The following is a 55,980-nucleotide window of genomic DNA, read 5'->3' on the forward strand; positions in this document are numbered from 1 at the left end:
TTCCGATAGCACCGGATCCGATAACCAGAAGCCGCTTCGGCATGGTGTCCGCGACCAGCGCGTGCTTGTAGTTCCAGACCAGCTTTCCGTCCGCTTCGAGGCCCGGCAGATCGCGGGCACGGGCGCCGGTGGCGAGTATGATGTGCTTCGCTGAAAGGGTCTGCTTCTTGCCCTTCTCGTCGATCTCGACCTTGCCAGGGCCGGCGAGCTTGGCCGCCGCCATAAAGACCGTGACCTTGTTCTTCTTCAGCAGGTGCCCGACGCCCTGATTGAGCTGCTTGGCAACCCCGCGGGAGCGCTGGACCACCTTGCCGAGGTCGAATCCGATATTGCCGGCGCTCAGGCCGAAGCTCTCGGCATGCTTCATGTGGTCGAAGATCTCGGCGGAGCGCAGCAGCGCTTTGGTCGGAATACAGCCCCAGTTGAGGCAGATGCCGCCAAGATGCTCGCGCTCGACCAGCGCCGTCTTCATGCCGAGCTGGGCAGCGCGGATCGCGGATACATAACCGCCCGGCCCGCCGCCGATGACTAGGATATCGAACTGGGTGTCAGCCATAACTTCCTCCGGATCGAAGCCGGTGCCCATTGGACCTGTCCGGCTCCGGATATTGGAAACGCCTGAGATGGAACGGGCGGCTCTCCGCCGCCCGGGCCCTCAGAGCAGCATGGTCAGCGGATCTTCGATCAGCTTCTTGAAGGCAGCCAGGAACTCGGCCCCGACCGCACCGTCAACAACCCGGTGGTCGACCGAGAGCGTGCAGCTCATGACCGTGGCAACAGCCAGCGCGCCGTCCTTCACAACCGCGCGCTGTTCGCCGGCACCGATGGCCAGGATCGCGCCTTGCGGCGGGTTGATCACGGCACAGAAATCCTTGATCCCGAACATGCCGAGATTGGAAATCGAGAAGGTGCCGCCCTGGTATTCCTCGGGCATCAGCTTGCCGTCGCGGGCACGGGAGGCGAGATCCTTCATTTCCCTGGCAATATCGAGAGCGCCCTTGTTCTGCGCATCGCGAATAACCGGGGTGATCAGTCCGCCCTCGATGGCAACAGCAACCGAGATATCGACGGATTTGAAGATCCGGATCGCTTCGTCGGTCCAGCTTGCATTGGCGGCCGGCACCTTCTTCAGAGCCTGCGCGGACGCCTTGATGACAAGATCGTTCACCGAGACCTTTTCGCCGTCGAGCTTGGCGTTCAGTTCCTTACGCACGTTCAACAGGGCATCGATCTCGCAATCGACAGTCAGATAGAAATGCGGGGCGAACTGCTTGGACTCGGTCAGACGCTTGGCGATGACCTTGCGCATGGTGGTGTTCGGGATCTCGTCGAACGCCGGCAAGCCGGGAACGTCCGGGCTTGGAGCTGAACCGAGAGACGGTGCCGGAGCCTGTGCAGCCGCTGCCGGTGCAGGGGCAGCGGCCGGAGCAGCCTTCCCGGTTCCGCCAGCAATGGCGTCCTCGATATCGTGCTTCACGATCCGGCCACTAGGGCCGGAGCCCGTGATCTGGCCAAGGTCGAGCCCTGCCTGCTCCGCCATACGGCGGGCCAGCGGGCTGGCGAAGACACGCTCACCGGACGCGGCAGCCGCCGGGGCTGGAGCAGGTTTCGGTGCCGGAGCGGCGGGCGCAGGAGCCGTTGCCGCCGGAGCCGGTTCCGGCTTGGCTTCCGCCTTCGGAGCCGGACCACCACTACCGGCGACGGCGTCCATGTCGACGCTGCCGGCATCTTCGCCGTCTTCAAGGATCACGGCGATCGGCGCATTCACGGCAACATTGTCGGTGCCGGCGGCAACGATGATTTTGCCGAGAACGCCTTCGTCGACAGCCTCGACTTCCATGGTTGCCTTGTCGGTTTCGATCTCCGCGATCACGTCACCGGCGGAAATCTTGTCGCCCTCGGCCACCAGCCAGGTGGCGAGCTTGCCCTCTGTCATTGTCGGCGACAGGGCTGGCATCAGAACGGATATGGCCATTACGTCTCTCCCTTAGCCGCGATAACAGACGGATTTTACCGCCTCGACGATGTTCTCCACCTGCGGCAGAGCCAGTTGTTCCAGATTGGCTGCGTACGGCATGGGAACATCTTCACCCGCGACACGCGCTACCGGTGCATCGAGATGATCGAAAGCCTGATCCATCACCTGCGCGGCAATCTCGGCACCAATGCCACAAGCAGCCCAGCCTTCCTCGCAGGTTACGAGACGGTTGGTCTTCTGCACCGACGCGACAATTGTTGCTGTATCGAGCGGGCGAATGGTGCGCAGGTCGATGACCTCGGCGCTGATACCCTGCTCAGCCAGCTTCTCGGCAGCCTGCAGTGCCTTGCCGACCATGATGGAGAACGCCGTGATGGTCACGTCCGTGCCTTCGCGGACGATCTTGGCCTTGCCGATCGGAACCGTGAAGTCCTCGCTCACCGGTACGTCGAAGGACTGGCCGTAAAGGACTTCGTTTTCGAGGAAGATCACCGGGTTCGGGTCGCGGATGGCGGATTTCAGAAGCCCCTTGGCGTCAGCCGCAGAATAGGGAGAGACCACCTTCAGACCCGGGCAATGCGCGTACCAGCTGGCATAGCACTGGGAGTGCTGCGCGCCGACACGTGCGGCGGCGCCGTTCGGGCCGCGGAACACCATGTGGCACCCCATCTGGCCGCCGGACATGTAGCGCGTCTTCGCTGCCGAGTTGATGATGTGGTCGATGGCCTGCATGGCGAAGTTGAATGTCATGAACTCGACAACCGGCTTCAGGCCGCCGAAGGCCGCACCGACGGCAAGCCCCGCAAAACCATGCTCGGTGATTGGTGTGTCAATCACCCGCTTGTCGCCGAACTCCTGCAGCAGGCCCTGGGTCACCTTGTAGGCACCCTGATATTCCGCGACCTCTTCGCCCATGACGAAAACCTTGTCGTCACCGCGCATTTCCTCTGCCATGGCATCGCGCAATGCCTCGCGGATGGTCTGGGTCTTCACTTCGTCGAAATACTTGTCCTCGTCGCTTGCCGGCACCACAGCGACGGGAGCAACCGGTGCAGCAGATGCCGGTGCAGGCTCGGCAGCCGGTGCTTCGGCGGCGACAGGAGCCGGCGCCGGCGCGGCGGACGCGCTGTCGACGGCGCTTGCGTCTTCGCCCTCTTCCAGCAGCACAGCAATCGGTGTGTTCACCGCCACGGCATCGGTCCCGGCGGGAACCAGGATCTTGCCGATGACGCCTTCGTCCACGGCTTCCACTTCCATGGTCGCCTTGTCGGTTTCGATTTCGGCAATCACGTCACCGGCGGCAACGCTGTCCCCTTCCTTGACCATCCAGGTGGCAAGCTTGCCCTCGGTCATGGTCGGCGACAGGGCCGGCATCAGGATTTGTACGCTCATTCGCTTTTCCTCCCGCGGCGCCGCGCAGCAACCTGCGCGGGCAGCACGCGCTTACTCAGGCTTCGACCAGGATGTCCGTGAAGAGTTCGGAAGGATCCGGCTCCGGGCTCGACTGGGCAAAATCGGCGGCGTCGGTGACGATCGCCTTGATTTCGCGGTCGATGCCTTTCAGCTCTTCTTCCGCGACCCCGATTTCCAGCAGCGTTGCCCGCAGCTGATCAATCGGGTCGTGCTCCTGACGCATCTTGTTGACCTCGTCCTTGGTCCGGTATTTCGCCGGATCGGACATGGAATGGCCGCGATAGCGATAGGTCTTCATTTCCAGGATGTACGGTCCCTTGCCGGAACGGCAGTGCTTGACCGCCTTCTCCGCCGCTTCCTGCACGGCGACAACGTCCATGCCGTCAACTTCCGCCCCCGGAATGCCGTAGGCCGCGCCGCGCTGGTAGAGCGAAACACCGGCTGCCGCCCGGGTCACCGAGGTACCCATGGCGTATTTGTTGTTCTCGATGATGAAGATAACCGGCAGCTTCCAGAGCGCGGCCATGTTGAAGGTCTCGTAGACCTGCCCCTGGTTCAAAGCGCCATCGCCGAGATAGGTCAGGCTGACCTGGTCGGTGCCGTTATATTTGTTTGCGAAGGCGAGCCCGGCTCCGATCGGCACCTGCGCCCCGACGATGCCGTGGCCGCCGTAAAAGTCCTTCTCGCGGCTGAACATGTGCATCGAGCCGCCCTTGCCCTTGGAATAGCCGCCGATCCGGCCGGTCAACTCGGCCATGACACCGCGCGCTTCCATTCCGCAGGCCAGCATGTGCCCGTGGTCACGATAGCTTGTCAGCACCTTGTCGCCCTTGCCGATGGCGGACTGCATACCGACAACAACAGCTTCCTGGCCAATATAGAGATGGCAGAAGCCGCCGATCAGCCCCATCCCGTACATCTGCCCAGCCTTTTCCTCGAACCGGCGGATCAGCAGCATGTCGCGATAAAACGGCAGCAGCTCCGCAGCATTGTTCTTCGGTGGCTTTGCAGGTCGGGATTTACGAGTCCGTGTGGGTGCGCTGCGGCTTGCGCCGGCAGCTGACTTCGCTTGAGCCATCTCTCTCCCTTTCAACCGGAACAAGGCGCCTGTGATCGCTGACGCCTCATAAAATGTAAGAAGAGAAGTAATGCAATTTACCTAGATTTTCAATAGAGTTAACTTATTGAAAAATAAGAGTTATCCTATATTTAACCTGATTTCGGCTAATTGTCGCCTGAAGCCGTTGAAATTGCGCGTATTTTCGGAAATTGCTGCACTGCATCAATAACTTGCTGCATTGCACCAACGGAATTTGGCGCCTCTGTGGCCGACATCCCGGAGATCACGAAATCGTCCTGATCCAGGTAGTTCAGAACCCGGCGGGCCTGCTCTGTCAGCAGGTCACGATCGATGCTGTCCGGGTGCAGCATGGCGACCTTCTTTTCCAGCGACTCACGCTTGCCCTTGAGCACGGCAAGCTTGGCCTCCGCGATCTCGATTTTACTGTCGAGCGCACGCCAGGCATGAATGCCACGGTCGCCCTCAACGGAATGGAAAACGAAATAACCAAGGAGCAGGCAGCCGATAACCGGGCCAACCACATGCCGTGCGCGCCGCTTGATCTCGAATGCGAGGGTCATGACCTGTCTCCAATGGATCCGAGTGAATCACTCGCGAATCGGACGGTCAACGTGAACGAAATGAGAACCTTAGATTTAAGGTTCCCAATCAGAACAATATGTTGCCAAAAGGACTCACCCGGAGGCGATCAAGTCGCCCCCGGATTGAATTGTCACGCGAAATCTATCGGGCGCGTGGGCCGAGAGCTGCGCGGCCTGCATAGCGGGCCGCGCGGCCAAGATCTTCCTCGATCCGGATCAGCTGGTTGTACTTCGCCATCCGGTCGGAACGGGAGAGCGAACCGGTCTTGATCTGGCCCGCATTCACGGCAACCGCAAGATCAGCGATGGTTGAATCCTCGGTCTCGCCAGAGCGGTGAGACATGACCGTGGTATAACCGGCCTTGTGCGCCGTCTCGCAGGTCTCCAGGGTTTCGCTCAGGGTGCCAATCTGGTTCACCTTCACCAGAATGGAATTGGCGGCGCCCATGGCGATCCCCTCGCGCAAACGCGCCGGGTTGGTCACGAACAGGTCGTCGCCGACGATCTGGACCTTGCCTCCGATACGATCGGTAAGGGCCTTGAAGCCGTCCCAGTCATCCTCGGACAACGCATCCTCGATGGAAACGATCGGGAAACGGGCGCAGAGATCCTCGTAGAGATCGATCATGCCGCCGGCATCCAGCGTCTTGCCCTGCCCGGCCAGCAGATACTTGCCGTCCTTGAAGAATTCCGTCGAGGCAGGATCGAGCGCGATGGCAACGTCGTCACCCGGCTTGTAACCCGCCGCTTCGATTGCGGACATGACGAAACCGAGAGCTTCTTCCTCGCTCTTCAGGTTCGGCGCGAAGCCACCCTCGTCCCCGACATTGGTGCTGTGACCGGCCTCGGAGAGCTTCTTCTTCAGCGCGTGGAACACTTCCGCACCGACGCGCACACTATCGGCCAGCGTCTCGGCGGAGACTGGCATGATCATGAATTCCTGGAAGTCGATCGGGTTATCCGCATGTGCGCCGCCATTGATGATGTTCATCATCGGCGTCGGCAACAGATGGGCGAAGGCCCCCCCGATATAGCGGTAGAGCGGCATCTCGTGATCGGCGGCAGCGGCCTTGGCGACGGCCAGGCTGACGCCCAGCATCGCATTGGCGCCCAGACGCTCTTTCTTGTCCGTACCATCGAGATCGATCATTGTCCGGTCGATCTCGATCTGATCGCTCGCATCCATATCGTAGAGCGCGTCGAAGATCTCGCCATTCACCGCGTCGACGGCCTGCAGCACACCCTTGCCGCCATACCGCCCGGCATCCTGATCGCGCAGCTCCAAGGCCTCATAGGCGCCTGTGGAGGCACCTGAGGGCACGGCGGCGCGGCCCATGGCACCTGTCTCGAGGGTCACATCGACCTCGACGGTCGGGTTACCGCGGCTGTCGAGAATCTCACGACCGGTGATATCGACGATGGCGCTCATGGGTTCGTTCTCCAGAATGACGATGATCGGATCTGAAATCGCCGGAAAACCCGGCGGGAAGAGGCATACTCGGCGCGGCGGAAGGTTGCAATGCCGTCGCGGTGATTTTGTGTGAGGACAAGTCTCTTCTATGATCCTGTTAACCAATAAGGCAGGAGAGAGAATAATGAACAAACCGACGAAACCGGCTTTCGATCCGATGGATGTCCCGGCACGGATCGGCAGCAGCTATCCTCCACAGTTTCAGAATGGCAGCGAGAAGCGCGAGAAGCGGCAACTCGGGGAATTCGGCGGGCTGGTCAATTTCGGTGTCAACCTGACAACCGTGCCCCCGGGACAGGGGTCCGCCCTGCGTCATTGGCACACCATGCAGGACGAGTTCGTCTTCATCGTCTCCGGCGAGCTGACTCTGATCACCGATGCGGGCGATCAGGTTCTGACGCCCGGCATGTGCGCCGCTTTCCCGAAGAACAGCCCCGACGCGCATTGTCTGGTGAACCGGACCGATGCGCCGGCCAGCTATCTCGAGATCGGAGACCGGACACCCGGCGACCAGGTGGCCTATCCGGGGCTAGATCTCCGGGTTGACTGGGTTGACGGTGACCATCAATTCCAGCGGAAAGACGGCACGCCGTATTGAGGATCTGTTGACTTGAGCGCGTCTCTCGGTATTTTCCACGAACGGGTTAGGGGATGCCCGCCGCTCGCGGCTCTGCCACGGTGAAATCCCCGGCGTTCAGACGATCAAACCGATGTCTCCGGCATGCGGGAATGGCAAGGCGAGCACCATTCACTTTCCGCATGTCGTGATGATGAAAGGTTTGTCATGTCCGACACCGAAACGCTTCCCTCTATCGAAGAGCTTAAATACAGCGCCTGCGAATTACGCCGGGATCTAGCGGCACAGGGGATCATCATTTCCCATAGCCAGTCTCTTGAACGAATTGCCCACGACACGGGCTTCAAGGACTGGAACAGCCTGTCAGCGGCTGCCTGCAGGCCAAAGGACCAATGCCCGGTATCCAAAGGTGACCTCGTCACCGGCCGATATCTCAGCCAGCCCTTCACGGCAACGGTGCTGGATGTCAGTGCCGCCGAAATGCACGCTCGCTTCCGCGTCACCCTGCATTTCGACGAGCCCGTCGATGTCGTGTCGTTCGAGAGTTTCTCGTCTTTCCGCCAGCGCGTCACCTGCACCCTGACGCCTGACGGCAGGACACCGCAGAAAACCTCAAACGGCGCGCCGCAGTTGGTGCTGGACTGAAAGACGGTCTCACACCCTCACCGTCATCCCGACCTTCATCGGGATGGCGGCTAATAATTTAGGATGAGGCGATAATGGACGTCTGCCGTCAGGCCTGCGCGAGCAACTCGGTCGCGTGGGTCTTTGCGGTCTCTGCCTCTGGCGTATCCTCCAGCGAGTCGCCGTAGCGCTGCCAGCTCCAGGCACTGTTCGGCTTCCGGGTTGTCCGTTCGGCCAGCAGGGCGCGGGCGATGCGGGGATCGTTGCCTTTCAGGCTCGCGTCCACGAGCATTTCCTCGAAAACGTCGCGCTGGGCATGGCTTCCGCCGATCAGGCGGATGTCGTAGCGAACCGGCCAGATCAGCGAGACAGCGCGCGACGGGTTGCCGGTGCGGATCGCGGTCATGGCGTCAGCCAGGACGAGGCCAACCTTTTTCGTGACCTTCGCCTGGGTCTCGTCGCGGGTGCCCTCGTCGTCCGCGTAGGAACGCAGTTTCTCGACCAGCTCGCCCGCCTCTTCCATGCGGCCAGCGCCAAGCAGTGCCATCAGGTAATGCAGGCTGACGAAAACCAGTTCGTGGTCGTCCAGATGGTTCTTGGCGAGCTCGGCCAACGCGGACCAACGCTCTGGGCCGACCGAGATGCCGTAAAGCTCAAGCCGCCAGAGCAAGGCCGCTGCATTCACCACGTCGAGATACTGGTCAGCCTCAAGGTCGCTGGCGACCTGGCTGTCATAGAGCTCCAGTACGGTGTCAAACTCGTAGCGCTCCAAATGGAACAGCGTGCGGTGCCACCAGACATGGAAGCGGAAATTGTGGACGGAACTCCAGTGCGGCTCGAGGTCCCGGATCCAGTCGATCCCTTCCCGGTGCCTGCCTTCCATCTCCATGACATGGGCCACGGCATGGACGCTCCAGGCATCCTTCGGGTCGATATCAACGGCTTCGCGGGCCATCCTCTCTCCCCGGCGGTAATCGCCGGACTCTTCGAGCCCGAAGCCATACATGCCTATCAGGTTGCCGTAGAGCGGGTGGGCACGGTCCCAGGACGGCAGCACCCGGGCGACGCTGTCCCGCATCCTGGTGCCGTCACCCGCATAGAAATGCGCGAAGTGGGCCAGCCGGAGGGCGAGCATGTCGGTCGGGTGGTCGAGCAGAACGCTCTCCCACGCATCCGCCGCACCGTCGATATTGCCGGCGCACCATTTGTCGAGAGCGGTCAGGTGGCCCTGCTCCCGGTCGGTGATGGCTATCCTGGAAGAGAGTTCCTTAGCGGTGCCGAGCGCCTTGTCCGCCCGCAAGGCCATCGCCTTGGTGCCGAAGAGCTTCATGAAATAGCCCTTGGTCACATGCGCGAGAGGCATGTCCGGATCAGCTGCCAGGGTGCCTTTCAGGCGGTCACCAACATCGCGGGTGAAGCGGACATAGCCTTCAACGGTTCCGCCGAAGGCTGCTGCGGCCTCCTCAGAGGAGGCTGTGACTGAAAGTCCGAGACCATCCGAGAAAACCGGCATTTTCCGCTCCTGAGGCTTATTCGAGAGAGATGGGATTCGCTTTCGCGAGAGTATCGAATGCCTTCAGAGTTTCGAGCAGTGCACGCATTTCCGCAAGGGGAACCATGTTCGGCCCGTCGCTCGGCGCGCTCATCGGGTCCTCATGGGTCTCGATGAAAACGCCCGCGATTCCGAGGGAAATCGCGGCCCGTGCCAGAACGGGAACGAATTCACGCTGGCCGCCGGACGTACCGCCCTGCCCGCCCGGCTGCTGCACCGAATGGGTCGCGTCGAAAATAACAGGATAGCCGGTCTTGGCCATGGTCGGCAGGCCGCGCATATCGCTGACCAGAGTGTTGTAGCCAAAGCTGGTGCCGCGATCCGTCAGCAGGATGTTCTCGTTGCCGGAGCTGGCGACCTTCGCCGCGACATTCGGCATGTCCCAGGGCGCAAGAAACTGGCCCTTCTTCACATTCACTGCCTTGCCTGTCGCCGCGGCGGCCAGCAGCAAGTCAGTCTGACGGCACAGGAAAGCTGGGATCTGCAGGATGTCGACATGCTCGGCGGCAATGGCGCAATGGGATGGCTCATGCACATCAGTCAGCACGGGGCAGCCGAATTTCTCCCGCACCTCGGCCAGGATCGGCAGGCCTTTTTCCATGCCGATACCGCGATCGGAGCCCGCACTGGTCCGGTTCGCCTTGTCGTAAGAGGATTTGTAGACAAAGCCGATGCCGAGCTCATTACAGAGGCCGGTGAGCGCCTCAGCCATCTCCATCGTATGCGCCCGGCTCTCCATGGCGCAGGGACCGGCGATCAGCGCAAAGGGCTTGTCGTTCGCGAAACTGACGGATCCGACAGAGACGGTCTTCGCAGTCATGGGGTTCTCCAGAGACGCCGCACGGCGCCCCCCCCTAAACGAGGCGGGACTGAGTGACGGCGGCTTCGATAAAGCTGGTGAAAAGCGGATGCGGATCGAACGGCTTCGACTTCAGTTCCGGGTGGAACTGCACGCCGATGAACCAGGGATGCCCCGGCAGCTCGACGATTTCCGGCAGCTCGCCATCCGGAGACAGGCCCGAGAACAGCAACCCGGCCGCCTCCAGTGCCGCCTTGTGATTGATGTTCACCTCATAGCGGTGCCGGTGGCGCTCGCTGATCATCTCGCTGCCGTAGATCTCACGCACCTTGGAATCGGCAATCAGGCGGCAATCATAGGCACCGAGCCGCATGGTACCCCCGAGGTCACCGTCCGCCGCGCGCTGCTCCGTCTCGTTGCCGCGCACCCATTCGGTCAGCAGACCGACAATCGGAAGCTCGCACGGACCAAACTCGGTCGAACCCGCGCCTTCCATTCCGGCCAGCGCACGAGCGGCTTCGATCACCGCCATCTGCATACCGAAACAGATCCCGAAATAGGGAATTTTGTGCTCTCGGGCGAAAGTGACTGCCTTGACCTTGCCCTCGGCGCCGCGCTCACCAAATCCACCGGGTACCAGGATGCCGTGGACATCCTCAAGCCGGTGAATGGTGTCGTCGCGCTCGAATATCTCGCTGTCGATCCAGTCCAGCTCCACCTTGACCTTGTTGGCGATACCGCCATGGGTCAGGGATTCCGCAAGTGACTTATAGCTGTCCAGCAGGCTGGTATACTTACCGACAACGGCAATCTTAACAGTACCTTCCGGATTGCGGACGATCTGTGTGATATCGGTCCAGCGGCTCAGATCCGGTTCCGGCTCGCCCTCTTCCAGCAATCCGAAATGGCGGCAAACCTCAACGTCGAACCCGTCGTTATGATAGGCGACCGGCACGTGATAGATCGAATCGACGTCGAGCGCCGGGATCACGGCTTCCGGGCGTATGTTGCAGAACAGAGCGATCTTGCGGCGTTGCTCGACCGGGATCTCATGCTCGGAACGGCACAGCAGGATATCCGGCTGGATACCGACGCTCTGCAGTTCCTTGACCGAGTGCTGGGTCGGCTTGGTCTTCAGCTCACCGGCCGAAGCAATCCACGGCACCAACGTCAGATGCACGAAAAGGGAGCGTTCACGGCCAAGCTCGTTACCGAGCTGACGGATGGCTTCCAGGAATGGCAGGCTTTCAATGTCACCGACCGTGCCGCCGATCTCGCACAGCACGAAATCCTCGTCGCCGAGGTTCGACTTGCAGAATTCCTTGATGGCGTCGGTAACGTGCGGAATGACCTGGATGGTGGCGCCGAGATAGTCGCCGCGCCGCTCTCGCGAGATCACGTCCATATAGATCTGGCCGGTGGACACGCTGTCATTCTTGGTCGCTGAGACCCCGGTGAAGCGTTCGTAATGGCCGAGATCGAGATCGGTTTCCGCGCCGTCGTCGGTGACGAAGACTTCGCCGTGCTGATACGGGCTCATGGTGCCCGGATCCACGTTCAGGTAAGGGTCGAGCTTGCGCAGACGGACCTTATAGCCGCGGGCTTGCAGGAGCGAGCCGAGAGCCGCCGAGGCGAGACCTTTGCCGAGGGAGGAAACCACGCCGCCGGTGATGAAAATAAAGCGAGACATGGAGCTGCGTTATATCCGAATTGATGAAACTGACATAGACAAAACGCGCCCGTTCGCCCGCCCGTTTTCGAGCGGGGCGCGGAACACGCCGGAAACTAAGAGTTATTCAGAGACTGGAGCTGCAGGGCCAGTCGGAGCCGCAGGCTCGGAAGTCACCGGAACCTGGTCGGCGATCGAGCCACGATTGTTCGTTTCAGCGAGAATCGCGAGCAGGATGCTGGTGCCGAAGAAGCAGGCGGCGAGAATTGCCGTGCTGCGGGTCAGCAGGTTGGCCGTACCGCGCGCGGACATGAAACCGCCACCAGCACCGCCGCCGCCACCGATGCCTAGCCCGCCGCCTTCGCTCCGCTGCAGCAGAACGACAATGACAAGGGCCAAAGCGATCATCAGATGAACGACAAGCAGGACTTCGATCATGGTTCTTTCCAGGCTCTCTTTCGACGCTGCGACATAGACGCGCCCCGAAAGGCATAATCATTGAAGCCGCGTTTTAGCTTCCCCGCCCGCGCTTGGCTAGGGTGAATTCTGTTTCGCTGCTTTACGCTGCAGCCGCGGCGATGGCGAGAAAATCCTCCGCCTTGAGGCTGGCGCCGCCGACAAGGGCCCCATCGACATCCTCAAGCCCGAGGATTTCCAAGGCATTTCCCGGTTTCACGGAGCCGCCGTAAAGCAGACGAAGTTTATCTGAGCCGCCCAGAACACTTCCGGCCACCTGTCGCATATGGGCATGCATGGCGGCTATGTCATCCACGGTCGGCGTCCGGCCGGTGCCGATGGCCCAGACAGGCTCGTAAGCAATCACGATCGTGTCTTCGCTGGCCGATTCGGGAACCGAGCCGCGAATCTGACTTCCGACGACCGCTTCGGCTTCGCCCGCATCGCGCTGTGCTTCGGTCTCTCCGACACAGATGATCGGCGTCAGTCCCACAGCCAACGCTGCCGCAGCCTTCGCTTTAACGATCTCATCACTTTCAGCGTGATCAGCCCGTCGCTCGGAATGGCCGACGATTACATAGGCTGCGCCGAGATCCTTGATCATTGCAGCCGCGATATCGCCGGTATGGGCTCCGCTCTCGTTCATATGGCAATCTTGCCCGCCGACTGAAACCGCACTGCCCGACAGCTTTGCCGCTACCGGCGCGATAAGGGTCGCCGGAGGGCAGACCAGCAGATCAGCCGCAGCCCCCGGCGCCACGCCTGAGGCCAAGGCAGCCGCCAAAGCCTCGCCATCGGCAAGCAGCAAATTCATCTTCCAGTTTCCGGCGATCAGGGCTCGGCGCGTCATCTCAGTCTCTTCCCTTGGACTTGAACGAATGGCAAGTCCGGCTTAGCACAGAAGGCCCGTCTGAGGGAGGCTGGAAATCATCGCAGAATTGCGAGTTGCAGCGAGGATTGCCCCGCTTCTATTATGCGCCTCCCCGCAGGGGGCCGTGAAACCCGAAAAGGCCGCGACGTTACTCATGCTTCAACTGATCCGATCCCGCGTCACATCGATCTTCGTCAAGGCGCTGTTTGTTCTGCTGATTGCATCCTTCGCTGTCTGGGGCATCGGGGATATCTTCCTCGGCTCGCCGACCGGCAAGGCTGCGATCGAAGTTGGCAGTGTCGAAATCACCACAGCCGAGGTGCTGGACGAGTTCGAGCGCGTACGGCGCACGACCGGCCTGCAGATGACCGCCCAGGAAGCTGCCGAGATTGGCCTCCTCGAACAGGTCATGGACGATCTTGCCAACCGCGCCCTGTTCATCGCCGAAAGCAATGACCTCGGTCTTGCCGTCGGAGAGGACCTGGTCCGTCAGCGTATCGGCGAAATGCCGGCCTTCAAGGACCAGACCGGCCAATTCAATCCGGATCTCTTCCGTCAAGTGCTTTACCGCGCTCAACTGAGTGAGGACGGGTTCGTGCGTTTGCTGCGTGAGGAAATCATGCGCGACCAGATCGTCAACGCAGTGACCGCCGGTGTCGAAGCGCCGAAGGTCGTGACCGATCTGCTCTACCGCTACCGAAACGAGCGCCGCGTGGCCAAACTGGTTACTCTCGATGTGAAAAGCCTGCCTGAGCCGGCAGCACCGACCGACAGCGCGCTCGACAGTTTCTATAACGAGAACAAGGAAAGGTACCGGGCTCCGGAATATCGCTCCGCGACCGTCCTTTCCCTTACTCCTGAGGCATTGGCTTCCGATATCGAAGTATCGGAAGATCGCCTGAAGGAAGCCTATGAAGTCCGCCTGGACGAGTTCCGCACCGACGCGCGGCGCACGGTCGATCAAATCTTCCTCGCCGATAAAGAGACAGCAGACAAAGCCTCTGCCGCTCTTAACGAGGGGCAGAGCTTCGAGGCAGTCGCCAAGGACATCGCAGATTTGCCCGCCGGCGCGCTGTCGCTCGGGACGATCACCCGCGCTGATCTTGATGGGACAGCCCTCGCCGATTCGATCTTCGGCGCCGAGCTGAATGTACCGACGGCACCGGTCGAGAGCGATCTGGGTTGGCATATCTTCCGCGTGACGAATATCGCCGAGGAGAGCACACAGCCCTTCGCCGAAGTGAAAGACCGTCTCAAAAAAGATCTCGCGCAGAACGACGCTCTGGACCGGATTTTCGAGATCGCCAATCAGATCGAAGATTCATTGGCCGGCGGAGATACCATCGAGGAAGCCGCGAAAGCGGTCGATGTCGATGTGCAGACTTTTGCCGCGCTCGACAATCAGGGTCGGGATGCCGACGGTAATCAGGTCGATGGAATTGCTCGCGATCCCTCCTTCCGCACGTCGCTTTTCGCAACGCCGCTGAACGATCAGAGCCAGCTTGAGGAAACACGTAACGGCGGGTATTTCATCCTGCGCGTTGACGGCATTTCCGAATCCGCCATCCGCCCGCTGGACGCCGTGAAAGAGCAGGTAAAGCTCAATTATATGGAAGAGCAGCGGGCCGCCGCGAACCTCGTACGGGCGCAGGAGCTGGTGAAGGCATCCGCCTCCAGCGGCCTGGTGGCAGCTGCCGAGCAGGCTGGATACGATGTTGTCACAACCGAGCCCTTTGCCCGCACGGGCGACGGTCTTCCGGAAGGTGCACCGGCTGATGTAGCGGAAATCGCATTTGGCCTGAAGATCGGCGATATCGGCATGTCCGAAGATCTGACCCAGGTCTATATCACCGAGCTTTCCGTGATCCAGGACGCCGAACTGAGCGACGAGGCCGAGGGTCCGCTTGGCCAGCAGCTGAAAGCCGGGATTGCATCGGATGCCGTTGAGAGTCTCATCGCCGCTCTGCGCAAGACTCACGACGTGTCCATCAACCCTGCCCTGCCCCTCAGCGTCATCGAGGGTGTGGGCCTGAGTGGCGGAGCTTCCCCGCAGCAAAGCGGCGGGCTGTTCTAATGCAAGTTTCACCGGAACTCGTCCCGTTCTCCAAGACTTACGCGGACGGGGCGCCTCAGGTTGTCTGGACCACGCTTGTGGCGGACCTGGAGACTCCGGTGTCGGCGATGATGAAACTGGCCGAACGTCGGGCAAACTCGTTCCTGCTGGAATCCGTCGAAGGCGGCAGCGTGCGCGGCAGATTTTCGATTATCGGTCTGCGGCCCGACGTTATCTGGAGGTTCAAAAAGGACCAGGCGGAAATCAACCGGCAGGCCCGGATTGATCCGCACGCCTTCGAACCATGCTCTGAAGACCCTTTGACCTCATTCCGCAGCCTGCTTGCGGAATCGGAATTCGAGCTTCCCGAGAACCTGCCGCCTATGGCCTCGGGCCTGTTCGGATATATGGGGTATGACGCCGTTCGGCTGGCGGAACGCATCCCTGACAAGAACCCCGACGATCTTGGCGTTCCCGATGGATTGTTCCTCCGCCCGACGATCATCTGCATATTTGACCGGCTAGAGGACGTCGTCACCATTGTGACGCCCGTGCGGCCGAGCGAGGGTATGTCTGCGGAAGCAGCCTATGACGCCGCGCGCGCACTGCTGGCGGACGTGCTGCAGGATTTCGACCGGAACCTGCCCTTAACCCGGCAAGGCGTTGGCGAAGCGACACCGTTGCCCGAGCCAACCTCGAATACGACGCACGAGGAATTCCACCAGATGGTGGAGAAGGCCAAGGACTATATCGCCGCCGGCGACGCGTTTCAGGTCGTGCCTTCGCAGCGTTTCTCCGTGCCGTTCAAGCTGCCGCCATTGGCGCTGTACCGCTCTCTGCGCCGGCTCAACCCATCACCGTTCCTGTTCTATTTCGATTTCGGCGATTTCTCGATCGTCGGTTCAAGCCCGGAAATTCTGGTCCGCGTGCGGGACGGCGACGTCACGCTGCGCCCCCTCGCCGGCACCCGCAAGCGCGGTGCCACGGCCGAGGAAGACAAGGCACTAGCCCAGGAACTGTTGTCCGATCCCAAGGAGCGGGCCGAGCATCTGATGCTGCTGGACCTCGGGCGGAACGATGTCGGACGGGTCTCCAAGATCGGCACGGTCAAGGTCATCGAGCAGTTCGTGATAGAGTATTATTCCCACGTCATGCATATCGCCTCCCATGTCGACGGCAAACTGCGGGACGATCTAGATGCACTCGACGCCCTCTGGGGCGGCTTTCCGGCCGGAACAGTCTCCGGCGCGCCCAAGGTGAGGGCGATGGAGATCATCGACGAGCTTGAGAAGTCACGGCGCGGCGTTTATGCGGGTGCGGTCGGCTATTTCAGCGCCAACGGCTCAATGGATACCTGTATCGCCCTCCGTACCGCCGTGGTGAAGGACGGCACCATGTACGTCCAGGCTGGCGGCGGTGTTGTCGCGGACAGTGATCCGGAAGGCGAGTATCAGGAATCAGTGAACAAGGCCCGGGCCCTGTTCCGCGCCGCCGAAGAGGCCGTTAAGTTCGCGGCTCGCACGAGCTGACGAACTGTTTCATATACATCTTGCGGCCACAAAAAGCGTCATAAAACGTTAGAATTTCAATATGAAACAGTCAGTTAAAGACTCTTTCTAAAGCTGCCCTATTCCGCCGGCTCGGCGGCCAGTTCCGGTGCCGGCGCGTCTTCCGTCGGCAGCAAAGCTGCCGCGGCAAGCGCTGTCACAGCCAGGGCACCCAGGATGAAGAACAGCCACTGGAAATCACCGGTTACGCTGTAGACCCAGGCGAGCAACGGCACCGCGCCCGCGGAAACACCAAGTGTCAGCAGGAATTTCACACCGAACGCCGTGCCTCTCCAGGCCGGCGGCGTGAAGCGGGCGAACAGGGCGTTCTCCGTCGGAACGGCGATGGTATTCGACAGGACCATGCAGATGGCGACCGGGAACAACAGCCAGCCGTGCAGCGATGCGACAATCACCAGCAGCGGGACCTGCAGAATCCAGGCAGTCACATAAACCCGCTTCTTGTTGAACTTGTCGGCCAGCCATCCGCCAGCGATCTGCGCCCCGCCGGAGCAGAAATAGATCGCCGAGACCAGTAGACCGATCCCCACAAGCCCCTCTCCCGAGCCCAGGCGGTCCTCGAACAGCTTCGGCAGGGCAAAGGACGTTGCCTGGTAGATCAGGCCCGAGCAGCACACCGTAACAGCCAGAGCCAGCGCGCCGCGCCGCATATCCTTACGGGTAGTCTCGGAAGCCATGGGCGCACCTTTGCGCGTATCGCGCTCGATCCACCCCTTCCAGACACCGACAGTCAGAAACAGGCCCGTCAGGACGCAGATAATCCCCGGGATGATGAAGGCCAGTCGCCATGACCCGAGATCCGCGAGCAGAGCGGCAATGAGCGGAGCGGATCCCACACCCAGACTGCCGAAAACACCGTTGATTCCGAGTGCCTTGCCGCGATTGGTCACGTGCCGCACAACCCAGGCAATGCCAACCGGATGATAAATCGCCGCGAAAAAGCCAATCGCCGTCAGGCCCGCCGCTATCTGGAACAGAGATGTCGCAAATCCCGTGAGGATCGACATGGAGCCGGTGCCGAGAAAGAACACCACCATCATTCCCGTCGCGCTCCAGCGATCCCCGAGATATCCGGCCGGAATGGCGCAGAGTCCGAACAGCAGGTTTCCGAGGAACATAAGCCCGATAAGCTCATGATAGGGCGCATTGAAAACCGGCTGCAGCGCAATCACCGCCGTCGGATAGAGCAGCATGAAGAAATGCGAATAGAAGTGCCCGATGCTGGAAAAGCCGAGCGACAGGCGATCCGAGAGAGGACTCATGTGACGGTTCCACAAAAGCATGAACTCCCAATCGTCGCAGTAAGCCGATAGCGTCACAACTCTTCTTTGTGCATTTGACTCATTCCAGCAGGCATTTACGATACCGCCTGACTTGCCCGAGCGACGGGCAGCCGGGAACCATTGCAATGCCCTCAAAGTCCGACACATCGCCCCCCCGCAAAGACAAGCGCCCGACAAAGGCACAGATCTCCTGGCTCGCGCGCGGTCTTGGTGAACCTGGTGGGAAACTGCCGCTCTTCACCACGGAAGGGCAACGGGTCAATGATCGCATGGTAAAATCCTGTCTCGATCATGGCTGGGCCGAGCCCTGGTTCGAGAACCCGCTGAAACCAAACTGGCTGGTCTGTAAGATCACAGATCAGGGTCGCGCCGTTCTTAACGGCAAGAACACCGGCTAGGCGCCATCAAGTGCGACGCACGAAGCGAGAAACACCATCCTCGCAAAGCCACAGAGAGGGAGCGGAATGACACTTGAGGAATATCTGAGCACCATTATCGGCAGCAAACCCGATCAATGGCGCGCCTCGAACGTTCCGACCTTCATGCACCGCATCGTTCCGTCCAGCACGCCGGGCTCGGACTTTGAACTTCAGGAACACAATATGCTGCTGAATTTCACGGAAGATGTCAGGTTTTCAATGGCCTGGGGCTTGATCGCAAACAAAAACTACAATGAACCCTGGCTCGACAAGCTGGCGAACAAACGAGGCGACACCGTCATCCTCGACTTCCTGTTCAATGGCGCGTTGGTCTATCGGGAAAAGCTGATCGCCGTCGACAACTGGCGCTGCATTCTACCGCAGCCCCTGAACGCGGACACCCCGCCCTACAAGGTTCCGGAGCGGCGCATGCAGATCGCCAAGCTGGTGCACAGCCTAGTTGGCCCGGACACCAGTTTCGGCGCTTATTTCAAGCGCGTCGGTATGGTGCCAGCTAACATACCGTGGCCATAAGGCTGCTAGCCGACCACGGATCCATTCCGAATTTTTTAGAGATTTGGTCGGAGCGGCGGGATTCGAACCCACGACCCCTTCACCCCCAGTGAAGTGCGCTACCAGGCTGCGCTACGCTCCGACCGATCTGGAAGGGTTTCTCTAGCCCGTCGGACACCCGGACGCAAGCGCCTTCGCATCCTCCGAGTTCAACACGCCTGTCAGTGCCTAACGGCGCACCTTGTCGAGGGCTTTCTTCAGGGATTGCAGCTCACCGAGAGCCGTGCGGACCTCTTCTAACGCGTCCGTGCCAATCGGAGCGGATTCTGCCCCGGAGGCCTCTTGAATGGCGGCTTCGAGCGGCAAGGTAGGCTCCATGTCCTCACTCGCACGTGCGGCGGACGGCCCCGGAATTTCCGGATCGTACTCGCCACCTTCATCGTGCCTGAGGGCCGCACGGGCACCACCATCCTTGAGCAGTTTCTGAACGCCCTTGATGGTGTAGCCGTCTTGATACAGCAACGTGCGAATGCGCCGCAGGAGATCGACATCTTCCGGTCGATAATACCGGCGTCCGCCGCCGCGCTTCAGCGGCCGCACCTGCGAGAACTTGGTTTCCCAGAAGCGGAGGACGTGCGGAGGCACTTCCAGATCGTCGGCGACTTCGCTGATCGTACGAAAAGCGGAGGCCGACTTGCCGTTTCTACGAGTCCCAGTGCTTTGATGGTCGGTCTGCATAGCCATAAGGCGTCATGCCTCCGTACTCACCCGGCGTCTCCGCCAAGCCCTTCGTTGATCCGATTCTTGAGGACGTGAGACGGCCTGAAGACCAGGACTTTACGCGGCAGGATCGGAACTTCCTCACCGGTCTTTGGATTTCGACCGATGCGCTCCCCCTTCTGGCGAACCAGAAAGCTACCAAATGATGAGATCTTGACCACCTCGTCGCGAGACAAGGATTGCGCGATTTCCTCGAGCACAGATTCAACCAGCTCGGCAGACTCATTACGAGAAAGACCGACTTCCTGGTACACTGCCTCGCTCAGTTGAGCCCGTGTAACTGTCTTACCAGTCATTGCCACCCCCATCCTAGAGCGTCCAAAGTATCGTGGAAATTTGAGACAGTCAATTAATCTACTTATTACAGGAATTTGGAGCGGTTTTCTTAACTAATGTCGAACCACACGAAGCCCAAAATCATACTGCAAGAAAGCATTTTCGAATCGGGCTCTATCACGCTGATTTGACAGTAAATTACGGCATCAACCGCACCGTTCGAAAAGACAATTCCCGATAGATTATCGACCGCCATGCGGTATTCAGGGAGTGCCGATTCGGACCAGCCCCGCGCCCCATACGAGCCCCCCGCCGATTGCTTCAAACAGCACGAGATCGCCATTTTTCACGCGACCGTCGGCGACGGCTTCCGTCAAAGCGAGCGGAACGGAGGCTGCGGAGGTATTGGCGTGCCGGGCGATCGTCGAGACAACCTTCTCTTCCGGCAATTTCATCTTCTGCGCCATGCTCTTGATAATACGGCTGTTCGCCTGGTGCGGAATCAACCAGTCGACAGATGAGGAATCCAGACCGTTAGCCAACAGCGCCTCATCGATCACGCCAGACAGCTTCGATACTGCATGCCGGAACACTTCCTGCCCTGCCATGCGAACATGACCGACCGTCTGGCTCGACGACGGTCCGCCGTCGACATAGAGAACGTCCCGGTGTCTGCCATCTGAGTGCAGATGCGTCGACATCACACCAAAGTCACTTTCCGCCTCATCGCCTTCTGCCGCGCGCAGTACAATGGCGCCGGCGCCGTCTCCGAAGAGAACGCAGGTTGTGCGGTCCTCCCAATCAAGAATACGGCTGAAGGTTTCAGCACCGATGACGAGCACCGCGCGCGCCTGTCCGGTCTTGATGAAGTTGTCGGCAGTCGCCAGCGCGTAGATAAATCCTGCACATACCGCTTGAATATCGAAGGCCGCGCCATGCTCCATACCGAGCTTGGCCTGCACCTTCGTAGCAGTGGACGGGAAGGTATCGTCCGGTGTTGTCGTGGCGACAATGATCAGATCGATATCAGCGACGGTCATCCCTGCGCGCTCAAGCGCGCCCCGCGCCGCGTTCACCGCGAGATCGGAAGTGGTTTCACCCTCCGCCGCAATATGGCGCTGCTTGATCCCTGTCCGCTTCGTGATCCACTCATCAGAGGTATCAACGGTCTTGGAGAGTTCGTCATTCGTCATGATCCGCTGCGGCAAATATGAGCCGCAGCCGACAAGCAGAGACTTTTTCAGGGTCATGAAGCTACCGATGTCTGGCGTGTCAGGGCCGCGCTCTCGGGGTTTCCGTAAAGCGCGATCTCTTCTTTTACTTTGTCCAGGAAGTCATAACGGCACATATCCGCAGCCACGCAAACAGCATTGGCGAAACCGAACTCATCGGTGCCGCCATGGCTCTTTACGCTGATGCCATTCAGGCCAAGAAACACAGCCCCGTTGTAACGCCTGGGGTCAAGCCGCTTACGCATCTGGTCCAGCGCACCGCGGCACAGCAGGTAACCGATCCGGGCGGACCAGGAGGAGCGGAACGCATCGCGCAGGAACTGCGTGATCATCCGCGAGGTACCCTCGGCAGTCTTCAGCGCGATGTTTCCGGAAAATCCGTCCGTGACGATCACATCGACTGTTCCGGCCGTAATGTCATCGCCTTCAACGAAACCTATATATTCGAAATTCTCGGACTTGATCTCTCGCAGTTTGGCCGCCGCACCGCGTACCGCCTCACTGCCCTTTTGCTCTTCACTGCCGACATTCAGCAGGCCGACAGTCGGCTTGTTGAGGCCGAGAACCATGCGGGAGAAAATCTCTCCCATCAAAGCAAACTGGAACAGGTTCTCCGCGTCGCAATCGACGTTGGCACCGAGGTCCAGCATGCAGGTCTCGCCCCGTTTGGTCGGGAAGAAACTGGCGATCGCAGGCCGCTCGATGCCCGGACACATGCGGAGTACGAATTTAGACATGGCCATCAGCGCGCCTGTGTTTCCGGCAGACACGACCCCGTTCGCCGCACCGTCGGCAACCTGGTTGATGGCAATGCGCATGCTTGAGTCGCGCCCGGACCGGAGCGCCACGGAAGGCTTTTCCGAGGCCGCCACTTCTTTGTCCGTATGGATCAGCGTGTAGTTGCTGTTGCGAAGCCGCTTGGTCTTTTCGATCAGCGGACGCACCTTGGCTTCATCGCCAACCAGAATCAACTTGAGGTCGGGCAACCGCTCGAGGGCGATATCCGCTCCACGAACAACAATGTCAGGCGCGTTATCGCCGCCCATCGCGTCCAGGGCGAGTGTTGGACCGTCTACCATATGTTCGACATCATCCGGGCTGAAGACGCAGCCGACACGGCGCGTTTCGAAACCTCTCGGCAAATAACCTTCCACATAGACGCACCACGGGAAGGCAGGTGATCGAGGGTCATATGCAAAGGTTCACAAGAATTCAATATTTTTAGTCCCCATTGCGCAATCGATTCCGCATTTCCGACAGAACCGAGAACGGGTTTGGCACTGCTTCTTCGATGTCTTCGTCTGCCCAGACGACACCATCCGGAGCATCTTCTTCCCCCGGCTTTCTCGGATGTTCGTCGAGCAGCAGGGCTAAATTCTGAGAGAGTACTTCGCCGAGGTCAAACCCGCCGTCCTCGATTAAACCCATATTTTCATCATCCGGCGTTAGCTCAATTTCCGTATCCGTTTTCGGAGCCGCCTCGCTACTCAGGATTTCCGAGAAGGAATCCTCGATAACGGTCTCGAACGGCTCGAGAGAAACCACGGACAGGTAAGCAAGACGCGCCACGATCGTTCCATCAATGCGAACCGCCCGATCACGCCCAAGACGCTCGATGCGGGCCTTGGCCTTAAGCTCGGCTATGCCCGGCAGCCTGAAACGCTGGGCAAGAGCCTGGCACTCTTCCGGAGAAGCTTCGATATCGACATAGGTGACCCGTTTTTTCAGGTCCTTGATCCGGACCGGGCGCGAAAGTTCGATGTTCTGCGTTTTTTCCATGGGACGCGCACAATATGCTTCGGGGCGCTCACCCTCAAGAACTACAAGAGGGTAACACTCTCGGAACAGCTATTTAGGCCGCTGCGAAGGCCAGATTACCGGAAACGACTTCCGCTAGGGGGATCGTATCGAGATGCGCGGCCTGCCGCACCACATATCCGGCCATCGGCATGCTAAACGGCTCAGCCTCCGGCGATCCTCGGTAAAGGTTCCGCTGCAGCGCATCGGCAAGCTGCCGGCCGTCATCGCCCTCTGCAGCTTCCAGCCCCAACCTGTAGGCATCGAGGCGGCCATAGAACGCCTTCCCCATCTGCTTCACTTTTTTGCCGACAGACATGTCACTGACACCGATTTCGCGAAGGGACTGGTCGAGGTCGACGAACAAGGTATCGAACAAAGCCTGTGAAAAGCGCTCCGATTCGGCTCGGTCCCTCTGCAGGCGGAGCAAAACGAGAGCCGTATGCAGAACGAGCAGATCGAACCGCCCGTCCAGAGTATCCGGTACGCCATACCGGGTATAGAAATCAGGCTGCCGCGCCTGCCGAATAACGGTCTGATAGGTTTCCCTGGCCGCTTCGGCGACTTCATCGCGTTTAAAAAACTTGCTGAACACGCGGAAATTTCCAAATCCGGTTTGTATTGGCCGCAAAATGGCTGTGTAGGCCTTCGCCGTCAACGTTGGCTAAGAGGAATGTTGACCTTGGGCTCGGCGGTGCCCAAATTGTCGCCAGAAAGCCGGGCAGCGCAGCCGCCCCAACCGATAGCGCATATTTCACGGCAGCGCGAGACCTCAGGCAATGACGAGATGTAACGGAGACAGTGAGTGAGCCGCATTCCGTTCTGGCGCACCGGACTCGCCTTTCCCCTGGTTGCCCTGCTGCTTCTGGCATGCACCCCGAGGGTCGAGATTCACGGTAATCTGGTCGATATCGACAATCTCGCGGCGATCGAGCCCGGCAAGAGCGACAAGGGGCGTGTCCTTGCCCTGCTCGGCTCCCCTTCGACCGAGAGTGAGTACGGCCAGGAAACCTGGATGTATATCGCCAGGCATACCGAGCAAACGGCTTTCTTCGCCGAGGAAGTCATCGATCAACGGGTGATCTATATCGCCTTCGATGAAACCGGTGTCGTCGATAGTATCGGCCGGCTCAACAAGGAAGACGGCAAGCAGATCGAATATGTAAACCGGCAGACAGAAACTGCGGGACAGCGCATTTCCTTCCTGCAGCAGCTCTTTGGCAATGTCGGGCGCTTCAACCAGGACGTGAACCAGTAGCCAAAACGTCAAAGGCCCCGCCAAAGCGGGGCCTTTTTCGTCGTATGTCGGTTCAGAAGCCTCAGGCGGCAAGCGCCGCAAGCAGCAGCAGTGCCACGATATTGGCAATCTTGATCATTGGGTTCACGGCAGGACCGGCTGTGTCCTTGTAAGGATCGCCGACAGTATCGCCCGTCACGGCAGCCTTGTGAGCTTCCGAGCCCTTGCCGCCATGATTACCGTCCTCGATATACTTCTTCGCATTGTCCCAGGCACCGCCACCGGCGGTCATGGAGATGGCGACGAAGATCCCGGTAACGATGGTTCCCAGCAGCATGGCGCCAACCGCAGTGAAGGCCGCGCCCTGTCCGCCGATGAGATTGAACACGAAGTAGACCACGACCGGAGCCAGCACAGGCAGCAGCGACGGGATGATCATTTCCCGGATCGCCGCTTTCGTCAGCATGTCGACCGCCCGGCCATATTCAGGCTTTTCCGTGCCCTTCATAATCCCCGGATGCTCGCGGAACTGACGCCGTACTTCTTCAACCACGGCTCCCCCAGCCCGGCCAACCGCCTGCATGCCAAGCGCACCGAACAGGTACGGCAGCAGACCGCCGATAAAGAGGCCAACCACGACATAGGGATCCTGCAACTCGAACTTGACGTTCAGTTCGGGGAAATAGTGCGCCAGATCCTCGGTGAAGGCCGCAAACAACACCAGGGCTGCAAGACCGGCGGAGCCGATCGCGTAGCCCTTGGTCACTGCCTTGGTAGTATTGCCGACTGCGTCCAGCGCATCCGTGATCTCGCGCACCTCAGGTGGCAAGTCCGCCATCTCCGCGATACCGCCGGCATTGTCCGTCACCGGACCGTAGGCATCGAGCGCAACGACCATGCCTGCAAGCGCCAGCATCGTGGTTGCCGCAATGCCAATGCCGAAGACACCGGCCAGCATATGTGCCGCAATGATACCGCCGGAGATAATCAGAGCCGGAAGTGCCGTGGCCTCCATGGAAACCGCAAGTCCCTGGATCACATTGGTACCATGACCCGTTTCCGAGGATTTCGCGATTGATCGCACCGGACGGTATTCAGTCGAGGTGTAATACTCAGTTACCCAAACAATGAGACCAGTGACGACAAGACCAACGATCGCGCAACCGAAGAGCGTTTTTCCGGTTACCTCTAGGCCGTTCTTCATGACCATCGCCGCGTCCCAGCCAAGCGTCTGGCTGATCACGCCGCCAATCAGGACCGCCGACAGAACGGCGCTGACGATAAAGCCCTTATAAAGCGCCTTCATGACCTTCTTGTCGGGTCCAAGCGTGACGAAGAAAGCACCGACCACGGATGCCAGAATGCAGACCGCGCCGATCAAGAGCGGGAAGGTCAGCATCAGGCTCATGGCCTCGCCGGTGAAGAAGATTGCCGCCAGCAGCATGGTCGCCACCACGGTCACCGCGTAGGTCTCGAACAGATCCGCCGCCATGCCCGCGCAGTCGCCGACATTGTCGCCAACATTATCAGCGATCACGGCCGGGTTCCGGGGATCGTCCTCGGGGATACCAGCCTCGACCTTACCGACCAGGTCAGCGCCGACATCGGCTCCCTTGGTGAAGATACCGCCGCCAAGGCGGGCGAAGATGGAAATCAGCGAGGCGCCAAAACTGAGAGCGACAAGTGCTTCCAAAATATGCCTGAGGCCTGCTTCCGTTCCTGCATCGTAGAAATTCAGCAGGACCGCATAGTACCCGGCAACGCCGAGCAGCCCGAGGCCGACGACAAGCATTCCGGTAATCGCGCCGGACTTGAAAGCGATGTTAAGAGCCGGAGCCATGCCAACGGTGGCGGCCTGTGTTGTCCGGACATTGGCACGCACGGAGACATGCATGCCGATGTAACCAGCGGCTCCGGACAGGATAGCTCCGATGATGAAGCCAACCGCGACTGTCATGCCAAGCGTCAGCCCGAGAATGACCGCGACAACTATTCCAACGATGCCGATGGTTGTATATTGCCGGTTAAGATACGCCGCCGCGCCTTCCTGGATCGCGCCTGCAATTTCCTGCATCCGTGCGGACCCGGCATCCGCGGCCAGTACCGACCGGATAGCCCAAAGTCCATAGAGCAAGGCTGCCACCCCGCAAAGGACGACAAACGCCAAAGTTCCGCTCATATCGGAAACCCTTCTTTCCTCTTGTGCACATTTCCTCCCAGCAAGGCCCGGTCTTTACGCCGGGCTCCCGCTGGCACATCAAATCGAAGGGTGAAAAAGGCAGACAGCGGAAAGTATTTCGCCGGTCCCCGCCCCCACCTATCGAAGAGGTTGAAACCGTAGCAAAAAATCTAAGGCTGTAAAGCGAGTCTAACTGAATACGCAATTACATTTACGGTGTTTACGAGCTGGCCCTTTGGCGCCACAGAGCAAACGCGATCACTGAAGACGCCACTCCAAGCAGTGGAAGTACGCCGTAGTTCACAGCGTTCCAGCCAAAAGCGTTCAGCAGGGCACCTGATGCAAAGGATGAGGCTGTAACCGTTCCAAATACTAGGAAATCGTTCAATCCCTGTACCTTCGCCCGTTCTTCAGGCGTGTGACATTCCGCCAGCAATGACGTGCCGCCCACAAACATGAAGTTCCAGCCAATACCGAGCAATACGAGACCGAGCCAGAACCGCTCGATTTCGATACCGCTGATGTTCACGGCAACCGCGCCCGTCAGGATAATGGCTCCCGTCAGCATGACCTGACGAACACCGAATCGCTGGATCAAGGATCCCGTGAAGAAGGACGGCGCATACATCGCCAGAACGTGCCATTGAATCACAAAGGCCGCGTCGCGAAACTCATAGCCGCACCCCATGATCGCAAGCGGCGTCGCCGTCATGACAAAGCTCATGACGCCGTACCCAATCATCGCGCCGATCGCAGCGACCAGAAATGTCGGCTGACGGATGATTACGGAAAGCGGACGGACATGCACGCCTACACCCGGCTTGGCCGCCGGTGGGATACGGACGAAATAGAGAAATGCAAAGGACAGTGCCTGGACACAGGCGACGATGATGAAACAACCGGCATAGATCACCGGCGTGAACAGGTCATAGGACCATTTAGAAAGCTCCGGTCCGACCAGCGCGGCAAAGACTCCGCCAGCCAGAACCAAAGAGATCGCCTTGCTGCGGAACTCCGGACTGGCGGTATCCGCGGCGGCATGCCGGTAGAATACGGCAAAGCCCTGAAAACACCCGATCATCATCGATCCGGCGGTAAAGATCAGGAAGCTCTTCTCGAAGATGCCGTGAAACGCCGTCAACGCCCCCACGATGCCGATCGCGATACCAAGGGCAAACCCCGAGCGGCGACCTATACGGCGCATCAGGAAAGACGCCGGCAGAGTCGTCAGCATCGTCGCGCTGAATTGCAACGCCAGTGGCACCGTGGACCAGGCCGGGTCGGACGCAAGCTGTTGGCCGACAAGAGCCGTCACGGTCATGTTGACCGACATACCGGTCATGGCAAGTGCCTGGCAGATCGCCAACAGCACTACATTGCGAACCGTTGGGTCGCGATCCTCGATAGCCGAGCTGGTCATGGTTTTCGCATTTCAAAGAAACGGGGACCGTCTGGTAGCACGGCGTCGGCAAAGCGACCAGATATGAGGGAACGCGCTGGAGGGGCCGCCCCTACAACGGCCGCTCGAAAACGTTCTGGAACAAAAGCTCGACGACGACCCCTTCGCCAACGATCTCCTCGATTTTCGCCAGGAGACGCTGTTTCAGGAAGCCTCTGTCATTGACCCCCGGCTTGATCTCAAGCGAAGAAAGCGCATGCACATATTTCAGGATCGCATCAATGATCCGCACTTTCTTCAGGTTTACCAGCTCGAAATCCGCACCTGGGCGCACCTCGATCAGCAGATGCAAAACCAGGAAGCGGTCGACCTGACCATCACGGAAAATCGGAATGCTCAACGGCTCAAGGTCGACCAAGACGGTCACAGCCGGACGCTCTTCAACTTTTTCCTCTTCAGGCGGAACTTCCTGGCCCAGCATTTCCAGCACCATCGGCGGGAGCAATCCCGGCGCAAACATGGAGATGCCGAATACGCCGCCGCCGGCGAGCACGAGCAACAAAACAAGGATGACGACGATTTTCATGGCTTCATTTAACCCGCGCGTCAGGCATGGGTATAGCCCCGCCGGTCAAGCGCCATGATTTTTCCCGCCGCATCCAGTAAATCGACACCGCCGCCGGAACGCATCTTGCCGATCCGGGTCAAAGGAAGAGCAGCCTTACCGGCAAGGTTGGAAATGAGGTCGCGTGCAGTTTCAGGTGCGGTGAAGAGCAGTTCGTAATCGTCCCCGCCACTCACCAAATCCTCGGCAAGCACGGCCCCGGCGCGGACGAGTCTTTGTCCCAGGTCCGAAAACGGGACGAGCGGAAGTTCAACCTCTGCACCGCCCCCGGAAACCTCGCATATATGCCCGAGGTCCTGGAGCAATCCATCGGACACGTCGAGCCCTGCGCTGGCCACATCAAGAAGCAGATGGCCAAGCTGCGGCCGTGGCTGTGGGAGCAGATACCGGTCTGCAAGTATCGTGCGCTCGGCCTCCGAGAGGTCAAAATCCTCTCCCCGAAGCACAGCCAGTCCGAGGAACGAATCCCCGATGGTGCCGGACACATAGATATCGTCGCCTGGCTGCGCTCCGGCGCGGGTCAAAGCCCGATCCGCAGGAACCCAACCGAATGCCGTTACGGAAATGGACAATGGTCCCGGCGTGGAGACGCTGTCCCCTCCGAGTAACCTGATGCCGAATTCCGCGTGATCCTCGGCCTGCCCCCGGGCAAACCGCTCGATCCACGCCTCCGGATCCACCATGCCGCGCGGCAAGGCCAGAGTGATCGTGTAGCCGTAAGGCTCGGCCCCCATCGCCGCGAGATCAGAAATATTCACCCTGAGAGCTTTACGCGCGACGCGATCAGCCGGATCGTCTGCCAGAAAATGAACACCAGCAACCAGCGCATCGGCCGTGACGGCCATGCGCTTGCCGGGCGGAGGTGTTACCAGGGCGGCATCGTCGGTCAGGCCCAGCGCATCGCTCTGGCCTTCGACGAGGGGGGAGAAAAAACGCGCAATACGCTCGAACTCGCCGAGCCTCGACATGTTATTCGCTTTCGGAGCCGGCCGGAGCGGGCCCCTTTTCATTCTCACGAATGGTGCGGGCGATCCGGTCCAGAACGCCATTGATGAAGCCTGGCTCTTTCTCCGCGAAGAATCCATGCGCCACATCGACATATTCCGAGATCACGACCGCAGCCGGCACGTCGCCATGTGTCAGAAGCTCATGCGCGCCGCACTCGAGGATATTCCGGACGATGGTCTCAAGCCGATCAATCGACCAGTCCTCGGACAACGCCCCTGAAATAAGCCCGTCGACCGTCTCCAGATCCGACGTAACCCCGGCAGTGAGCCGTTCGTAAAAGGCAGGGTCCGCAGGGCCGAAACTCTCGTTCTCGTCGCCGCCGGCAAGGCGCAGTTCCTTGAACTCCGCGATCACACGCGGCGCCGGAATACCGGTAATCGCCATTTGATAGAGACTCTGAACCGCAGCGAGACGTGCCGCGGTGCGGCGCTGGCGTTCCGGGAGACGATCTTTGGTAACTGTCATGTTTTTGCTCACTCGACACCGAAGCGGCGCTTCAGCGCCACTAGTGCGAGGGCGGCTTGCACCGCATCCTTGCCTTTGTTTTTCTTGTCTACTGCCGCGCGGGCCCATGCCTGATCGCGGTTCTCCACGGTCAGGATACCATTGCCGATGGAAAGCCCTTCCCAAAGAGCCAGATCCTGCAGTCCACGGGCACTCTCGCCGCAGACGTAATCGTAGTGACTGGTCTCGCCGCGAATGACGCAGCCGAGCGCAACATAGCCGGCATAGGGCTCTCCGTCCGTGCGCTGCGAAGCAATGGCGATGGCCGCCGGAATTTCCAACGCGCCCGGCACCTCGATCCGGTCGTATTCCACACTGGCTGCCTCAAGTGCCGCGATGGCACCTTTCACCAACTCGTTCGCAATATCCTCGTAGAATCGCGCTTCGACAATCAGAATGCGGCTCATTCGCCGGCTCCTTCATCCCCGGTTTTAACGCCGCGCCGCTCGACCATGCTCAAACCGTAGCCGTCCAGGCCAACGATAGTGCGGTCGTGGTTGCTCAGCAAAATCATCTCACGCACGCCAAGATCCAGCAGGATCTGCGCACCGACACCGTAATCCCGCAGCTCGTTCTCGGTTTTCTTGCCATCGACCTCGGCGCGGAGTTTGCGGCGCACACGGTCGGAAAGCGCGGTCGCGGACGGCTCGCGGATCAGGACAACGACGCCGGACCCCTCTTCGCCGATCTGGCGCATGGCGTTTTGCAACTCGCCGCCGGCACGTTTTCCGGTCCTGTCGCCCAGAACATCTTCCATGATGCTCAGCGCGTGCATGCGGACCAGCACCGGATCGCCTTTTGTGATATCGCCCTTAACCAGGGCTATATGTTCGGCATAGGTGATCTTGTTGACGTAGACGATCATCCGCCAGTCGCCGCCATACTCGCTGTCGAGCGTGGTTTCGACCGAGCGCTGCACCACGGATTCGGTGCGGCGGCGATATTCGATCAGGTCGGCGATCGTCCCCACCTTGAGGCCATGGTATTGCGCGAACTGGACCAGGTCCGGCAGCCGCGCCATCGTGCCGTCGTCGTTCATGATCTCGCAGATCACCCCGGACGGGTTAAGCCCAGCCATCCGCGCGATATCGACCACTGCTTCCGTGTGCCCGGCACGCACCAGGGTGCCGCCATCACGGGCCATCAGGGGAAACACATGCCCCGGCGTCACGATATCGTCCCGCGCCGATTTGGAATCGATGGCAACCTGAACAGTCCGGGCGCGGTCATGCGCCGAGATACCGGTCGTTACCCCTTCCCGCGCCTCAATAGAGACGGTGAAGGCGGTTTCATGCCGCGTGCCGTTATTGGAGGACATCAGTGGCAGGCCGAGCTTCTCGATCCGCTCCCGCTCCATGGAGAGGCAAATCAAGCCGCGGCCATATTTGGCCATGAAATTGATCGCTTCCGGCGTGGCCATCTGGGCGGGGATACAGAGGTCGCCCTCGTTCTCGCGATCCTCGTCATCGACAAGGATGAACATGCGCCCCTGGCGCGCCTCCTCGACCACCTCCTCAATGGAGGAGAGAGCGGTGCGATAGAGCTCGCCAAGCGGTTCAGCCGTTTCAGTCATTCCGTGGTTCCCGGACGTCCAACAGGCGCGCAACATAGCGGGCAAGCATGTCGACTTCCATGTTCAATTCGTCGCCCGGCTTGCGATCACTCAACGTGGTCTCGTTCCAGGTGTGATCAATAATGTTCACGCCGAAGGTGTCGGCGGAAACTTCGTTTACTGTCAGAGAGATACCGTCAAGCGTCACCGCCCCCTTGGGCGCCACGAAAGCGGCCAGAGAACGGTCGGGCCTGAGTGTCAGCCGGCGGCTGTCGCCTTCAGGAACGATAGAGAGGATCTCCGCGAGCCCGTCGACATGCCCGCTGACGATATGTCCGCCAAGCTCGTCCCCGACCTTGAGAGCCCGCTCCAGATTGATCCGTGCGCCCTCTTTCCAACCGCCGAGATTGGTCTTGGAGAGGGTCTCAGCCGAGACATCGGCAGCGAACCAGCCGTCACCCTTGTCGACAACGGTAAGGCAGCAACCGGAGCAGGCAATGGAGGCGCCAAGCGCAACGGTGTCCATATCGAAGGTAGCCGACACGGCCATACGCGTGTCGCCACCCTTTTCGATACGGCAGACCGTACCGATATGCGTGATGATTCCTGTGAACATGGCCGTAACCTAGTTTCGACGGCGGTAGGTTTCCACCAGATCTTCACCTACGGGCCGGACATAACGCCGTTCGAAACGCGGCATGAATTCGAGAAGCTCGAGACCGAGATCACGAACAGCGCTCAATCCGTCGCCGCCGATGATGGCCGGCGCGCGAAACCAGACCAACTCGTCGACGCGTTCCTCGCGCACGAATGTGCTGGCAAGCTCGCCGCCGGATTCCACCATCAACCGGGTTACACCCCGCTCTGCAAGCAGGGAGAGGACAGCATCGAGATCAAGCCGGCCGTCCTTGACCGCCATCCCGCCAGCCACATCAACACCAGCGGCCGACAAGGCCTGCGCTTTCGGGTCGTCCGCCGCAATCGCGGTGATAACCGTCGTCGGGATATCACGGGCGGTCTCAACGACAATCTGGTCCGTTGTCAGTCTCAGTCCCCCGTCAAGGATCACACGGTCCGGTGAGCGTGCCATCAACCCCGGCAGACGGCATGTCAGCGCCGGGTCGTCTGCCAGCACGGTCCCTATTCCGGTCATGATAGCATCGTGACTGGCCCTGATCTGGTGCGACACAGCGCGGGCTCCGGTACCGGTGATCCACTGGCTTCGCCCGTTCGCCAGCGCCACCTTGCCATCGAGAGACGTCGCCAGCTTCAGGGTCACGAAAGGACGTTTCTTACGGATACGAGTGAGAAAGCCCTGATTAAGTTCCTCTGCTTCCTTCTCCAGAAGGCCGGAGGCAACCTCAATCCCGGCCTCGGTCAGCCTGGTGTGGCCGGTGCCGTCAACTCGAGGGTCAGGATCGCGCAGGGCATAGACCACCTTTGCCACGCCGGCTGCAATCAGTGCATCCGTGCAGGGCGGGGATGCACCGTGATGCGCACATGGCTCCAGGGAGACATAAACAGTCGCCCCCCTTGCCGCCTCCCCTGCATCGGCAAGGGCCACCGGCTCAGCATGCGGGCGCCCGCCTGGCTGCGTCCAGCCGCGACCGACAATCCTGCCGTCCCGGACGATGACGCACCCGACAGACGGGTTCGGCGCAACCTGCCCGAGACCGCGCCTGGCCAGCGCCAGGGCGTGCCGCATGAAGGAGATTTCTTGGTCCATTGTTCCACGCTCCCGTCAAGGCTCCGGCCCGAGGACTGAACCCTCGGGCAGAACCCAGACGCCGGGCGGCGAGGACCTTCAGTCGTCGCCGTCGTGACTGATTTCTTCGACGAATTCCTCGAAGTCTTTGGCTTCGCGGAAGTTCTTGTAGACCGACGCAAACCGGACATAGGCAACCTGATCCAAATTGGCCAGGGATTCCATGACCATCTGCCCGATCACTTCGGACGGAATCTCCGCCTCGCCCATGCTTTCCAGTCGCCGGACGATGCTGGTCACCATCCGCTCGATGCGTTCCGGGTCGACCGGGCGCTTGCGCATCGAAATCTGCACGGACCGGACCAGTTTGTCCCGATCGAAGGGTGCCCTCTTGCCTGTCTTCTTGACCACGGTCAGCTCACGGAGCTGAACCCGTTCAAAGGTCGTGAAACGCGCACCGCAGGCCGGGCAGAACCGGCGCCGCCGAATAGCCGCATGGTCTTCCGTTGGACGGGAGTCCTTCACCTGGGTATCGGTGTGGCCGCAAAACGGACAACGCATGGTCTTCCCCCTTCAATCAGTCAACTGGCAGCGGCCGCCCCGGGCCGCGACCGGGATTAGTAGATCGGGAACCTGTCACACAACACCCGGACATCTTCCCTGACCTTCTCTTCGGTCAGCGAGCTGTCGTCCGGATTCTGCGCAACGGCATCAAGCACGTCGCCGATCAGGTTTCCGATTTCCTGGAACTCCGCCACACCAAAGCCGCGCGTGGTCCCAGCCGGCGTGCCAAGACGCACTCCGGACGTGATCATCGGCTTTTCCGGATCGAACGGAACGCCGTTTTTGTTACAGGTGATACCGGCCCGCTCGAGAGCAGCCTCAGCCACCTTGCCAGTCAGGCCCTTCGGGCGCAGATCGACGAGCAGAACGTGAGTGTCCGTGCCGCCGGAAACGATATCCAGACCGCGCGCTTTCAGCACTTCGCCTAGAGCCTTCGCATTATCCACGACCTGATGGGAATAGGTCTTGAATTCCGGCGTCAGCGCTTCGGCGAAGGACACCGCCTTGGCGGCAATCACATGCATCAACGGGCCACCCTGAAGACCAGGGAATACCGCCGAGTTGATCTTCTTGCCGAGATCCGGGTCGTTCGAGAGGATCATGCCGCCGCGTGGGCCGCGCAGGGTCTTGTGCGTCGTGGTCGTGACCACATGCGCATGGGGCAGCGGGCTCGGATGCGCACCGCCAGCGACCAGACCCGCGAAATGCGCCATGTCGACGTGGAAATAGGCACCGACAGAATCGGCGATCTCGCGGAAGCGCTTGAAATCAATCTGACGCGGATAGGCAGAACCACCCGCAATGATCATCTTCGGCTTATGTTCCTCGGCAAGCGCCTTGACCTGATCAAAGTCAATCTGCGCGTCTTCCTTACGAACACCGTACTGGACCGCCTTGAACCATTTACCGGAAAGATTCGGCGGCGCACCATGAGTCAGGTGACCGCCGGCTGCAAGAGACAGCCCCATGACGGTATCGCCGGGCTCGAGCAGCGCCAGCATAACCGCCTGATTCGCCTGGGCGCCTGAATGCGGCTGCACGTTGGCAAAGCTGCAATCGAACAGCTTGCAAGCCCGCTCGATGGCCAGAGCCTCGGCCTTGTCGACGAATTCACAGCCGCCGTAATAGCGCCGGCCAGGATACCCCTCGGCATATTTATTGGTGAGGACAGAGCCTTGAGCTTCCAGCACCGCACGGGAGACGATGTTCTCGGAGGCGATCAGCTCGATCTGGTCTTTCTGCCGCTCAAGTTCTTCTGTGATCGCGCCATAAAGGGCCGGATCACTTTCGGACAGGGGCGTCGCAAAGAAAGGGTTATCGGTTGTGCTCGTTTCAAAGGCGGACATGACAGCTCCAGTTCGTATCCCGCAATGCAACGTGGCCTACTCGCTCAGACATCGCAGTGCAAGGACGTGATTTACATGCTCTCGGCAAATCCGAGTTTGTCGACGCGACGTTGATGCCGGCCGCCTTCGAATTCTGTTGCAAGAAAGACATCAACACAGTCTTTCGCGACTTCTTCGCCGATAAGGCGCGCGCCAAGCGCAAGGACATTGGCGTCATTGTGCAGACGACAGAGCCGTGCCGAGGTAATGTCATGACAAAGGCCCGCGCGTATCCAGTCATGCCGGTTCGCAGCGATGCTTATGCCAATCCCTGTGCCGCACACAACGATCCCACGGGGCGCCTTCCCCTCCTTCAGCGCATGCGCGACTGCGGCACCAAAATCGGGGTAATCGACCGACGCCGCCCCGTCCGTGCCAACATCTACGATCCGCCACCCTTTTTCTTCAAGGTGAGCTACCAATACTTGTTTCAGAGAATATCCGGCATGATCCGAACCGATCACGATCACGTTATCTGTCATTACCTGTCAGGCTCGTTGTTCCAGCAAGAGAAGTGCCTACTATATACACGGCACGGAGGCCCGCGAACCACTATTTGCGCTACCGGCCCTCACGCGACGCGCCAAAGAATACGGTCTCGCGCCACAAACTATTCACTGCAAAATCTTGACCGCATATTCCAGAAAGAAGCTGTTTTCAAAAATCGCAGGAATTCATTGCATTTGAATTCAGGGTTTCAGAAACGGAACGCCGCATTAATTCTTGACAACTATTTCGCCCGGGACAATGTTCCGAGGACACCCTAATCAATATAATGTAAATATCGGATCTAGAAATGACCGACGAAACCCGTGAAGACAATCTGGACTCTTCTGAACTACTCCGTATGACCACGGATGTTGTATCCGCTTATCTCGGAAATAACACTGTGGCAGCGTCGCAGATTTCGGAGGTCATCAGTACGGTTCACGAAGCGCTAACGCGCCTCAATACTGAGGTTAGCGAGCCGGAAGTCGAGCCGGCAAAACCGGCAGTGCCGATCCGCCGCTCGATTACGCCGGAATTCATCATTTGCCTTGAAGATGGCAAGCGTCTCAAGATGCTGAAGCGTCACCTCCGGACGACCTACAACATGACCCCGGAAGAGTATCGCGCCAAATGGGGCCTGCCGGCAGACTATCCGATGGTTGCTCCGAATTACGCGGCGCAGCGGTCTGAGTTCGCCAAGAAGATCGGTCTTGGACGCAACGCCGTCAAACGCGGTGGTCGCAAGCGGAAAGCGGTCTGATCACAAACAGCCTGTTATTGAAGAAGCGCCGGTATCGTCCGGCGCTTTTTCTTTTGAGGCCTGCCGGTTAAAAATCAGACTACGGTCCCACGGCCACGCGACTGTGGCTGCGGTTGCGATTTCTTTTCGAGAACGTACTTCAACTTGCGCAGGACCGCGTGCTTCAGGCCAGCCTCGCCACTGGCAGGATTACCGACGATCGAAACCTCAACCATGCTGACGGGATCGAAGGCACTGACCTTCACATAACTCCCGGATGGCAGAAACTCGATTATCACCCTTTGCTCGTTCAGCTTTCGCGCCATCTTTCTTCCCGGCGATAAACCGTTCTTGCTGGTACTGCGGAACGGCAACAGTGCCCCAACGGAAATTTGAAGCTACAACTGCTTCGGCGTATATACCTCTGCAACAAATTCAGCAACTTTGGGAGTCTCCCCATGTCCGTCCAACCCGTTGTCGATGCCGCGAAGTCGGCGAAAGCCTCACGACCGCAATTCGACTGGGAAGATCCCCTCCTCCTCGAGCAGGAACTGACTGAGGAAGAGCGTATGATCCGCGATGCCGCGCGCGCTTATTGTCAGGACAAACTGATGCCGCGGGTTCAGGAGGCCTTCCGGGATGAAGTCTTCCATCGTGAGATCATGAGCGAGATGGGAGAGCTGGGCTTTCTCGGCTGCACCATCGATGGCTATGGCTGCGCCGGTGTGAACCATGTCTGCTACGGCCTGATCGCCCGTGAAGTCGAGCGGGTCGACAGTGGTTACCGCTCAGCCATGAGCGTCCAGTCCAGCCTGGTCATGCACCCGATCTATGCTTACGGCAGCGAAGAGCAGAAGCAGAAGTACCTGCCGAAGCTCGCAACCGGCGAATGGGTCGGCTGTTTCGGCCTGACCGAACCGGACCACGGCTCCGACCCGGGAAGCATGGTCACCCGCGCGAAAAGCGTCCAGGGCGGCTATCTGCTCAATGGCGCGAAGATGTGGATCACCAACTCGCCGATCGCCGATGTCTTCGTCGTCTGGGCAAAGACCGATGACGGCCAGATCCGCGGCTTCGTCCTTGAAAAAGGCATGAAGGGCCTGACCGCGCCCAAGATTGAGGGCAAGTTCTCCCTGCGCGCTTCCGTCACCGGCGAGATCGTCATGGATAATGTCGAGATCCCGGAAGAGAACATGCTGCCGAACGTGTCCGGCCTGAAGGGGCCTTTCGGTTGCCTGAACAAGGCCCGCTTCGGCATTTCCTGGGGCGCCATCGGTGCCGCCGAGTTCTGCTGGCACCAGGCCCGTCAGTACACGATGGACCGCAAGCAGTTCGGCCGCCCGCTCGCCGCCAACCAGCTTATCCAGAAGAAGCTAGCCGACATGCAGACCGAGATCACACTCGGCTTGCATGGTGCTCTGCGTCTCGGACGGATGATGGACAGCGGCCACGGTGCGCCGGAAGCAATCTCTCTGATGAAGCGGAACAATTGCGGCAAGTCCCTGGACATCGCCCGCGTTGCCCGCGACATGCATGGCGGCAATGGTGTCTCGGACGAATATCATGTGATCCGCCACGTCGTGAATCTGGAAGCCGTGAACACCTACGAAGGCACCCACGATGTGCATGCCCTGATCCTGGGCCGCGCACAGACCGGGCTTCAGGCCTTTACCGGCGCCTGACGCGACACACTAAAACGAATACCGGCGGCGGCGTCCTGAGGGCGCCGCCGTTTTATTTCTTCATATTTGCGCAGGCCGCGGAAATTGCCGCCATCTGCGGATCGGTGAGCTGCTGGCCGTTATATTCAAGCCGTCCCGACATGATGTCGTATTCTATCGCTCCGATACCCGCTTCCCCTGCCACACCTTCCGGCAATGAGAAGAGATCGGCGACATCAAGTGTGAGCGGAATGATGATCTTTGTCGGCGCCTCGATGATGGCCGACCCGGGCAAGTCGGCCGATACAACCGGCCTTCCCGCGGCATCGACACCCGGCTTGTACTCAACATCGGCAGAAGGCTGATGGGCAATCAGCCGCGCGCAATCCTCTTTCGAAATCTCGATACCTTTCGGCTCATCTGCCCAAGCATTTCCTAATCCCGCACCCGCAAGGAAAAGGCTTCCGGCAATCAGAAACGGAGCCGACAACTTCAACTTTGCGTAAAAGCACATGATCATGTCTCTATTCGCTCCCCAGACGACGTTTGATAACAAAAACTAGATGAGAATCGATATCATTTGACCTAGGCGCAAAAAAATTAGTGACGCCTTCACCAACATGTCATATGGTCCCCATCAATAAAAAAAAGAATAAGTCCGAGCCGCGAATTTGGCCCGAGTTTAGGGAGGAAGCGAACCACAGCGTTAAAACGCTGCGGTCGAATCATAAAAAAAAATTCGCCGGCAAGATCTTCTGGATCTTGCCGTTTTTCTTGGTGCCACCTTTTCTTTATCAGACTTGGTTCCTTGTTAGCCCCGGCCTCTCCCGGCCCGGCGATTACCAATTCTGAATAGCATCCCGGAACGAGAACAGATCGGCTGCAATGATGTAGTTGATCAAGGTTGTGGCAAGGAGTGCCACAATCGTGGCTCCCAATGCTTTCTTCCAGAGATGCGGTCGCTTGGGTGCACTTGGAGCATGCCCCTCCTCGGGCTCTTCCACAACGCGCACGCCAATCGGCAGCGCCATCAGGAAGAACCACCACCAGAGCAGCAGAAAGACGACAACAATAGAAACCCAGTCATTCATGCGCGTGCGCTCCGCCTAAGCCTGCTCGAGCTCGACCAGCGTGCCGGCAAAGTCCTTCGGATGCAGAAACAGAACCGGCTTGCCATGCGCCCCGTTCTTCGGCTCGCCGTCCCCGAGTACCCGTGCGCCCTCGGCCTTCAGACGATCACGAGCAGCGATGATGTCATCCACCTCGTAGCAAACATGATGCATGCCGCCGGACGGGTTCTTTTCAAGGAAAGCCGCAATCGGTGAAGAATCCCCGAGCGGATAGAGTAGCTCGATCTTGGTGTTGGGGAGCTCGACGAAAACGACAGTCACGCCATGCTCGGGCAGATCTTCGGGAGCACTGACGCTGGCACCAAGCGCACCGCGATAGGTGGCACATGCCGCATCCAGATCCGGCACGGCGATGGCAACATGGTTCAAGCGGCCGATCATCGATTTATTCCCTTTATTCTTCGTCAGACACGCAGCACATGGACCGTCGTTACAGGGCGCTTTCCATATTCGGCCCGAACGACGCGGCGAACAGCCCGGCGCACCGCTTCTCCAACCTCTTCGTCCTTGGTCCGCGCCTTCTTGCCGAGTGCGCCGACCGTCTCCCATATGAGATCTGTCGCAGTGTCACTCAATGCGTCAATTTCGCCTTCATCGGCAATGCCGTTGAAGGTCAGCACCGGATCACTGTGCAACTGACCCTTTCCGTCCATCAGCACGGTTACCGAGACCGCTCCGTTGAACAGCATTTTTTTGCGATCACCGATCACGCTAGATTCAAGCGGAATGATCCGGCCGCCATCCAAGGTCAGCATGCCGGTCGGCACCCAGCCAATAACCTCGACGTTACCTTCTTCAAGGCGGATCAGGCTACCATTGCCCGGCACGATGGCTTCAGGCACCTGGCATTCCCGTGCGAGCCGGGCATGTGCCTCCAGATGGCGCGGACTGCCATGTACCGGCACGGCGATTTTCGGGCGGATATACTGGTACATCTCAACCAGTTCCTCACGAGCCGGATGCCCCGAAACATGGACATGATGGTCCCGCTCGGTCACCACCTCAATGCCGCGCGCCACCAGCCGGCTCTGGACTCGGCCAATCGCTGTTTCGTTCCCGGGAATCTCCCGGGACGAGAAGATGACGACGTCACCGCGCTCAAGCGTGATTTCCTGGTGTGCGTTCTCGGCTATTCGGGCAAGAGCGGCCCGCGACTCTCCTTGAGATCCGGTGCAGATCAAGACTAGCTTGTCGCGCGGAATGAAGCCTGCGTCCTTTTCCGACAGAAATTCGGGAATATCGCGGAGATATCCGTTCTGCAGTGACGCCTCATACATACGCCAGAGAGAGCGGCCCACCAGCGCAACATTACGGCCGGCAGCCGCAGCCGCGGCCGAGATATTCGCAAGCCGGCCGACATTCGACGCAAAACAGGTGATGGCAATGCGCTGATCATGCTGCCGGAACAACTCGGCAAGTGACTCGGTCAGGCTGGCTTCGGAACCAGATCTGCCCTCATCGAGGACATTCGTCGAATCACCGATCAAAGCGAGCACGCCTTCATCGCCGAGTTCGCGAAGGGCTTCGATATCGCTCGTCCGTCCAATCACCGGGTCCGGATCGAATTTCCAGTCGCCCGTATGCATCACGGTACCGCCGCCACAGCGGATCGCCAGCCCGTTCGCCTCCGGAATGGAGTGAGTGAGCGTGATCAATTGCAGCTCGAACGGGCCAAGAACGAAGTTGGCCGAGATATCCACCTCGATCAGCTCGACCTGTTCAAGAATTCCTACTTCGGAAAGCTTGCGGCGTATCAGTGTCGCCGTGAACGGGGTCGCATAGATCGGGCAACGCAGACGCGGCCAGAGATGGGGAATGGCCCCGATATGATCTTCATGGCCGTGGGTGATAACCAGCCCGACCAGATCCTTCCGGCGCTGTTCGATGAACTCCGGGTCCGGCAGCAGAACATCGATGCCGGGCATCGTGTCGTCGCCAAAGGAGATCCCGAGATCCACCATCAGCCACTTGCCACCATAATGGTAGAGGTTGAGGTTCATCCCGATTTCATCACTACCGCCAAGCGGCAAGAAAATGAAATCCTCGTCCTTGATCTTCGGCACGCCGCTCATCGAGTTTTATTCCGCTCATGGATCAGTAACAGGCCGCGTAGCGTGATCGCCTCGTCCACATGTTGAATAACCGGCGTGCAGTCAGCGAAGATCGCCGCAAGTCCGCCCGTGCCAATAACCGTCATATCTGTTCCGTATTCCGCTTTGATTCGGGATACCAAGCCTTCGATCAGGCCGATATATCCCCAAAAGATTCCCGAGTGCATGGCACTCACTGTCGATTTTCCGATAACGCGCACGGGACTGTTGGTCCCCTCGTCCGGCATCTCCGGCGGACGGATTGCAATGCGCGGCAGCTGTGCAGCTGCGTTGTAAAGCGCATCAAGGGAAAGATTGATGCCCGGCGCAATGATCCCTCCGGCATAACCGCCATCAGGTTCAACAACGTCAAAAGTCGTTGCTGTGCCGAAATCGATGACGATCAGCGCGCCCTCATAGGCCGCATGCGCGGCAATGGCGTTCACCAGCCGATCCGCCCCGACTTCAGTCGGCCGCTCGATCCGGATATCGATCCCGAGATCCACACCCTTCCGGCCGACAACCATCGGCTCGATCTTGAAGTATTTCCGGCACAGGGTTTCCAGATTGAAAACCACCTCCGGCACAACGGTCGCTATAATCACTTCGCCGATATCGCTCCGGTCGATCCCTTCGAGTGCCATCAGCTGGGTCAGCCAGACGGCATATTCATCCGCCGTGCGAGCGACATTGGTCGACGCTCTCCAGGAGCCGCGTTTCTCGTCTCCGGAGAACACCGCGAATACCGTGTTCGTATTGCCGCAATCTATCGTCAGCAGCATCAGCCGCCCTCCGCAAGCCGGACATCGCCGGCAGAAATCCTGTGCTTCTCGCCGCCATCACCTACGACAATCATCGAGCCGTCAGCCTCTATCCCGTCATAGCGGCCAACGATCTTCTGTTCATTATTCTCGACAGAAACCCTCCGGCCGATCCAACGCGACCGTGCCGCCCATGCTGCCCGGATAGGCGCAAACCCATCGGAACACCAAAGCGTATAGCGCGCTGACAGAGCCTTCAGATAGCGATCGAGCAATCCCTCGACCGTGAGTGGCGCGGCAAGATGATCCATGAGTGCCGTTGTTGGATACCGGGCGCCATCAGGAGCGTGGGCGAGATTGATGCCTACACCCAGCAACGCGACAACACGGTCTCCGCGCACACGCGTCTCCGTCAGGATGCCGGAAATCTTGGCGCCGCCCAGCAACACGTCGTTCGGCCATTTCAGCACCAGGTCCGCATCGGGCAACAAGCCGGAGACGGTATCGTGAACAGCAAGCGAGGCGACGAAAGAGAGCTCCTGCAGACGGCCAAGCGGCAACCCCGGGTCGAGGATCGCCGTCGTGTAGAGATTTCCTTCCGGGGACACCCATGCCCGGCCGAGCCTACCGCGCCCGGAACTCTGGCTCCGGGCCCAGACCAATGTCCGGTCCAGAGCCCCACCTTGCGCCAGGCTGTCGGCTTCGTCATTCGTGCTGGATACGGAATCGTAACCCAGAATCCTGAAGCCGTGGCTCTGGCGCTCGTGGTTCAAATATTCAGGTCCTTCAGGGCCCGGCCAGACACTTCGTCAAGTGCGGGCCACTTGCCTCACCCGGCGAACAGGGCTGATGCGGCCGCTTTGGCGCTGCTGACCAGCGGTGCGGGGACGATGAAGAACAACAGCGTCACCGCAGCCATCACCGTCATGATGATTTTCAGATCCCCCGGGATCGCGGTGTCCAGCGGCTCTTCCGCCTCGTCGAAATACATGATCTTGACGATACGCAGATAATAGAAAGCACCAATCACGCTGGCGATAACGCCGAGAATTGCGAGAGCGAAGAGGCCTGCATTGACCGCAGCCATGAACACAAACCACTTTCCGAAGAAACCGGCGAGCGGCGGGATACCAGCCATCGAGAACATGAAGATCATGATCATCGCGGCCATGCCCGGATGGGTCTTGGAAAGCCCCGCCAGATCGTGGATGCCCTCGACCGGGCGCCCTTGCCGACGCATCGAGAGGATACAGGCAAAGGTCCCGACATTCATGAAGAGATAGAGAGCGAGATAGACCAGAATGCCGCTGACGCCCGCCTCGTTCGCAGCGGCAAGCCCGACTAGCGCATAGCCCATATGGCCGATGGAACTGTAGGCCATCAGGCGCTTGATATTCGTCTGCACGATCGCCGCGATGGCACCGATAGCCATGGAGAGGACCGCGATCAGGGCAATGATCTGCTGCCACTCGCCGACCAGAGCGCCGAACGGCTCCAGCAGAACCCGCAGGAACAGCGCCAGCGCCGCGACCTTCGGTGCAACCGCAAACAGTGCGGTGACCGGCGTCGGCGCGCCTTCATAGACATCCGGGGTCCACATATGGAACGGAACGGCGGAAACCTTGAAGGCGAGGCCACAGATCACGAACACGAGGCCAATGATCAGACCGACCGACGGCTGCTGACCGTCCAGACCGGAGAATACGTTCGCCAGACCTTCGAACTCGGTCGTCCCAGCGAAACCGTAAACCATCGAGGAGCCATAAAGCAGCATCCCTGAAGACAGCGCACCCAGCACGAAGTATTTCAGGCCGGCTTCGGTGGATTTCAGCGTGTCCCGACGGATCGAGGCAATGACGTAAAGCGCCAGGCTCTGGGTCTCGAGACCGACATAGAGCGCGATCAGGTCGTTGGCCGACACCATCATCAGCATGCCGAGCGTCGAGAGCACAATCAGGACCGGATATTCGAAGCGCTCGAAACTGTCCTGCCGGAAAGTGCTCCGGGACATGATGATGGAAAGGATTGAGCCGGCAAGGATCAGAATCTTGGCAAACTGCGCAAACGGTCCGGCCTTGAACATGCCGAAGAAGGCCAGTGTCGTGTCGCCGCCGTGGCTCATCACCAGGCCACCTGCCACCAGAAGCACTGCGACAGCGAGCCAGGAGGTCGCCTCCTGCGCCTTGCCGCCTCTGAACACGCCGAACATGAGAAGCGCCATGGCAGCTGCCGCGAGGAAAATCTCCGCGGCCGCCGGGCTCATCACGGGAAGCGTTGTGATCGCGTCCATGGGTCTCACTCCTGCCCTAGCGGGCGGCCACGGCCACGCCGGCATCGCCGAGCGCAACCTTGTAGTTGCTAATCAGATGATCGACAGACACCGACATGATGTCGAGGAAGGTCGACGGATAAATGCCCATCCAGAAGACGAGGATGATGAGCGGTGCGAAAATCGCGATCTCGCGCGGCGACAGGTCAAGGATCTGCTTCAAAGCCTCCTTGTCCATCACACCGAAGATAACCCGGCGATAAAGATAGAGCATGTAGGCGGCACCGAGGATCAGGCCCGTGGCGGCAAAGGCCGCAAGCCAGGTACTCGCCTCAAAGGCGCCCATCAGGATCAGGAACTCACCGACGAAACCGCTGGTGGCCGGCAGGCCGACAGAAGCCATGGTGAATATCATGAAGACAAGCGCATAACGCGGCATACGCTCCACCAGACCGCCATACGCCGCGATCTCGCGGGTGTGCATCCGGTCATAGACCACGCCGACGCAAAGGAAGAGCGCGCCCGAGACAACGCCGTGGCTCAGCATCTGGAAGATAGAGCCTTCGACGCCCTGGGTGTTCAGCGTGAACATCCCGATGGTGACGAAGCCCATATGCGCAACCGAAGAATACGCAATCAGCTTCTTCATATCTTCCTGCACCAGGGCGACGAGCGAGGTGTAGATCACCGCCACGACACTGAGCACGAAGACCAGCGGCGCGAAATACTCGGTCGCTTCCGGGAACATCGGAATGGAGAAGCGCAGGAAGCCGTAACCGCCCATCTTCAGCAGCACGCCAGCCAGGATCACGGACCCCGCCGTCGGCGCCTCAACGTGAGCATCGGGCAACCATGTATGGACAGGCCACATCGGCACCTTGACCGCGAAGGAGGCAAAGAACGCGAGCCAGAGCCAGGTCTGCAGTTCCGTGGAGAAACCTGCGGCCATCAGTTCCGGGATATCCGTGGTTCCCGTCTGCAGATACATGGTCAGGATGGCGATCAGCATCAGCACGGAGCCGAGCAGCGTGTAGAGGAAGAACTTGAACGCCGCATAGACCCGGCGGGCACCGCCCCAGATTCCGATGATAAGGAACATCGGGATCAGCACACCTTCAAAGAAGATGTAGAAGACCAGAATATCCAGCGCACAGAACATGCCGACCATCAGGGTCTCAAGGACCAGGAAGGCGATCATGTATTCCTTCACCCGCTTCTGCACAGCTTCCCAGCTTGAGAGAATGCAGATCGGTGTGAGCAGCGTGGACAGCAGCACGAACCACATGGAGATGCCGTCGACACCCATGTGATAGCCGATGCCCCAATCCGGCAGCCAGTCGCGCTTCTCGACGAACTGGAAGTCAGCCGTGGTCGGGTCGAACCCGGCCCAGATCAGCAGCGATACCACAAAGGTTATCAGCGAGGTCCAGAGCGCCACGTAGCGGGCATTCTTGGCAACCTGCTTTTCTTCACCGCGGGTCAGCGCAATGAAAAGTGCCCCCGCCAGCGGCAGGAAGGTTACCAGAGAGAGGAGAGGCCAATCGCTCATGGTCTTACTTCCCGCTCATCAGCATGTACCAGGAGATGATCGCAACCACGCCGATCATCATCGCAAAGGCATAATGGTAGACATATCCGGACTGCATCTTGCCGGCTCGGACCGCCGCAAGCTTGGTAATCAGGCTGACGCCGTCGGGGCCGAAGCCGTCGATGATCGCGCCATCGCCGCTTTTCCAGAAGATCCGGCCGAGCTTCATGGCCGGACGGATGAAGATGTAGTCGTACAGCTCGTCGAAGTACCACTTGTTCAGCAGGAACAGGTAGATCGGCCGGAAGGTCGAAGCGACCTTCGCCGGCAAACCGGGCACGAACATGTACATGACATAGGCAAGCCCGATACCGGCGACGGTGACGACGATCGGCAGCAGTTTCACCCATGTCGGTACGTGGTGCGCGCCCTCGATCGTATCGTTACCGTCGGCAACGAAGATCGCGGCACCCCAGAATTGCTCGCGTAGATCGCCGCCGAAATACTGGTAACCGAGCCATCCAGCGAATACCGCGCCGGTCGCAAGAACGATCAGCGGCACTGTCATGACCGGCGGGGATTCGTGGATATGGCTCATGACTTCCTTGCTGGCGCGCGGAGCGCCGTGGAAGGTCATGATCAGGAGACGCCAGCTGTAGAACGCTGTCATGAAGGCCGCCCCGACACCGAGCCAGAAGGCGTAATCGCCGACGCCGGTGTGACGCGCATACGCCACTTCGATGATCAGATCCTTCGAGAAGAAACCGGAGAATGGCGGCAGGCCGACCAGAGCCCAGCTACCGATCCACATCATGATGTAGGTGAGTTTGATGTGTCTCCAGATGCCGCCCATGTTGCGCATGTCCTGCTCGTCCGACATGGCGTGGATCACCGAGCCGGCGCCGAGGAACAGCAGCGCCTTGAAGAAGGCGTGCGTCATCAGGTGGAAGATAGCGGCGGAATAGGCCGAAACACCGCAGGCGAAGAACATGTAGCCGAGCTGGCTACAGGTCGAATAGGCGATCACCCGCTTGATGTCGTTCTGGCAGAGACCGACGGTCGCCGCGAAGAAGGCCGTCGTTGCCCCGACAATTGTGATCACCATGAGCGTATCGGGCGAGAATTCCATCATCGGCGACAGGCGCGCGACCATGAACACACCGGCCGTCACCATGGTCGCAGCGTGAATAAGCGCGGAGACCGGCGTCGGGCCTTCCATGGCGTCCGGTAGCCAGGTGTGCAAGCCAAGCTGGGCCGACTTGCCCATGGCACCGATGAACAACAGCATGCAAAGGATGGTCAGGGCGTGCCACTCGGTACCGAGGAACTCGAGCGTCATGCCCGCCTTTTCCGGTGCGGCGGCGAAGATATCGTCCAGCACGACCGTATCGAACAGTAGGTAGGTACCGAAGATGCCGAGGGCAAAACCGAAATCGCCGACCCGGTTGACGATGAAAGCCTTCATTGCCGCGGCGTTGGCGGACGGCTTGTGGAACCAGAAGCCGATCAGCAGATAGGAAGCGAGACCGACGCCTTCCCAGCCGAAGAACATCTGCACCAGATTGTCCGCCGTCACCAGCATCAGCATGGCAAAGGTAAAGAGGCTGAGATAGGCCATGAAACGCGGCTTCGACCCGTCGTGGCTCATGTATCCGATGGAATAAACATGAACCATGGTCGACACGCCTGTGACCACGATCAGCATGACCGCCGTCAGGGTATCGAACTTGAGCGCCCAGGAGGCTTCCATCGATCCGGAAGAAATCCAGGTGAACAACTCGACCGTGACCGGGTTACCGCCGAGCGCGACATCGAAGAAAGCGATGATCGAGAGCCCCAGCGCACCGAACATGCCGGCACAGGTGACAAGCTGCGCCGGACGGTCTCCGATGGCGCGGTTACCGAAGCCCGCGATGAGACTGCCGAGCAGCGGCAGGAAGACGATTGCGGCGTACATCCGGCCTTACCCTTTCATCAGGTTGATGTCTTCGACCGCGATGCTTCCGCGATTGCGGAAATACACCACGAGGATGGCAAGGCCAATGGCGGCCTCCGCCGCGGCGACCGTCAGCACGAAGAGTGCGAAGATCTGTCCGACGAGATCGTTCAGGAAGACGGAGAAGGTCACCAGGTTGATGTTCACCGCGAGCAGCATGAGCTCGATCGACATCATGATGATGATCACGTTCTTCCGGTTCAGGAAGATCCCGAACATACCGAGTGTGAAGAGGACGGCGGCAACCGTCAGGTAATGCGCCAGGCCGATTTCCAACATGATCAGACCCCTTCCCCGCTCTGCACTTTAACGACTTCAACCGTCTCTTCCGTGGTCCGGGAAAGCTGTGCCGAGATACGCTGGCGCTTGACCCCCGGCCGGCTCCGAAGCGTCAGCACGATGGCACCAATCATGGCGATCAGCAGGATCAGACCAGCCGACTGGAAGAGATAGACATAGCGGGTATAAAGCAGCGCGCCGAGCGCGTGAGTATTGGTCACGGCCGTAGGATCAGGCGCCGGGGCCGCCGTGATCAGATCAGGTGCGATCACCCAACTTGTCACCACGAAGAACAGTTCGGCGAAGATCACCACCCCGATCAACAGGCCAATCGGCAGGTACTTCATGAAGCCCTGACGCAGCTCGACGAAATTGATGTCGAGCATCATGACGACGAACAGGAACAGCACCGCGACCGCACCGACATAGACCACCACCAGAATCATGGCGATGAATTCGGCTCCAATCAGGACGAACAGTCCTGCCGCGTTGAAGAAAGCCAGGATCAAGAACAGAACCGAATGAACCGGGTTCCGCGACGAGACCACCATGACGCCCGAGGCAATGGTGATCGCGGCAAAGACATAAAATATGAGTGCCTGGATCATCCGCGCCCCCGCTCCGCCGGAAGTCCGGCAGGCATTTTGTGAGTCATCTCAGCCATTCTATCGGCTTTCTTCATGTTCCCTCGCCCCCAAGCAGCCCTTAACGGTACGGCGCTTCGACGGTCAGATTATGCGCGATCTCGCGCTCCCAGCGGTCCCCGTTCGCGAGCAACTTGTCCTTGTTGTAGAACAGCTCCTCACGGGTTTCCGTGGCGAATTCGAAGTTCGGTCCCTCGACGATTGCATCGACCGGGCAGGCTTCCTGGCAGAAGCCGCAATAGATGCATTTCGTCATATCGATATCGTAGCGGGTCGTCCGCCGGCTGCCGTCATCGCGTGGCTCAGCCTCGATTGTGATGGCCTGTGCCGGACAGATCGCCTCGCAGAGTTTGCAGGCAATGCAGCGCTCTTCCCCATTCGGGTAACGGCGCAGAGCATGCTCACCGCGGAAGCGGCTGCTGATCGGCCCCTTTTCATAAGGGTAATTGATGGTCACCTTCGGCTTGAAGAAATACTTCAGGGTCAAATACATGCCCGAAAGCAGTTCCCACAGCAGCAGGCCGCGCGCGCTTTGTTGCAACGTGCTCATGGCTCAGCCTCTCTCCATCGTGCGCGTTTCAGTCGCGTCTGACATCATTCGATCCGTCCTCATCCCAACACCGGCGCTGGTACCCAGTCGAAGGCCACCAGCACACCAGCGGTCAGCACGACCCAGAGCAGCGAGAACGGCAGGAACACTTTCCAGCCCAGCCGCATCAACTGATCGTAGCGGTAGCGCGGGAATGTCGCCCGGACCCAAAGGAAGAAGAACAGCACAAAGGCAATCTTGGCGAAGAACCAGATCGGCCCCGGTATCCAGTTGAACGGCGCGATATCGAACAGCGGCAGCCAGCCGCCCATGAACAGGATCACAGTGATCCCGCTCATCAGGATCATGTTCGCGTATTCACCAAGGAAGAACAGGGCGAAGGTCATTGAGGAATATTCGACGAAATACCCCGCAACCAGCTCCGACTCGCCTTCCGGAAGGTCGAACGGCGCCCGGTTCGTTTCGGCCAGTGCCGAGACGAAGAAAATCACGAACATCGGCAGCAGCGGAATGGCGAACCAGACCGTCTTTTGCGCCTCGACAATGGCGGTCAGGTTCAGCGAGCCTACACAGAGCAGAACGGTAATCATCACGAAGCCGATGGACACTTCGTAGGAGACCATCTGCGCCGCCGAACGGAGCGCGCCGAGGAAGGCATATTTCGAGTTTGACGCCCAGCCAGCCATGATCACGCCATAGACCCCGAGCGAGGAAATCGCGAACAGATACAGCACGCCGACATTGATATCGGAAAGCACCATGCCGGCATCGAACGGGATCACCGCCCAGGCGATCATGGCAAGGGTGAAGGTCAACATCGGCGCCATGGCGAACATGATCTTGTTCGCGCCCGCCGGCATAATGGTTTCCTTGGCGAACAGCTTTACACCGTCGGCGAGCGGCTGCAGCAGACCGAACGGGCCGACAACGTTCGGTCCCTTCCGCATCTGCATGGCGCCAATCACCTTGCGTTCGAAATAGGTGAGATACGCGACGGCCACCAGCAGCGGCACCACAATGGCCAGAATCTGCGCCAGAATGATCGCTGTCGGGATCACGTAGGTTTCGAGGATCGCATCCATACCCACTTAACTCCTCACCCCTCGGTCCCGGTCTTGTCCTGCTTGGGCAGGACAAAAACTTCCGTGCATTCGGCCATCGTCTGGGAGGCCCGGCTGATTGGATCGGTCATGTAGAAATTCTCGACCGTAGTTCCAAAACCTGTCTCGGACATGGCGCCTTCGGTGCCAAACGGCCCCCATGCCGCTTCCGGCGCAATATCTATCTCGGTAAAGACCTCGTTCGATTTCCGAAGAGCGGCCCGAAGCTGCTCGAGGCTGTCATAAGGCAGTGTCGCACCGAGATGCGCCGAAAGAGCCCGGACAATGGACCAGTCCTCGCGGGCGTCGCCTGGCGGGAAGCTGGCCCGCAGTCCCATCTGCACCCGGCCTTCTGTGTTCACGTAGAGGCCATCTTTCTCCGTGTAGGCAGCGCCAGGCAGGATCACGTCCGCACGGTGTGCGCCACGGTCACCATGGTGGCCTTGATAGATCACGAAGGCATCGCCGAGACGTTGTGTATCGATCTCGTCCGCACCAAGCAGATAGACAGCCTTGATCTCGCCCTTGGAAGCGCCGTCGAGCATACCCGCGACATCCGCGCCGCCCTTGCCTGGCAAGAAGCCGATATCGAGGCCGCCAACGCGGGATGCCGCCGTGTGCAGCACACTGAAGCCATTCCAGGCTGGAACCTCGTTGCCTTCCTCGTCCTTCGAGGCGGGCACGAGCATCCCGGTGCTTTCCGCGATCTTGCGGGCCGTCGCCAGAACCGCCGCCCCGTCTTCGCGGGTCAGCGCGCCCATGCCGAGGATAATCATCGGCTTTTTGGCGTCCTTTAGGACGGAGGCAAAATCGTTCTTGCCGTCTGCAAGCTCGGTCAGGGTCTGCGCACCGGCGCCAAGATGATCGTATTTGTAAGTCAGATCGACCGGCGCGCCGATCACACCAACCTTGAGACCGCCCGCGAGCCAGCGCTTGCGGATGCGGGCGTTCAAGACGGCAGCATCCCAGCGCGGATTGGCGCCGACGATCAAGATGGCGTCTGCGTCCTCGATCCCGGCGATCGTCGCGTTGAAGAGATAACCGGCCCGAGTCGTCGCATCGAGTTTCGCGCCGTCCTGACGGCAGTCCAGGTTGGGTGAACCCAGCGCGGTCATCAGGCCTTTCAGGGCAAACATGGACTCAACGTCAACCGTATCGCCAGCAACGGCCGCAATTTCGGCGCCCTTCAGGCCTTTCAGCTTCGCTGCAATTGCGGCGAAAGCGTCATCCCAGGAAACCGGCTGCAATTTGCCGTCCTTGCGCAGATACGGCTTATCCAGCCGCTGGCGCTTCAGGCCGTCACAGGCATAACGGGTCTTGTCGGAGATCCACTCTTCGTTGACCTCTTCATGCAGGCGCGGCAGCACACGAAGCACTTCGGAGCCCCGCGTATCGACCCGGATGTTCGAGCCAAGCGCATCCATCACATCGATGGTCTCGGTCTTGCGCAGCTCCCAGGGGCGCGCCACGAACGCGTAAGGCTTTGAGGTCAGCGCACCGACCGGGCAAAGGTCGATCACATTGGCAGAGAGCTCGCTGTCGAGCGCCTTTTCCAGATAGGTTGTGATTTCCGCATTCTCACCGCGGCCGAGCAGGCCCATGTCGGTGACACCGGCCACTTCGGTCGAGAACCGGACGCAGCGTGTGCAATGGATGCAGCGGGTCATGATCGTGTTGACCAGCGGGCCCATATACTTGTCTTCGACCGCGCGCTTGTTCTCGTCAAAGCGGCTGGAATGATGGCCGAAGGCCATAGCCTGGTCCTGCAGGTCGCATTCGCCGCCCTGATCGCAGATCGGGCAGTCCAGCGGGTGGTTGATGAGGAGGAACTCCATCACCCCCTCCCGCGCCTTCTTGACCAGATCCGTATCCGTGCGGATCACCATACCTTCGCCGGCCGGCATCGCGCAGGAAGCAACAGGCTTCGGTGAGCGTTCCATTTCCACGAGGCACATGCGGCAGTTGCCCGCAATCGACAGGCGTTCGTGATAACAGAAGCGCGGCACTTCGGCGCCAGCCTCTTCGCAAGCCTGCAACACGGAGGCGCCAGCCGGAACCTCGACCTCCGTACCGTTGACTGTCAATTTAGGCATTGCGATCTCCCCGCAAGCACGTTCCCGTCGGGCACATCATTCCGCTGCCTCCATTACCGGCAAAACCGGCTGGCCGGCCTTGCGAGCTTCAATCCGGCGTTCGACTTCCGGCCGGAAGTGCCGGAGAAGACCCTGGATCGGCCAGGCAGCAGCATCACCCAGCGCACAGATCGTATGACCTTCGATCTGCTTGGTAACTTCATAAAGCGCGTCGATTTCCTCGACTTCGGCCTCGCCCCGGCAGAGCCGGTCCATGACCCGGTACATCCAGCCCGTGCCTTCACGGCACGGCGTGCACTGGCCGCAGCTCTCATGCTTGTAGAAGTATGAAAGGCGCGCGATGGCCCGGACGATGTCGGTCTGTTTGTTCATAACAATGACCGCGGCGGTACCGAGACCGGCGCCTACTTCGCGGAGCGAATCGAAATCCATCAGCACATCGTCGCAAACCGACTTCGGCATCATCGGCACGGAGGAGCCACCAGGGATCACCGCCAGCAGGTTGTCCCAGCCGCCGATCACGCCGCCGCAATGCTTCTCAAGAAGCTCACGGAGCGGAATGCCCATTTCTTCTTCGACATTGCACGGATTTTCAACATGGCCCGAGATGCAAAACAGCTTGGTGCCGGAATTCTTCGGTCGGCCAAGATCCGCAAACCACTGGTAGCCGCGCCGCAGGATTTCCGGAACAACCGCAATGCTTTCGACATTATTGACCGTTGTCGGGCTCCCATAAAGGCCGACACCAGCCGGGAACGGCGGCTTCAGCCGCGGCTGGCCCTTCTTGCCTTCGAGGCTCTCCAGAAGCGCTGTTTCCTCGCCACAGATATAGGCGCCGGCACCGCGATGCAGGATGACGTCGAAATCGTAACCGGAGCCGCAGGCATTCTTGCCGATCAGACCCGCTTCATAGGCCTGGTCGATCGCTGCCTGGAGGCGCATCGCCTCATTATAGAACTCGCCACGGATATAGATGAAAGCCGCAGTCGCCCGCATGGCGTAACCGCCGATCAGGCAGCCTTCGACCAGCTTGTGCGGATCGTTCCGGATGATTTCACGGTCCTTGCAGGTGCCCGGCTCGGACTCATCAGCATTGACCACGAGATAATGCGGCTTGTCCTTCACCTCTTTCGGCATGAAGGACCATTTCACACCGGTCGGGAAGCCTGCACCGCCGCGTCCGCGCAAGCCGGAATTCTTCACGTCTTCGACGATATCTTCCGGGCTGCGTGAAAGGATTTCTTTTGTGGTGCTCCAGTCGCCGCGCTTGCGGGCGCCTTCAAGGCCCCAGTCGAACCAGCCGTAGAGGTTCGTGAAGATGCGGTCCTCGTCCCTCAACATCACTTGTCTCCCGTCTTGGCGGCGCTGACCTGAGCGTCATACGTCCGGGCGCCCTCATTGTCCTTGTAGGACACCAGGGTCTGCGCACCGGCTTCCGGCTCGGAATGGTTCCGGCCGCTGAGCGAGCCCGGCTCCGGCACCTCACCCTTCTTCAGGGCGTCGAGCAGCTTGTCTGTGTTCTCGTAATTGGCATCTTCATAGAAATCGTCGTTTACCTGCAGGATCGGCGCATTGGCGCAAGCGCCAAGGCATTCGACCTCAAGCAGGGTAAACATGCCGTCTTCGCTGGTCTGATGATTGTCCAGGCCGAGCTTGTCCTTGATGCACTTCATCACCTGATCGGAACCACGCAGCCAGCACGGTGTCGTGGTGCAGGCCTGCAGGAAATATTTCCCGACCGGCTTCAGGTTGTACATCGTGTAGAAGGTCGCCACTTCCAGAACCCGGATGCGCGGCATCGTCAGCTTCTCGGAGATCACGTCGATCGCGGCCAGCGGAATCCAGTTGTCGTGCTGGCGCTGGGCCAGATCAAGCAACGGCATCACCGCGCTGGCCTGACGGCCTTCCGGATATTTAGCAATGATCGCATCCGCCTTCGCCGTATTCTCGGGCGTGAAGGCAAAGCTCTCGGGCTGGTTCTCGGCGATGTCGATACCGCTCACCGGTCAATCTCCCCGAACACAATATCAAGCGAGCCAATGATGGCGACCGTGTCGGCCAGCATGTGCCCTTTGGACAAGAAATCCATGGCGGACAGGAACGAAAATCCGGGAGCCCGGATCTTGCAGCGATAGGGTTTGTTCGTGCCGTCGGAGACCAGGAACACTGCGAATTCGCCTTTCGGCGCTTCCACGGCTGTGTAGGTCTCGCCAGCCGGCACGTGATAGCCCTCGGTATAGAGCTTGAAGTGATGGATCAGTGCTTCCATCGAGTGCTTCATTTCGCCACGGCTCGGCGGAGCAACCTTCCGGTCTTCGGTTTTCACCGGGCCGTCCGGCATTTTCTCTATGCACTGACGGATGATCTTCAGGCTCTCACGGACTTCCTTGATACGCACCAGATAGCGCGCGTAGCAGTCACCGGTCTTGCCGATCGGAATATCAAAGTCGAGCTCGCTATAAACGTCATAGGGTTGCGATTTCCGCAGGTCCCATGGCATGCCCGAAGCCCGGATGCACGGGCCGCTGAAGCCGAGCGCCTGCGCCTCTTCAGCCGTGACGATGCCGATATCCACGGTCCGCTGCTTGAAAATCCGGTTTTCCGTCAGCAGGCTCTCGATATCATCCATCAGGGCCGGGAAAGTCTCGGTCCAGGCCATGATGTCGTCCAGCAGGCCAGCAGGAATATCCATGGCCACGCCGCCCGGGCGGAAATAAGCCGCGTGCAGACGCGCGCCGCAGGCCCGCTCATAAAACTCCATGAGCTTTTCGCGCTCTTCGAAGCCCCAAAGCAGCGGCGTCATGGCGCCAACGTCGATCGCGAAGGTCGTGATGTTCAGCAGGTGGTTCAGGATGCGCGAGATTTCGGCATAGAGCACCCGGATGTACTGGCCGCGTTTCGGCACTTCAATGCCGAGCAGTTTCTCGACTGCCAGCGCATAGGCATGTTCCTGGGACATCGGCGCGACATAGTCGAGCCGGTCGAAATACGGCACTGCCTGCAAATAGGTTTTGTATTCGATCAGCTTCTCGGTGCCGCGATGCAAAAGACCGATATGCGGATCGGCACGCTCGACGATCTCGCCATCCATCTCCAGCACCAGACGCAGCACACCGTGCGCGGCCGGGTGCTGCGGGCCGAAATTCAGCGTAAGCGGCTTGATATGCGCTTCAGCCATCAGGAAGCCCCCTCTTCGGACTGCTCATCCGCCTTCTCGTCACCCGGCAGGAGCGAACGCGCGCCTTCCCACGGGCTGAGGAAATCGAAACTGCGGAAATCCTGAACCAGCTTCACCGGCTCGTAGACCACCCGCTTCTGCTCGTCGTCATAGCGCACTTCAACATGACCGGTCAGCGGGAAGTCCTTGCGCAGCGGATGACCTTCAAAACCATAGTCCGTCAACAGTCGGCGCAGGTCCGGATGATCGGAGAAGAAGACTCCGTACATGTCCCACGCCTCGCGCTCGAACCACTCAGCCGACGGGAACACGCCGCTGACCG

The 55,980-nt window shown here is 59.7% G+C and carries 58 protein-coding genes and 1 tRNA gene (2 of these 59 cut by a window edge); 9 read left to right on the forward strand and 50 right to left on the reverse strand.

Annotated features, from left to right (window positions below):
• From lpdA to eno, 6 genes are all read right to left on the reverse strand, one after another.
• Positions 1-556: the 5' end (the start) of a dihydrolipoyl dehydrogenase gene (gene lpdA / locus VOI22_RS06175; RefSeq protein WP_323795682.1), read on the reverse strand. It extends 842 nt beyond the left edge of the window; only the first 556 of its 1,398 coding nucleotides appear in the window; the start codon lies at positions 554-556; its stop codon lies beyond the left edge, outside the window.
• A 99-nt stretch (positions 557-655) separates the two neighbouring features.
• A complete protein-coding gene (locus VOI22_RS06180; RefSeq protein ID WP_323795683.1) occupies positions 656-1,975 on the reverse strand; it encodes a pyruvate dehydrogenase complex dihydrolipoamide acetyltransferase in 1,320 nt (439 codons plus the stop codon).
• Positions 1,976-1,987: 12 nt separating this feature from the next.
• Positions 1,988-3,370, reverse strand: coding sequence for a pyruvate dehydrogenase complex E1 component subunit beta (locus tag VOI22_RS06185; protein ID WP_323795684.1), 1,383 nt, complete (start codon positions 3,368-3,370; stop codon positions 1,988-1,990).
• A gap of 55 nt (positions 3,371-3,425) precedes the next feature.
• Positions 3,426-4,469, reverse strand: a complete 1,044-nt coding sequence (gene pdhA, locus VOI22_RS06190) for a pyruvate dehydrogenase (acetyl-transferring) E1 component subunit alpha (protein ID WP_323795685.1) — start codon at positions 4,467-4,469, stop codon at positions 3,426-3,428.
• Positions 4,470-4,615: 146 nt separating this feature from the next.
• Positions 4,616-5,032: an FtsB family cell division protein gene (locus tag VOI22_RS06195; RefSeq protein WP_323795686.1), complete on the reverse strand. Its 417-nt coding sequence runs from the start codon at positions 5,030-5,032 to the stop codon at positions 4,616-4,618.
• Between the two features lie 163 nt (positions 5,033-5,195).
• On the reverse strand, positions 5,196-6,482 hold the full coding sequence (gene eno / locus VOI22_RS06200; RefSeq protein WP_323795687.1) for a phosphopyruvate hydratase: 1,287 nt from the start codon (positions 6,480-6,482) through the stop codon (positions 5,196-5,198).
• Positions 6,483-6,648: 166 nt separating this feature from the next.
• Between eno and VOI22_RS06205 the strand changes: the two genes are divergently transcribed.
• Together VOI22_RS06205 and VOI22_RS06210 are read left to right on the forward strand one after the other, a co-directional pair.
• Positions 6,649-7,122: a cupin domain-containing protein gene (locus VOI22_RS06205; protein WP_323795688.1), complete on the forward strand. Its 474-nt coding sequence runs from the start codon at positions 6,649-6,651 to the stop codon at positions 7,120-7,122.
• Between the two features lie 186 nt (positions 7,123-7,308).
• The gene (locus tag VOI22_RS06210) at positions 7,309-7,746 is read left to right on the forward strand and encodes a glyoxalase superfamily protein (RefSeq protein ID WP_323795689.1); all 438 of its coding nucleotides are present in this window, start codon (positions 7,309-7,311) and stop codon (positions 7,744-7,746) included.
• A gap of 88 nt (positions 7,747-7,834) precedes the next feature.
• On the opposite strand, the gene VOI22_RS06215 is transcribed toward VOI22_RS06210, so the two are convergent.
• The 5 genes from VOI22_RS06215 to tpiA all read right to left on the reverse strand — a co-directional run bounded on the left by VOI22_RS06215 (position 7,835) and on the right by tpiA (position 13,051).
• The gene (locus VOI22_RS06215) at positions 7,835-9,238 is read right to left on the reverse strand and encodes a tetratricopeptide repeat protein (RefSeq protein ID WP_323795690.1); all 1,404 of its coding nucleotides are present in this window, start codon (positions 9,236-9,238) and stop codon (positions 7,835-7,837) included.
• 16 nt (positions 9,239-9,254) lie between these two features.
• Entirely contained in the window at positions 9,255-10,097 is an 843-nt protein-coding gene (gene kdsA / locus VOI22_RS06220) for a 3-deoxy-8-phosphooctulonate synthase (protein WP_323795691.1), read from the reverse strand.
• A gap of 34 nt (positions 10,098-10,131) precedes the next feature.
• On the reverse strand, positions 10,132-11,766 hold the full coding sequence (locus VOI22_RS06225) for a CTP synthase (protein WP_323795692.1): 1,635 nt from the start codon (positions 11,764-11,766) through the stop codon (positions 10,132-10,134).
• Between the two features lie 102 nt (positions 11,767-11,868).
• The gene (gene secG, locus VOI22_RS06230; RefSeq protein ID WP_028464880.1) at positions 11,869-12,183 is read right to left on the reverse strand and encodes a preprotein translocase subunit SecG; all 315 of its coding nucleotides are present in this window, start codon (positions 12,181-12,183) and stop codon (positions 11,869-11,871) included.
• A gap of 121 nt (positions 12,184-12,304) precedes the next feature.
• Entirely contained in the window at positions 12,305-13,051 is a 747-nt protein-coding gene (gene tpiA, locus VOI22_RS06235) for a triose-phosphate isomerase (protein ID WP_323795693.1), read from the reverse strand.
• A 175-nt stretch (positions 13,052-13,226) separates the two neighbouring features.
• On the opposite strand from tpiA, the gene VOI22_RS06240 reads away from it, so the two are divergent.
• Positions 13,227-15,146: a SurA N-terminal domain-containing protein gene (locus VOI22_RS06240; RefSeq protein WP_323795694.1), complete on the forward strand. Its 1,920-nt coding sequence runs from the start codon at positions 13,227-13,229 to the stop codon at positions 15,144-15,146.
• Entirely contained in the window at positions 15,146-16,654 is a 1,509-nt protein-coding gene (gene trpE, locus VOI22_RS06245) for an anthranilate synthase component I (RefSeq protein WP_323795695.1), read from the forward strand. Before VOI22_RS06240 ends, trpE begins: the two co-directional genes overlap by 1 nt.
• 98 nt (positions 16,655-16,752) lie before the next feature.
• On the opposite strand, the gene VOI22_RS06250 is transcribed toward trpE, so the two are convergent.
• Positions 16,753-17,955: an MFS transporter gene (locus VOI22_RS06250; RefSeq protein ID WP_323795696.1), complete on the reverse strand. Its 1,203-nt coding sequence runs from the start codon at positions 17,953-17,955 to the stop codon at positions 16,753-16,755.
• 146 nt (positions 17,956-18,101) lie between these two features.
• On the opposite strand from VOI22_RS06250, the gene VOI22_RS06255 reads away from it, so the two are divergent.
• Positions 18,102-18,374 (forward strand): hypothetical protein, encoded by a 273-nt coding sequence (locus tag VOI22_RS06255; RefSeq protein WP_323795697.1) that lies wholly within the window; start codon positions 18,102-18,104, stop codon positions 18,372-18,374.
• A 66-nt stretch (positions 18,375-18,440) separates the two neighbouring features.
• On the forward strand, positions 18,441-18,929 hold the full coding sequence (locus tag VOI22_RS06260) for a hypothetical protein (protein WP_323795698.1): 489 nt from the start codon (positions 18,441-18,443) through the stop codon (positions 18,927-18,929).
• 44 nt (positions 18,930-18,973) lie between these two features.
• On the opposite strand, the gene VOI22_RS06265 is transcribed toward VOI22_RS06260, so the two are convergent.
• From VOI22_RS06265 to VOI22_RS06295, 7 genes are all read right to left on the reverse strand, one after another.
• Positions 18,974-19,050: transfer RNA gene (locus VOI22_RS06265), tRNA-Pro, on the reverse strand.
• Between the two features lie 86 nt (positions 19,051-19,136).
• Entirely contained in the window at positions 19,137-19,652 is a 516-nt protein-coding gene (locus VOI22_RS06270) for a MerR family transcriptional regulator (protein ID WP_323795699.1), read from the reverse strand.
• 20 nt (positions 19,653-19,672) lie between these two features.
• A complete protein-coding gene (locus VOI22_RS06275; RefSeq protein WP_036553124.1) occupies positions 19,673-19,984 on the reverse strand; it encodes an integration host factor subunit alpha in 312 nt (103 codons plus the stop codon).
• Positions 19,985-20,227: 243 nt separating this feature from the next.
• Complete coding sequence (locus VOI22_RS06280; RefSeq protein WP_323795700.1) at positions 20,228-21,214, reverse strand: beta-ketoacyl-ACP synthase III; 987 nt, start codon at positions 21,212-21,214, stop codon at positions 20,228-20,230.
• Positions 21,211-22,275: a phosphate acyltransferase PlsX gene (gene plsX, locus VOI22_RS06285; RefSeq protein ID WP_028464871.1), complete on the reverse strand. Its 1,065-nt coding sequence runs from the start codon at positions 22,273-22,275 to the stop codon at positions 21,211-21,213. The genes VOI22_RS06280 and plsX overlap by 4 nt, the downstream gene beginning before the upstream one ends.
• 142 nt (positions 22,276-22,417) lie before the next feature.
• Positions 22,418-22,975, reverse strand: coding sequence for a YceD family protein (locus tag VOI22_RS06290; protein WP_323795701.1), 558 nt, complete (start codon positions 22,973-22,975; stop codon positions 22,418-22,420).
• A gap of 73 nt (positions 22,976-23,048) precedes the next feature.
• Positions 23,049-23,588, reverse strand: coding sequence for a ubiquinol-cytochrome C chaperone family protein (locus VOI22_RS06295; RefSeq protein ID WP_323795702.1), 540 nt, complete (start codon positions 23,586-23,588; stop codon positions 23,049-23,051).
• A gap of 210 nt (positions 23,589-23,798) precedes the next feature.
• Between VOI22_RS06295 and VOI22_RS06300 the strand changes: the two genes are divergently transcribed.
• Positions 23,799-24,251, forward strand: a complete 453-nt coding sequence (locus tag VOI22_RS06300) for an outer membrane protein assembly factor BamE (RefSeq protein ID WP_028464868.1) — start codon at positions 23,799-23,801, stop codon at positions 24,249-24,251.
• Between the two features lie 61 nt (positions 24,252-24,312).
• Here the strand turns inward: VOI22_RS06300 and VOI22_RS06305 are convergent, their stop codons facing one another.
• From VOI22_RS06305 to rpiB, 12 genes are all read right to left on the reverse strand, one after another.
• Positions 24,313-26,409: a sodium-translocating pyrophosphatase gene (locus tag VOI22_RS06305; protein ID WP_323795703.1), complete on the reverse strand. Its 2,097-nt coding sequence runs from the start codon at positions 26,407-26,409 to the stop codon at positions 24,313-24,315.
• A 220-nt stretch (positions 26,410-26,629) separates the two neighbouring features.
• Positions 26,630-27,829 (reverse strand): MFS transporter, encoded by a 1,200-nt coding sequence (locus tag VOI22_RS06310; protein ID WP_323795704.1) that lies wholly within the window; start codon positions 27,827-27,829, stop codon positions 26,630-26,632.
• 91 nt (positions 27,830-27,920) lie between these two features.
• On the reverse strand, positions 27,921-28,394 hold the full coding sequence (locus tag VOI22_RS06315) for a flagellar basal body-associated FliL family protein (protein WP_323795705.1): 474 nt from the start codon (positions 28,392-28,394) through the stop codon (positions 27,921-27,923).
• A 20-nt stretch (positions 28,395-28,414) separates the two neighbouring features.
• A complete protein-coding gene (thiL, locus tag VOI22_RS06320) occupies positions 28,415-29,401 on the reverse strand; it encodes a thiamine-phosphate kinase (protein WP_323795706.1) in 987 nt (328 codons plus the stop codon).
• A gap of 1 nt (position 29,402) precedes the next feature.
• Positions 29,403-29,906: a transcription antitermination factor NusB gene (gene nusB / locus VOI22_RS06325; RefSeq protein ID WP_323795707.1), complete on the reverse strand. Its 504-nt coding sequence runs from the start codon at positions 29,904-29,906 to the stop codon at positions 29,403-29,405.
• A gap of 8 nt (positions 29,907-29,914) precedes the next feature.
• The gene (locus VOI22_RS06330) at positions 29,915-30,352 is read right to left on the reverse strand and encodes a 6,7-dimethyl-8-ribityllumazine synthase (protein WP_323795708.1); all 438 of its coding nucleotides are present in this window, start codon (positions 30,350-30,352) and stop codon (positions 29,915-29,917) included.
• A complete protein-coding gene (gene ribB / locus VOI22_RS06335; protein WP_323795709.1) occupies positions 30,349-31,518 on the reverse strand; it encodes a 3,4-dihydroxy-2-butanone-4-phosphate synthase in 1,170 nt (389 codons plus the stop codon). Before ribB ends, VOI22_RS06330 begins: the two co-directional genes overlap by 4 nt.
• On the reverse strand, positions 31,511-32,113 hold the full coding sequence (locus VOI22_RS06340) for a riboflavin synthase (RefSeq protein ID WP_323795710.1): 603 nt from the start codon (positions 32,111-32,113) through the stop codon (positions 31,511-31,513). The genes ribB and VOI22_RS06340 overlap by 8 nt, the downstream gene beginning before the upstream one ends.
• 9 nt (positions 32,114-32,122) lie before the next feature.
• The gene (ribD, locus tag VOI22_RS06345; RefSeq protein ID WP_323795711.1) at positions 32,123-33,223 is read right to left on the reverse strand and encodes a bifunctional diaminohydroxyphosphoribosylaminopyrimidine deaminase/5-amino-6-(5-phosphoribosylamino)uracil reductase RibD; all 1,101 of its coding nucleotides are present in this window, start codon (positions 33,221-33,223) and stop codon (positions 32,123-32,125) included.
• Positions 33,224-33,301: 78 nt separating this feature from the next.
• Positions 33,302-33,763 carry a transcriptional regulator NrdR gene (gene nrdR / locus VOI22_RS06350; protein WP_028464858.1) on the reverse strand — a complete coding sequence of 154 codons (462 nt, stop codon included), beginning with the start codon at positions 33,761-33,763 and terminating at the stop codon, positions 33,302-33,304.
• Between the two features lie 56 nt (positions 33,764-33,819).
• The gene (glyA, locus tag VOI22_RS06355) at positions 33,820-35,112 is read right to left on the reverse strand and encodes a serine hydroxymethyltransferase (protein WP_323795712.1); all 1,293 of its coding nucleotides are present in this window, start codon (positions 35,110-35,112) and stop codon (positions 33,820-33,822) included.
• A 71-nt stretch (positions 35,113-35,183) separates the two neighbouring features.
• The gene (rpiB, locus tag VOI22_RS06360; protein WP_323795713.1) at positions 35,184-35,633 is read right to left on the reverse strand and encodes a ribose 5-phosphate isomerase B; all 450 of its coding nucleotides are present in this window, start codon (positions 35,631-35,633) and stop codon (positions 35,184-35,186) included.
• A gap of 314 nt (positions 35,634-35,947) precedes the next feature.
• Here rpiB and VOI22_RS06365 point away from each other — a divergent pair, with 314 nt between their 5' ends.
• Positions 35,948-36,400, forward strand: coding sequence for a MucR family transcriptional regulator (locus VOI22_RS06365; RefSeq protein ID WP_028464855.1), 453 nt, complete (start codon positions 35,948-35,950; stop codon positions 36,398-36,400).
• Between the two features lie 74 nt (positions 36,401-36,474).
• Here the strand turns inward: VOI22_RS06365 and VOI22_RS06370 are convergent, their stop codons facing one another.
• Positions 36,475-36,705 (reverse strand): DUF6898 family protein, encoded by a 231-nt coding sequence (locus VOI22_RS06370; protein ID WP_028464854.1) that lies wholly within the window; start codon positions 36,703-36,705, stop codon positions 36,475-36,477.
• 132 nt (positions 36,706-36,837) lie between these two features.
• Between VOI22_RS06370 and VOI22_RS06375 the strand changes: the two genes are divergently transcribed.
• The gene (locus tag VOI22_RS06375; protein WP_028464853.1) at positions 36,838-38,061 is read left to right on the forward strand and encodes an acyl-CoA dehydrogenase; all 1,224 of its coding nucleotides are present in this window, start codon (positions 36,838-36,840) and stop codon (positions 38,059-38,061) included.
• Between the two features lie 52 nt (positions 38,062-38,113).
• Here the strand turns inward: VOI22_RS06375 and VOI22_RS06380 are convergent, their stop codons facing one another.
• The 18 genes from VOI22_RS06380 to VOI22_RS06465 all read right to left on the reverse strand — a co-directional run.
• Positions 38,114-38,560, reverse strand: a complete 447-nt coding sequence (locus tag VOI22_RS06380; RefSeq protein ID WP_323795714.1) for a hypothetical protein — start codon at positions 38,558-38,560, stop codon at positions 38,114-38,116.
• A 319-nt stretch (positions 38,561-38,879) separates the two neighbouring features.
• A complete protein-coding gene (locus VOI22_RS06385) occupies positions 38,880-39,131 on the reverse strand; it encodes a DUF1467 family protein (protein ID WP_028464852.1) in 252 nt (83 codons plus the stop codon).
• Between the two features lie 15 nt (positions 39,132-39,146).
• The gene (mce, locus tag VOI22_RS06390; protein ID WP_323795715.1) at positions 39,147-39,551 is read right to left on the reverse strand and encodes a methylmalonyl-CoA epimerase; all 405 of its coding nucleotides are present in this window, start codon (positions 39,549-39,551) and stop codon (positions 39,147-39,149) included.
• Between the two features lie 23 nt (positions 39,552-39,574).
• Positions 39,575-41,242 carry an RNase J family beta-CASP ribonuclease gene (locus tag VOI22_RS06395; protein WP_323795716.1) on the reverse strand — a complete coding sequence of 556 codons (1,668 nt, stop codon included), beginning with the start codon at positions 41,240-41,242 and terminating at the stop codon, positions 39,575-39,577.
• The gene (locus VOI22_RS06400) at positions 41,239-42,042 is read right to left on the reverse strand and encodes a type III pantothenate kinase (RefSeq protein WP_323795717.1); all 804 of its coding nucleotides are present in this window, start codon (positions 42,040-42,042) and stop codon (positions 41,239-41,241) included. The genes VOI22_RS06395 and VOI22_RS06400 overlap by 4 nt, the downstream gene beginning before the upstream one ends.
• Positions 42,042-42,794, reverse strand: coding sequence for a biotin--[acetyl-CoA-carboxylase] ligase (locus tag VOI22_RS06405; RefSeq protein WP_323795718.1), 753 nt, complete (start codon positions 42,792-42,794; stop codon positions 42,042-42,044). Before VOI22_RS06405 ends, VOI22_RS06400 begins: the two co-directional genes overlap by 1 nt.
• A gap of 56 nt (positions 42,795-42,850) precedes the next feature.
• Positions 42,851-44,311, reverse strand: coding sequence for an NADH-quinone oxidoreductase subunit NuoN (nuoN, locus tag VOI22_RS06410; RefSeq protein ID WP_323795719.1), 1,461 nt, complete (start codon positions 44,309-44,311; stop codon positions 42,851-42,853).
• A 16-nt stretch (positions 44,312-44,327) separates the two neighbouring features.
• Complete coding sequence (locus VOI22_RS06415; protein ID WP_323795720.1) at positions 44,328-45,839, reverse strand: NADH-quinone oxidoreductase subunit M; 1,512 nt, start codon at positions 45,837-45,839, stop codon at positions 44,328-44,330.
• 4 nt (positions 45,840-45,843) lie between these two features.
• Positions 45,844-47,775: an NADH-quinone oxidoreductase subunit L gene (gene nuoL, locus VOI22_RS06420; RefSeq protein WP_323795721.1), complete on the reverse strand. Its 1,932-nt coding sequence runs from the start codon at positions 47,773-47,775 to the stop codon at positions 45,844-45,846.
• 6 nt (positions 47,776-47,781) lie between these two features.
• Positions 47,782-48,090 carry an NADH-quinone oxidoreductase subunit NuoK gene (gene nuoK / locus VOI22_RS06425; protein WP_028464844.1) on the reverse strand — a complete coding sequence of 103 codons (309 nt, stop codon included), beginning with the start codon at positions 48,088-48,090 and terminating at the stop codon, positions 47,782-47,784.
• A gap of 5 nt (positions 48,091-48,095) precedes the next feature.
• Positions 48,096-48,701, reverse strand: a complete 606-nt coding sequence (locus tag VOI22_RS06430) for an NADH-quinone oxidoreductase subunit J (protein WP_028464843.1) — start codon at positions 48,699-48,701, stop codon at positions 48,096-48,098.
• Between the two features lie 97 nt (positions 48,702-48,798).
• A complete protein-coding gene (gene nuoI / locus VOI22_RS06435) occupies positions 48,799-49,287 on the reverse strand; it encodes an NADH-quinone oxidoreductase subunit NuoI (protein ID WP_036553121.1) in 489 nt (162 codons plus the stop codon).
• 59 nt (positions 49,288-49,346) lie between these two features.
• Positions 49,347-50,369 carry an NADH-quinone oxidoreductase subunit NuoH gene (nuoH, locus tag VOI22_RS06440; RefSeq protein ID WP_028464842.1) on the reverse strand — a complete coding sequence of 341 codons (1,023 nt, stop codon included), beginning with the start codon at positions 50,367-50,369 and terminating at the stop codon, positions 49,347-49,349.
• Between the two features lie 14 nt (positions 50,370-50,383).
• A complete protein-coding gene (gene nuoG, locus VOI22_RS06445) occupies positions 50,384-52,480 on the reverse strand; it encodes an NADH-quinone oxidoreductase subunit NuoG (RefSeq protein WP_323795722.1) in 2,097 nt (698 codons plus the stop codon).
• Positions 52,481-52,516: 36 nt separating this feature from the next.
• Positions 52,517-53,821 carry an NADH-quinone oxidoreductase subunit NuoF gene (nuoF, locus tag VOI22_RS06450; protein WP_323795723.1) on the reverse strand — a complete coding sequence of 435 codons (1,305 nt, stop codon included), beginning with the start codon at positions 53,819-53,821 and terminating at the stop codon, positions 52,517-52,519.
• Positions 53,821-54,483, reverse strand: coding sequence for an NADH-quinone oxidoreductase subunit NuoE (gene nuoE / locus VOI22_RS06455; RefSeq protein WP_323795724.1), 663 nt, complete (start codon positions 54,481-54,483; stop codon positions 53,821-53,823). The genes nuoF and nuoE overlap by 1 nt, the downstream gene beginning before the upstream one ends.
• Positions 54,480-55,658 (reverse strand): NADH-quinone oxidoreductase subunit D, encoded by a 1,179-nt coding sequence (locus VOI22_RS06460; RefSeq protein WP_323795725.1) that lies wholly within the window; start codon positions 55,656-55,658, stop codon positions 54,480-54,482. The genes nuoE and VOI22_RS06460 overlap by 4 nt, the downstream gene beginning before the upstream one ends.
• Positions 55,658-55,980, reverse strand: partial view of an NADH-quinone oxidoreductase subunit C gene (locus VOI22_RS06465; protein WP_323795726.1) — the 3' portion only. The gene runs 310 nt beyond the window's last position; only the last 323 of its 633 coding nucleotides appear in the window; its start codon lies beyond the right edge, outside the window; the stop codon is at positions 55,658-55,660. The genes VOI22_RS06460 and VOI22_RS06465 overlap by 1 nt, the downstream gene beginning before the upstream one ends.

This window comes from Nisaea sp. (assembly GCF_034670185.1).
GTDB lineage: Bacteria > Pseudomonadota > Alphaproteobacteria > Thalassobaculales > Thalassobaculaceae > Nisaea.

Bases quoted from the DNA above. Each gene is read 5' to 3' on its own strand.
- VOI22_RS06375 (WP_028464853.1), top strand. From the start codon at position 36,838: ATGTCCGTCCAACCCGTTGTCGATGCCGCGAAGTCGGCGAAAGCCTCA.
- tpiA (WP_323795693.1), bottom strand. From the start codon at position 13,051: ATGACGCGCCGAGCCCTGATCGCCGGAAACTGGAAGATGAATTTGCTG.
- VOI22_RS06340 (WP_323795710.1), bottom strand. From the start codon at position 32,113: ATGTTCACAGGAATCATCACGCATATCGGTACGGTCTGCCGTATCGAA.
- VOI22_RS06380 (WP_323795714.1), bottom strand. From the start codon at position 38,560: ATGATCATGTGCTTTTACGCAAAGTTGAAGTTGTCGGCTCCGTTTCTG.
- kdsA (WP_323795691.1), bottom strand. From the start codon at position 10,097: ATGACTGCGAAGACCGTCTCTGTCGGATCCGTCAGTTTCGCGAACGAC.
- pdhA (WP_323795685.1), bottom strand. From the start codon at position 4,469: ATGGCTCAAGCGAAGTCAGCTGCCGGCGCAAGCCGCAGCGCACCCACA.
- VOI22_RS06310 (WP_323795704.1), bottom strand. From the start codon at position 27,829: ATGACCAGCTCGGCTATCGAGGATCGCGACCCAACGGTTCGCAATGTA.
- VOI22_RS06330 (WP_323795708.1), bottom strand. From the start codon at position 30,352: ATGAGCCGCATTCTGATTGTCGAAGCGCGATTCTACGAGGATATTGCG.
- VOI22_RS06250 (WP_323795696.1), bottom strand. From the start codon at position 17,955: ATGAGTCCTCTCTCGGATCGCCTGTCGCTCGGCTTTTCCAGCATCGGG.
- secG (WP_028464880.1), bottom strand. From the start codon at position 12,183: ATGATCGAAGTCCTGCTTGTCGTTCATCTGATGATCGCTTTGGCCCTT.
- nuoF (WP_323795723.1), bottom strand. From the start codon at position 53,821: ATGTTGAGGGACGAGGACCGCATCTTCACGAACCTCTACGGCTGGTTC.
- VOI22_RS06395 (WP_323795716.1), bottom strand. From the start codon at position 41,242: ATGAGCGGCGTGCCGAAGATCAAGGACGAGGATTTCATTTTCTTGCCG.
- VOI22_RS06365 (WP_028464855.1), top strand. From the start codon at position 35,948: ATGACCGACGAAACCCGTGAAGACAATCTGGACTCTTCTGAACTACTC.
- rpiB (WP_323795713.1), bottom strand. From the start codon at position 35,633: ATGACAGATAACGTGATCGTGATCGGTTCGGATCATGCCGGATATTCT.
- VOI22_RS06215 (WP_323795690.1), bottom strand. From the start codon at position 9,238: ATGCCGGTTTTCTCGGATGGTCTCGGACTTTCAGTCACAGCCTCCTCT.
- VOI22_RS06210 (WP_323795689.1), top strand. From the start codon at position 7,309: ATGTCCGACACCGAAACGCTTCCCTCTATCGAAGAGCTTAAATACAGC.
- VOI22_RS06415 (WP_323795720.1), bottom strand. From the start codon at position 45,839: ATGAGCGATTGGCCTCTCCTCTCTCTGGTAACCTTCCTGCCGCTGGCG.
- nuoH (WP_028464842.1), bottom strand. From the start codon at position 50,369: ATGGATGCGATCCTCGAAACCTACGTGATCCCGACAGCGATCATTCTG.
- plsX (WP_028464871.1), bottom strand. From the start codon at position 22,275: ATGGTAGACGGTCCAACACTCGCCCTGGACGCGATGGGCGGCGATAAC.
- VOI22_RS06460 (WP_323795725.1), bottom strand. From the start codon at position 55,658: ATGGCTGAAGCGCATATCAAGCCGCTTACGCTGAATTTCGGCCCGCAG.
- VOI22_RS06430 (WP_028464843.1), bottom strand. From the start codon at position 48,701: ATGATCCAGGCACTCATATTTTATGTCTTTGCCGCGATCACCATTGCC.
- glyA (WP_323795712.1), bottom strand. From the start codon at position 35,112: ATGTCCGCCTTTGAAACGAGCACAACCGATAACCCTTTCTTTGCGACG.
- eno (WP_323795687.1), bottom strand. From the start codon at position 6,482: ATGAGCGCCATCGTCGATATCACCGGTCGTGAGATTCTCGACAGCCGC.
- VOI22_RS06260 (WP_323795698.1), top strand. From the start codon at position 18,441: ATGACACTTGAGGAATATCTGAGCACCATTATCGGCAGCAAACCCGAT.
- VOI22_RS06270 (WP_323795699.1), bottom strand. From the start codon at position 19,652: ATGGCTATGCAGACCGACCATCAAAGCACTGGGACTCGTAGAAACGGC.
- nuoI (WP_036553121.1), bottom strand. From the start codon at position 49,287: ATGAGCACGTTGCAACAAAGCGCGCGCGGCCTGCTGCTGTGGGAACTG.
- nusB (WP_323795707.1), bottom strand. From the start codon at position 29,906: ATGACAGTTACCAAAGATCGTCTCCCGGAACGCCAGCGCCGCACCGCG.
- VOI22_RS06255 (WP_323795697.1), top strand. From the start codon at position 18,102: ATGCCCTCAAAGTCCGACACATCGCCCCCCCGCAAAGACAAGCGCCCG.
- VOI22_RS06180 (WP_323795683.1), bottom strand. From the start codon at position 1,975: ATGGCCATATCCGTTCTGATGCCAGCCCTGTCGCCGACAATGACAGAG.
- VOI22_RS06385 (WP_028464852.1), bottom strand. From the start codon at position 39,131: ATGAATGACTGGGTTTCTATTGTTGTCGTCTTTCTGCTGCTCTGGTGG.
- VOI22_RS06370 (WP_028464854.1), bottom strand. From the start codon at position 36,705: ATGGCGCGAAAGCTGAACGAGCAAAGGGTGATAATCGAGTTTCTGCCA.
- VOI22_RS06205 (WP_323795688.1), top strand. From the start codon at position 6,649: ATGAACAAACCGACGAAACCGGCTTTCGATCCGATGGATGTCCCGGCA.
- mce (WP_323795715.1), bottom strand. From the start codon at position 39,551: ATGATCGGCCGCTTGAACCATGTTGCCATCGCCGTGCCGGATCTGGAT.
- VOI22_RS06225 (WP_323795692.1), bottom strand. From the start codon at position 11,766: ATGTCTCGCTTTATTTTCATCACCGGCGGCGTGGTTTCCTCCCTCGGC.
- thiL (WP_323795706.1), bottom strand. From the start codon at position 29,401: ATGTCGAGGCTCGGCGAGTTCGAGCGTATTGCGCGTTTTTTCTCCCCC.
- nrdR (WP_028464858.1), bottom strand. From the start codon at position 33,763: ATGCGTTGTCCGTTTTGCGGCCACACCGATACCCAGGTGAAGGACTCC.
- VOI22_RS06275 (WP_036553124.1), bottom strand. From the start codon at position 19,984: ATGACTGGTAAGACAGTTACACGGGCTCAACTGAGCGAGGCAGTGTAC.
- VOI22_RS06290 (WP_323795701.1), bottom strand. From the start codon at position 22,975: ATGGAAAAAACGCAGAACATCGAACTTTCGCGCCCGGTCCGGATCAAG.
- nuoN (WP_323795719.1), bottom strand. From the start codon at position 44,311: ATGGACGCGATCACAACGCTTCCCGTGATGAGCCCGGCGGCCGCGGAG.
- ribD (WP_323795711.1), bottom strand. From the start codon at position 33,223: ATGGACCAAGAAATCTCCTTCATGCGGCACGCCCTGGCGCTGGCCAGG.
- VOI22_RS06185 (WP_323795684.1), bottom strand. From the start codon at position 3,370: ATGAGCGTACAAATCCTGATGCCGGCCCTGTCGCCGACCATGACCGAG.
- VOI22_RS06315 (WP_323795705.1), bottom strand. From the start codon at position 28,394: ATGAAAATCGTCGTCATCCTTGTTTTGTTGCTCGTGCTCGCCGGCGGC.
- VOI22_RS06305 (WP_323795703.1), bottom strand. From the start codon at position 26,409: ATGAGCGGAACTTTGGCGTTTGTCGTCCTTTGCGGGGTGGCAGCCTTG.
- VOI22_RS06240 (WP_323795694.1), top strand. From the start codon at position 13,227: ATGCTTCAACTGATCCGATCCCGCGTCACATCGATCTTCGTCAAGGCG.
- nuoL (WP_323795721.1), bottom strand. From the start codon at position 47,775: ATGTACGCCGCAATCGTCTTCCTGCCGCTGCTCGGCAGTCTCATCGCG.
- VOI22_RS06195 (WP_323795686.1), bottom strand. From the start codon at position 5,032: ATGACCCTCGCATTCGAGATCAAGCGGCGCGCACGGCATGTGGTTGGC.
- nuoG (WP_323795722.1), bottom strand. From the start codon at position 52,480: ATGCCTAAATTGACAGTCAACGGTACGGAGGTCGAGGTTCCGGCTGGC.
- trpE (WP_323795695.1), top strand. From the start codon at position 15,146: ATGCAAGTTTCACCGGAACTCGTCCCGTTCTCCAAGACTTACGCGGAC.
- VOI22_RS06280 (WP_323795700.1), bottom strand. From the start codon at position 21,214: ATGACCCTGAAAAAGTCTCTGCTTGTCGGCTGCGGCTCATATTTGCCG.
- ribB (WP_323795709.1), bottom strand. From the start codon at position 31,518: ATGACTGAAACGGCTGAACCGCTTGGCGAGCTCTATCGCACCGCTCTC.
- VOI22_RS06400 (WP_323795717.1), bottom strand. From the start codon at position 42,042: ATGCTGCTGACGATAGATTGCGGCAATACGAACACGGTATTCGCGGTG.